Annotated in this window: 33 protein-coding genes and 1 riboswitch (2 of these 34 only partly in view); of the genes, 10 read left to right on the forward strand and 23 right to left on the reverse strand. The window is 51.0% G+C overall.

Annotated elements, in window-relative coordinates; translation table 11 throughout:
* From C4F51_RS13290 to C4F51_RS13315, 6 genes are all read right to left on the reverse strand, one after another.
* Positions 1-357, reverse strand: the 5' portion of a protein-coding gene (locus C4F51_RS13290; protein WP_193910550.1) for a pectinesterase family protein. 1,158 nt of this gene lie to the left of the window's left edge; the window shows 357 of its 1,515 coding nt (coding positions 1-357); the start codon lies at positions 355-357; its stop codon lies beyond the left edge, outside the window.
* Positions 358-546: 189 nt separating this feature from the next.
* Entirely contained in the window at positions 547-5,484 is a 4,938-nt protein-coding gene (locus C4F51_RS13295) for a pectinesterase family protein (RefSeq protein ID WP_193910552.1), read from the reverse strand.
* 539 nt (positions 5,485-6,023) lie between these two features.
* Positions 6,024-9,836 carry a LamG domain-containing protein gene (locus tag C4F51_RS13300; protein WP_202987834.1) on the reverse strand — a complete coding sequence of 1,271 codons (3,813 nt, stop codon included), beginning with the start codon at positions 9,834-9,836 and terminating at the stop codon, positions 6,024-6,026.
* 183 nt (positions 9,837-10,019) lie between these two features.
* Entirely contained in the window at positions 10,020-10,832 is an 813-nt protein-coding gene (locus tag C4F51_RS13305) for a rhamnogalacturonan acetylesterase (protein ID WP_193910554.1), read from the reverse strand.
* A 153-nt stretch (positions 10,833-10,985) separates the two neighbouring features.
* On the reverse strand, positions 10,986-12,593 hold the full coding sequence (locus C4F51_RS13310; protein ID WP_202987687.1) for a carboxylesterase/lipase family protein: 1,608 nt from the start codon (positions 12,591-12,593) through the stop codon (positions 10,986-10,988).
* A gap of 134 nt (positions 12,594-12,727) precedes the next feature.
* On the reverse strand, positions 12,728-15,454 hold the full coding sequence (locus tag C4F51_RS13315) for a TonB-dependent receptor (RefSeq protein WP_193910558.1): 2,727 nt from the start codon (positions 15,452-15,454) through the stop codon (positions 12,728-12,730).
* 505 nt (positions 15,455-15,959) lie between these two features.
* On the opposite strand from C4F51_RS13315, the gene C4F51_RS13320 reads away from it, so the two are divergent.
* The 4 genes from C4F51_RS13320 to C4F51_RS13335 all read left to right on the forward strand — a co-directional run bounded on the left by C4F51_RS13320 (position 15,960) and on the right by C4F51_RS13335 (position 24,698).
* A complete protein-coding gene (locus tag C4F51_RS13320) occupies positions 15,960-16,976 on the forward strand; it encodes a LacI family DNA-binding transcriptional regulator (protein ID WP_193910560.1) in 1,017 nt (338 codons plus the stop codon).
* A gap of 84 nt (positions 16,977-17,060) precedes the next feature.
* Positions 17,061-18,728, forward strand: a complete 1,668-nt coding sequence (locus C4F51_RS13325) for a family 43 glycosylhydrolase (protein WP_202987688.1) — start codon at positions 17,061-17,063, stop codon at positions 18,726-18,728.
* A gap of 276 nt (positions 18,729-19,004) precedes the next feature.
* A complete protein-coding gene (locus tag C4F51_RS13330; RefSeq protein WP_193910561.1) occupies positions 19,005-21,512 on the forward strand; it encodes a glycoside hydrolase family 95 protein in 2,508 nt (835 codons plus the stop codon).
* 213 nt (positions 21,513-21,725) lie between these two features.
* Positions 21,726-24,698: a bifunctional diguanylate cyclase/phosphodiesterase gene (locus tag C4F51_RS13335; RefSeq protein ID WP_193910563.1), complete on the forward strand. Its 2,973-nt coding sequence runs from the start codon at positions 21,726-21,728 to the stop codon at positions 24,696-24,698.
* An 18-nt stretch (positions 24,699-24,716) separates the two neighbouring features.
* Here the strand turns inward: C4F51_RS13335 and C4F51_RS13340 are convergent, their stop codons facing one another.
* The 3 genes from C4F51_RS13340 to C4F51_RS13350 all read right to left on the reverse strand — a co-directional run bounded on the left by C4F51_RS13340 (position 24,717) and on the right by C4F51_RS13350 (position 28,266).
* Positions 24,717-26,756, reverse strand: coding sequence for a TonB-dependent copper receptor (locus tag C4F51_RS13340; RefSeq protein ID WP_193910565.1), 2,040 nt, complete (start codon positions 26,754-26,756; stop codon positions 24,717-24,719).
* A gap of 159 nt (positions 26,757-26,915) precedes the next feature.
* Positions 26,916-27,821 (reverse strand): NAD(P)/FAD-dependent oxidoreductase, encoded by a 906-nt coding sequence (locus C4F51_RS13345; protein WP_193910567.1) that lies wholly within the window; start codon positions 27,819-27,821, stop codon positions 26,916-26,918.
* Positions 27,811-28,266, reverse strand: a complete 456-nt coding sequence (locus C4F51_RS13350; protein ID WP_193910568.1) for an Rrf2 family transcriptional regulator — start codon at positions 28,264-28,266, stop codon at positions 27,811-27,813. Before C4F51_RS13350 ends, C4F51_RS13345 begins: the two co-directional genes overlap by 11 nt.
* 394 nt (positions 28,267-28,660) lie before the next feature.
* Here C4F51_RS13350 and C4F51_RS13355 point away from each other — a divergent pair, with 394 nt between their 5' ends.
* The 5 genes from C4F51_RS13355 to pelA all read left to right on the forward strand — a co-directional run bounded on the left by C4F51_RS13355 (position 28,661) and on the right by pelA (position 36,322).
* Positions 28,661-31,384 carry a TonB-dependent receptor gene (locus C4F51_RS13355; RefSeq protein ID WP_193910570.1) on the forward strand — a complete coding sequence of 908 codons (2,724 nt, stop codon included), beginning with the start codon at positions 28,661-28,663 and terminating at the stop codon, positions 31,382-31,384.
* A 129-nt stretch (positions 31,385-31,513) separates the two neighbouring features.
* A complete protein-coding gene (locus C4F51_RS13360; protein WP_235992335.1) occupies positions 31,514-32,728 on the forward strand; it encodes a glycoside hydrolase family 88/105 protein in 1,215 nt (404 codons plus the stop codon).
* A gap of 67 nt (positions 32,729-32,795) precedes the next feature.
* On the forward strand, positions 32,796-34,208 hold the full coding sequence (locus C4F51_RS13365) for a glycoside hydrolase family 28 protein (protein WP_193910572.1): 1,413 nt from the start codon (positions 32,796-32,798) through the stop codon (positions 34,206-34,208).
* 58 nt (positions 34,209-34,266) lie between these two features.
* On the forward strand, positions 34,267-35,049 hold the full coding sequence (locus tag C4F51_RS13370) for a rhamnogalacturonan acetylesterase (protein ID WP_193910574.1): 783 nt from the start codon (positions 34,267-34,269) through the stop codon (positions 35,047-35,049).
* Positions 35,050-35,092: 43 nt separating this feature from the next.
* On the forward strand, positions 35,093-36,322 hold the full coding sequence (pelA, locus tag C4F51_RS13375) for a pectate lyase (protein ID WP_193910576.1): 1,230 nt from the start codon (positions 35,093-35,095) through the stop codon (positions 36,320-36,322).
* 553 nt (positions 36,323-36,875) lie between these two features.
* Here the strand turns inward: pelA and C4F51_RS13380 are convergent.
* From C4F51_RS13380 to C4F51_RS13420, 9 genes are all read right to left on the reverse strand, one after another.
* Positions 36,876-38,381 (reverse strand): aldehyde dehydrogenase (NADP(+)), encoded by a 1,506-nt coding sequence (locus tag C4F51_RS13380; RefSeq protein WP_235992336.1) that lies wholly within the window; start codon positions 38,379-38,381, stop codon positions 36,876-36,878.
* Positions 38,382-38,438: 57 nt separating this feature from the next.
* On the reverse strand, positions 38,439-39,683 hold the full coding sequence (locus C4F51_RS13385; protein ID WP_202987689.1) for an MFS transporter: 1,245 nt from the start codon (positions 39,681-39,683) through the stop codon (positions 38,439-38,441).
* A gap of 270 nt (positions 39,684-39,953) precedes the next feature.
* Positions 39,954-40,862, reverse strand: a complete 909-nt coding sequence (locus C4F51_RS13390; RefSeq protein ID WP_193910582.1) for a dihydrodipicolinate synthase family protein — start codon at positions 40,860-40,862, stop codon at positions 39,954-39,956.
* Between the two features lie 88 nt (positions 40,863-40,950).
* On the reverse strand, positions 40,951-42,690 hold the full coding sequence (gene araD / locus C4F51_RS13395; RefSeq protein ID WP_193910584.1) for an L-arabinonate dehydratase: 1,740 nt from the start codon (positions 42,688-42,690) through the stop codon (positions 40,951-40,953).
* 303 nt (positions 42,691-42,993) lie between these two features.
* Positions 42,994-44,043 (reverse strand): LacI family DNA-binding transcriptional regulator, encoded by a 1,050-nt coding sequence (locus tag C4F51_RS13400; protein ID WP_193910586.1) that lies wholly within the window; start codon positions 44,041-44,043, stop codon positions 42,994-42,996.
* A 335-nt stretch (positions 44,044-44,378) separates the two neighbouring features.
* Positions 44,379-46,868 (reverse strand): TonB-dependent siderophore receptor, encoded by a 2,490-nt coding sequence (locus C4F51_RS13405; protein ID WP_193910588.1) that lies wholly within the window; start codon positions 46,866-46,868, stop codon positions 44,379-44,381.
* A gap of 516 nt (positions 46,869-47,384) precedes the next feature.
* Entirely contained in the window at positions 47,385-48,338 is a 954-nt protein-coding gene (locus tag C4F51_RS13410; RefSeq protein WP_193910590.1) for a DUF4880 domain-containing protein, read from the reverse strand.
* Between the two features lie 2 nt (positions 48,339-48,340).
* Entirely contained in the window at positions 48,341-48,856 is a 516-nt protein-coding gene (locus C4F51_RS13415) for a sigma-70 family RNA polymerase sigma factor (protein ID WP_193910592.1), read from the reverse strand.
* Positions 48,857-49,086: 230 nt separating this feature from the next.
* Positions 49,087-50,571, reverse strand: coding sequence for a cellulase family glycosylhydrolase (locus C4F51_RS13420; protein ID WP_193910594.1), 1,485 nt, complete (start codon positions 50,569-50,571; stop codon positions 49,087-49,089).
* Positions 50,572-50,811: 240 nt separating this feature from the next.
* Positions 50,812-50,908: riboswitch (TPP riboswitch) on the forward strand.
* Between the two features lie 46 nt (positions 50,909-50,954).
* On the opposite strand from C4F51_RS13420, the gene C4F51_RS13425 reads away from it, so the two are divergent.
* On the forward strand, positions 50,955-51,740 hold the full coding sequence (locus C4F51_RS13425) for a 3-oxoacyl-ACP reductase (protein WP_193910596.1): 786 nt from the start codon (positions 50,955-50,957) through the stop codon (positions 51,738-51,740).
* An 18-nt stretch (positions 51,741-51,758) separates the two neighbouring features.
* Here the strand turns inward: C4F51_RS13425 and C4F51_RS13430 are convergent, their stop codons facing one another.
* From C4F51_RS13430 to C4F51_RS13450, 5 genes are all read right to left on the reverse strand, one after another.
* Complete coding sequence (locus C4F51_RS13430; RefSeq protein ID WP_193910598.1) at positions 51,759-52,193, reverse strand: GNAT family N-acetyltransferase; 435 nt, start codon at positions 52,191-52,193, stop codon at positions 51,759-51,761.
* A gap of 41 nt (positions 52,194-52,234) precedes the next feature.
* Entirely contained in the window at positions 52,235-52,723 is a 489-nt protein-coding gene (locus tag C4F51_RS13435; RefSeq protein WP_193910600.1) for an FxLYD domain-containing protein, read from the reverse strand.
* Between the two features lie 348 nt (positions 52,724-53,071).
* On the reverse strand, positions 53,072-56,323 hold the full coding sequence (locus C4F51_RS13440; RefSeq protein WP_193910602.1) for an efflux RND transporter permease subunit: 3,252 nt from the start codon (positions 56,321-56,323) through the stop codon (positions 53,072-53,074).
* Complete coding sequence (locus tag C4F51_RS13445; RefSeq protein ID WP_193910604.1) at positions 56,320-57,546, reverse strand: efflux RND transporter periplasmic adaptor subunit; 1,227 nt, start codon at positions 57,544-57,546, stop codon at positions 56,320-56,322. Before C4F51_RS13445 ends, C4F51_RS13440 begins: the two co-directional genes overlap by 4 nt.
* Positions 57,539-57,671: the 3' end of an efflux transporter outer membrane subunit gene (locus tag C4F51_RS13450; protein WP_193910606.1), read on the reverse strand. The gene runs 1,427 nt beyond the window's last position; the window shows 133 of its 1,560 coding nt (coding positions 1,428-1,560); its start codon lies beyond the right edge, outside the window — the gene reads right to left on this strand; the stop codon is at positions 57,539-57,541. Before C4F51_RS13450 ends, C4F51_RS13445 begins: the two co-directional genes overlap by 8 nt.

Genomic DNA, 57,671 nt, shown 5'->3' on the forward strand with positions numbered 1-57,671 from the left:
AACCACGCGGTTGCCATCAATACGAACCTGACGGGTTTTTACGGTGCGCAGCTGTTTCGGGTCGACACCCAGAAAGTCCACTTCACCCTCAACCTGAATAATGTCTGCAACCGAATCATCGGCAGCATCCATAATATAAATTTCACCGCGACCTAAAACAGGTGCGTTATCGAAGTGGATACTGATCAAGGTATCCACAGGATTATCGGTAGAGGCTGGCAGCGGCCAGACGTCAGCTTGCAATGAAGAGGCGGCGGCTGTTGATGTGTCCGCCGTAACAGAAGTATTTTTTTCTGCTTTTTCGCATCCGGTTGTTAACAAACTTCCAAGAACAACTGCTAAAAAATATTTATACATAACACTCTCACTGTTGAAACAAAAAACCACAGAAGCTCTGCGGGTTACAGGGCTCTGTGGTAAAGCTGTCATCGCCTGACATAATAATTCCTGAAAACCATCCTGTTAAATATTTTCTGAACAATCCGATTGTTGATACAAGTGTTTTACAGGGGCCAGCCAGCACCTATGTGCTGGCTGGCCGCACTATCAGGGCTGCGGATTCCAACCCTCACCGTTATTCCATGCCGACAGAATCTGTGCACGATTGGAAAATTCTGCCTGGTACTCAGCTTCCGTCAGGGTGTAACCCAACACCCAACCCTCGATATTCAGCGGAGCACCGGCCATATCCATAATATTGTATTGGCGCCAGCCGCCGGCTGCCGAAGGTGTCAGCGGATTGGAGGGGGGTGATGCATTCCAGCCACTGGTGCGAATATGCGCATCAACCCGGGTGTTGATAAAAGCAATATTGTCAAAGTAACCCTCATTGCCACCACTGCGTGCCAACCAGGCGGTGTTGTCGGCAGCGCTGTGCCCAAGCGGACCAGGGCCACGCGTTAAATGGCTGTTAAGAAAAACAAACCCTTTGTCGGTAGCATTGACGGTACGCGCTTGCAAAATATAACCACCGCCACCATTGCCACGCGAATCCCCCAGGGTGCGAATTTCAGAGTTTTCAAACAATGAAACATGATTGCCGCCCCAGATAAAATCAACATTACCCGCAATGAGCGAATCGTAAAACCAGTTATAACCTTTCACCAGCAAGGTGTCCTGCTCGCTGATCAAATTGATATGTTTGGCGATTAACCGCTGGTTGCTGTTGAAGTACATGGTTTCTGCCTGACCGCCCTCGCCGATCAGCGTGGTATTTTTGATGGTGAGATTTTCCAGGGTCAACATGTCGGCCCCTTCAATCAAAAATACACTGCGACCACCCTGTGCGCTATTGGCCACCCCGCTGCCACCGGCGCCGGGATTAATCTTGTCATTGTTCAGGTATTGAATGACGGTGTTTTCCCGGTTCTCACCACGAATCGTCACGTTATGTTTATTGCGTAAAAATAACAGCTCTTCATAAATGCCGTTTTTCAACTCAATCGTAACCGGGTCATTGGCAGCAACATGTTGCATGGCATGATTGAGTGCACCCTGCACCGTGCGGAAGTCAGCTGCACCGGCGTGGCTGACGGTAAGTGTGTCGGCATCAGGAGCGGCATCACGCAAAGAAAACTCCCAGCCAGTGGCGCGGCCAATACCTTCAAAGGTTTTGTTATCCAGGGTTGCATCGGTCACGGCATTAGCCGTCATGGCAAGGTAATAGCTTTTGCCATACTGCAGCACACCGTTGTGCGGCTGAATAGTCAGCGTGTTACCATCTACCCGCACCTGACGGGTTTTTACGGTGCGCACCCGTTGCGGGTCAACACCGAGAAAATCCACTTCCGATTCAACATTGATGACATCAACTACCGAGTCATCCGCCGCATCCAGAATACGGATGGCACCCACACCCAATCCTGGTTCGCTATCAAACGTCAGGGTGAGGAAAGTGTCTACCGGATTATCCTGTGACGAAGGCGCTGGCCAGGCAATATTATCCAGATTGTAAGTAGCAACCGGCTGCACAAACTCGGGATCAATCGTTGCCGCAATGGTTTGTGTTACCGACGCATCCGATGCGCTGATAAAAGTAATTTGTGTCTGACCGGCAGCCAGTGGATACAGGCTTACCGTGTTGCCTTGCTGAACCGCGTGCACCACAGAGGGGTCTGATGATTCCACGGTAAAATTATCAGCACCGCCATCCGGACCATAGGCAGTAACATTCACCACCAGCGGTTCATCATTGGCTTCCGCGTGCCAGTCAGCCTTATCGTAAGAGATGGCAATTTGCGATGGGCGATCAGGCACATCACTCGCACTCCCTACTTTCACATAGTCCAAATCAAACGACAGATTGTGAGTAAACAAACCGATTTGACCTTTACCAGCAAGGTCACTGTTGTTACCGCTAATGACCGGTACGCCATCAAGATACACGGTGATTGCATTGCCCTCTATGGAGAAACGCACCGTGTACCACACGTTGGGATGCAACGACGTATTAAAGCGGGACAGGAAATTTTCCTGGCGAACACCGCCTACTATTTTGTCCACAGCGATGCGGCTACTGGACGGCGTATTTTGAATATTCAAACCGGCCCCATACCAATTGTTGTCATCCTGATAGCGAGCCAGTAGATACAACTGCTTGTTGCCCGAGATAGCGGTAACGCGCAAACGCGCCTCCACATAATAATCAGCACCCGTAACGCCACCCAGCGCCGCCGGGTCAGCCAACATTACAATACCACCGTTGCTGTTGCGGGTGAAACGCGCCAGCGATCCGCCATTTTCCTGCACAATGGTTACAGTGCCATCCGCTCCGCCCGGGGTGCCCTTGCGCATTAACCAATTGGCTTCAAGCCCTGCCGAAAAGTCATCACAGTAATAGTGACTGCCGGTGTCGTTGCTGCAATCAAATGAAGGAACAGAAGATGCAGAACTGCTGGCAACCGAACTGACGCTGCTGGACGACGATGAAGACGAGGAGCTGCTACTGGACGATGAACTGCCCGGTGGCGGGTTTTGAATCGGCTCCCATTGGTTATCATCCGGATTGGTAGAAAAGCCGGCGCCGGGAATGTGTTTTACCAGGCTGTACCAATAAACTTCTGCATTGGTGTACCAGCCTTTTGCTTCGGGATAATTACCCTGGCGGTCTTCGAATATTTCCCAACCGTCATTGGCATCGAGATGATCAAGCCCGTTAGCAATTTCCCAGGCATCGGGAATGCCATCGCCATCGGTATCCAAGGGTGCAGGTGCGTTGTTCAGCACCGGATAACCACCCACTTCATCAGGCACGTTCACAATACCGTTGCGCACACTACCAGTGCCATTCTTCACATCCAGCAACACACGCGTATCTACCGCATCGCGCGCGAAGCTGGCACCTACACCGGCCAATACCCATTCATACGCATCTTCAGCCGATTGAGTATTCACTTCACCCGCAAGGGTCGGGAATGGATTGTATTGAATAATATGTTCTTTTAAGGATGCATCGTCGTAGCGAACCCCCTCAATATTATTGGCAGAAACATGCGGGTTACCTACGACCAGGTTGCCGTCAACATAGACACGCCCGACCGGTTTGGAGGTTTTTCCATCAACCAGAAATTTGGGGTCAATGGTTCCTGCAGCCAGTAATGCATCGTAATCATGCATGGTGTAAATGCGGTCTTCTTCATACAAAGGACGGCGGCCGCTGGCAAGGAAGATATAATTTTTTACGTTATCAGCAGTGGTCGCAGGGCCGGGTTTGTAGATGTTATTGATAAATTGCACATCGCGCCCTTCCGCACCATAAGGCGGAAACGTGGAATGGTTATAGAAAATATTGTTACGCAAGTCGGCAACGCCGTTTACGTCAATATAATCCTTGCGCTCACGCCATTTATCGAGAATGCCGTCAATACGTGGCGGACGACTTTTGTGATGCGCCATGACGTTGTGGTGAAAACTGGCGTTAACGCCGCCCCAGTTGGAACCGTAACCATGCTCGCCTTTACCATGTCCGGCATCATTCAGACTTTCGCTGATAAGACTCCATTGGAAGGACACATTATTGCTGGCATACAGCGACGTCGTTTCGTCAATTGCCCAACTGAAACTGCTGTGGTCAATCACAATGTTTTTCAGGTAGCGGCCATCCAGTGAATCTGCTTCGCCGTCAATGACGCCCAAACGTGAACGAATAAAACGAATCACCACATTTTCAACACCCTGGCTGATACGCAAACTGCCACCACGCAAAGTAATACCATCGCCTGGTGCGGTTTGTCCGAGAATCGAAACATCGCCTTCACGAATATCCAGATTGCCATTCAAGTGAATATAACCGCTTACTTTGAACAGGACAGTACGCGGGCCAGTCTGGTTAATGGCATGCCTCAAGGTGCCGGGTGCATCCGAGTCACTTAGTGTGGTTACGTAATAAACATCGCCACCACGACCACCGCTGGTTGCAGCCCCGAAGCCTTCGGCACCAGGGAATGCTTTTTCAATTTCACGCCAATCGGTATAGGGCCCGGCGTCTGACGGCACGCTGCTGCTTGCAGAAGATTCGCTGGATGCCGAGCTGAGCGACGACTCGCTGGAAATATCACTACTCGCAGAAGACTCCGAAGCGTTGCCATCATCACTGGATAGCGACGACGCAGATGCATCTGAAGAACTGGAGATGATAATGCCAGTGGAGGATTGACTGCTCAATGAGGAGCTGGAAATAACCCCACCGGTAGAGGATTGACTGCTCAGCGAGGCAGTAGACGAACTGGTAGAAACACTGCTGGAGGAAGCAACCACAGGCGGTATCACACTAACATCGCCGTTGATAATCCGGTTTAGCAGATCAACATAATTGCTTAACGCTGATTGGATAATGGCATCTTGCAATTTATCCAGTGTCTGGTCGTGAGCATCACCAATGGCAAATGCCACACTGAAAGGATCAAATGGGCTTGCTGCGGAAATATATCCGGCCGCTACCAAACGCTGCGTTAATTGCGCCAATTCGGAAGGCAACACGGGCAATATCAGAGCTGCATCTGTCGAGGCAAACCACTCGGCTGGCGGCAGCCGCGATGCGCTGGCAATCAATAAATCGGTCCATGGCGTGATATTGGTACGCCCCGGTTGCTGCGCCAAACTGAACAAGGTTTGTTCCGGTGTATTGCCCACCACATTCAAGGCACAGGGGAATGCAGCAGCATTTACCTCACCCGAGAATGAGCCATCCGACGTGGTTTTAACAGCGGCAATAAAACCACTGCCATCGGCACAGCGGGCAATGACATCAGCATTGGTAATGGCAGCACCCACCGCTGCTGTGCCGTGTAAAGCAGCAAGCGATGCAGAAGAAGAAACAGATGCGCCCTGACTGGAGGCTGCAGATGAGGTAATACTGGAAAGTACGCTGCTCTGGCTGGTGCTTTGTGCCGATGAAGAAGACCGGTGTTTATTATCCGACGACCCTCCACAACCCGCAAGAAACAAAGACACCAGTGCTACCGCACTGAGTGATGACTTATACATAGGGTTCTCTCTTTGTTATTCATTATTAAAGATTTGCCTTCGAGAAATCTCGAACACATGAAGCCCTGGTGGTCTCGTTTGATCTTACGGATATCCTGCCGATTATCTCTTCCCTGACAATTTTTATTATCACTTTCCGAACTGCCTACATCAGAAAATCATTTACACAAAATTACAGCAGTCATTGAGCGATTTCAAAGCTAAAATTTTGCTAAAGGGAAAATATTACGAACAGCACACATTACTGCATAAATTTATTAAAATTCATGCTTGAAGATTAATTTAATAACTGATTGGAAGTGTAAGAAAATAAAAACTACTTGAGTGCATTACAAGAAAATCAGGATTTTATGCCAGGAAAATAACAAGGAGCTGTTATCCGATACTCAATGACCGGATAGCAGTGATTTAATGCGGTTCCTGTAGCTGCGACGTGTCATTCCTGACTCGTCGGTTTTGGAACTGGCACCTGACACCAGGCTCGCACGGGGCGAGCCTGGTGTTGTCGGCACTTTTACGTCTTAACGAGGTATTAGGTCCTAACGAGGGATATCTTTTTCGGCGAGGGCTTTACCCAGCTCGATACGATTATTGAGTAGGGTAATTTCCGCCTCTTCCATTTCAAGCCGCAATACACCGGCATTCACATCAAAACCTTTGGGTAATGACAATGCTATACGAGAAGTAACGGGCTTTAGGTCTACTGGCGCTGGCATAGCAGGAACTATCACCTCGGCAATGACGTTTTGATGTTTATCTTCAAGCATCAAACGGGATTGCGGTGCGTCCTGATGACCCAGGCTATGGACGGTAACGAAGAGTGTATTTCCTTTATGTTCAACATCTCCACGACCAATACCGACATCAGGACGCTGCTCTACCGGCGAAGTTTCTTCTATTAATTCAAAATTCAGCACCAGGGTTTGTTTTGATGGAAACGCCAAAGCCACATCACGACTTTTTTCAAACAGGAACTCACGCTCCAAAGTAATAGCATCCGGCTGGTCATTGTTGGTGGTATCTACGCCACCGGTAACACGCCATTTTCCCGGAGTAATATTCCAACCGGTCATTTGTGCATTAATGGTTTCGGCAGATAAATTGTGCGCAATAACTTTGAACGCTTTACGATCAGGGCGTGGAATAAGAATGGCAATATTGACCGCATCATCCGGTTTCTCAAATGACCAGCTGACTGTGTGCCCCGGATAGAAAAAGTTGCGAGACAAAGCCACGCCACCCAAACGGGTGCGCTGCAACAGGTTATGCGATGCTTCTACACGATCGGTCCACCAGTGTCCTTCGGTCATCAAATACATGCGCTGGGTTTTGAATTGAATGCCCCATCCAAAAACCTCTTCGAGGAATTTTTTATCACCCGTGCTTTCCCAGGCCACCACGCCTTCAAAACCTGTCGCACCTTTTTTGGCAGATTTCACCAGCGGCTCGCCCCATGCTTCACGTTTGTCGAGAACATCCAGAACATTTTCATTCAAGCGTGACAAAGCGCCGGGGCCGCCGCGAGCAAGGCGATAATCCAGCGGTTTGAGATAACGTTCTTCACCTGTCCAGCGCCATGCAGCCCAGAACAAATTTGGCACATCGCCAGAACCGGCACCCTGAGTCATCTCGCCACCGCGGGTTTCGCCGGTGTGCCAGTTGATTTCATTCGGCAACACCCACTGACCGTCTTCTGCGGTATAGGCGTAGGCCATGTAACCATCAGACAAACCGGTAATCAGTTCATAACTGCGACGGTCGGCATTGAATTCGCCCAGCACCAGCAGCGGGTGAATCATCGGGAAGGAATAAGGCTTTTGCCATGACCAATTAGGTTCGCGGTAAATTTTATTACCGCCATACCAGTTACTGGCGAACAACAGATTGCCCTGCGGATTTGGCAAAATAATGCGGTCGTAAGCACGGGCCGTTTCCATTAAACGCTCAAGGGTTAACGGATCGCCCCAATTGATATAGAGCATGGCCGAGTTGGTGTTAATACCTTCTTCGTAGGTATGCAATTCATCCGTTTCAATAGTATTCAATCCATTGGTAAACATGCCATTGCGATAAGCAGCGTCTGCCAGGGCGGTGAGCGAGTGGTTGATTTTTTCTTCATCCACGCCCATCAGCGCCATGCCAGGCCATTGCTGTACCATGTCGGAGTCATCAGAAATACCGCCACCGAAATCACCGTACTCAACCTGGCGTTGGTCGATCCACCAGTTGATAAAATAGCGGGCCAATTTCAAATCTTCGGTTTGTCGAAACGCCCACAGCGGCACCCCTTGCGGTGCTTCCGGCTGGGTAAACGGCAAACCGCCCTGGCTGTTGTAACTCATGTAATTCCAGTAGGTTCGGCCAGGTTCGTGATCCGGGTCAACGCGCAACAAATCACTGATGTCTTTATGAGCGCGCTGATAGGAGCGCTGACGTTGCGAGGTAGTGTGTTCCTCTACCAGGAAACCCCAGTTGTCTCGCACTTGTGAAAAGCGATCCTGTGTATGTTCGGCGATGGCATCCTTACGTTCTTTAAACACCAAACGGATATCGGCACCGTCGAGCAACTGTGCGGAAAACTCCGGTGAGGCAGAAGCAATGGTGATGTAAAAACTGTCGTCGGTAAGAATGCGATCGCGCATATCCAGCCACAAGGTTCGTGCTTCGCCAGGTTTTACCGAGACGGAAATATCTATCATGTCACGAGCCGGCCAAATGGGATCTTTCACGCGGATATTCAACGGAATAACACCACCGTGCGTTGCTTTAACCGGCAAGGCTGGCAGGTCAATGGCAATACCATCGAGACCGTGATACATGTTTTCCCAACCGTAAGCCCAGCTGCGCGTAACCGCTTTGCCGGCAGGCGGGTAGCTGACACTGGAAGGAATCAGAATATGCACGAAAGGCTGCATGTTTTGATTGTCGGTGGCATCGCGGCGGCGCGCGTTGGCACCGCGCGGCAAGGCGATAACTGTGGCTTGTTCATCGGCCGCATAACGGCCTGCAATAAAGTCGCGCAGACTTGCCAGATTATCGAAGTCGGGCCGCACATTGGAACGAATGGTGTAAGTTTGTTTAACCACACCTTGCGGCTCGGCGGCATCGGAAACGTGGTAAGCCTGAATTTCCTGAATCGGCGTTTCCTGCGCGCTGTTGGCAAAACGTAACTCGCCGCCGGTCACTGCATCAAATTCGTAAACACTGCGCACCACACCCGGCGGCCGTTTGGTAATGCGGCGGTATTGGACATCTTCATTCGGCCGATATAATAATTCACCAAACGCTGCGCCACGTAACTCAATGCGATTGACCGCTTCGGATGGCAAAGTCAAATCAAGATTTTTGCCACCCTCAACGTAGGTATTCCAATCCGGCAACTGAAAATAATCATCCCGCCCCGGTAACCGCGAACGGTTGTAAACACCTGGCCAGGTGGTTTCGGCGATGCCATCGGTAGCTTTCCACATCCACTGTTTAAGATCCCGTGCATCGGTAAATTCCACTTTTCTGAACGTAGTTGTGGGCGATTTCAACAACGGAGGGGCCTGACGTTCATTCCAGCCATGACGAAATAGCCAGGCTTTACGGGTGTCAAACCCATCGGCGCTAACGCGAGTGTCGTTGCGGGAAAGATTGGCAATGGCATTGTTATCCAGCATGCGATCGTAAATGCGTATTTCGGCAAAATCACTGCCGCGTAAAAAATTGTAGCGGCTCTGTACCTGATGCGGCGAAAGCACTCGCCCGGCCAGACCGAATTGATCCAGCCCGCTATCAAAATCGGCACTGCCGGCTTTATAAAATTCAATACCTTTGCGCGCAGCTTCTTTACCGTTAACATAAAAGACTACACCTTGGGTTTCGTCCCATGAGAAAGCCAGGTGTAACCATTCGTCAGCCGCAGGTGCCTGCGGAAGGGCAAAAGAAACTCGCGTGCGAGCCAGATTGGCATCGGTTACGAAAGCATCAAAGCCCTCGCCATTCCAGTCGATACGCATCCATGCCATATCCCAACTGGTGTGGTCGGCGTAGCCGACGCGAAATAATACAAACGGCGCTTCACCGACCGCATAGCGGGAGCGCCAGAAAAAAGACAAGGTGCCTCGCTGCGCCTGAATGTTGGACGGTGCATCCCAACTCAATACACCATCGTCTGCCCACTCTATAGCCCAGCCTTGCTCGCCATTTTCGTTAACAATGCCCGTGGGAACGCGTTGAATTTTATCGCGGAAGTTGGGCGCTTTTTCACCGGCGGCAATGTCGGCATTGAGGCTTTCTTTGGCAGACACATAGAACAACAATTCCGGTTCGCGGCTGTCAGCAGCCTGTGTCATGGCACTGACGAGCATTAACAGCACAACGAAAACCGATTGGCATAAATCGCGATACACCATGAAAGTGGACTTTACTGGTAGAAAAAACATAACTGTCCTCATCTCGCGACCTGCTACAAAACTTGCACAGATCCTGTATGGGTTTGAGCCTTACGACCCGATTCAAATCAAAGTAGCATCCCTGCCAGGTAATTATTGTTAAGGCAAGGTTTTGGCAAGCTCCAGCAAGCCTTCATAAACAAGCTTTGAAACCACCTCGCCACCTACCGGTTGAAAATGGGTGTTGTCGTTATGGCCATTGGGGTAAGCAGGGAAATCGCCGGGTTTGAGATTCATAAAATACGTGGGCCCAACATAGGCTTCACCTTTGCTGGTGAAAAAATCCCGTGAGCGCTGCCCCAGATCCACCAGCAAGACATTTTTTTCTGCGGCAATGGCCTTTACCGCATCCGGATATTCCCCGTGAGAATTTCCCAGCACACCATTTTCCCAAGGGTAGTTGCGATTGACCGGTGTCATCAACACCGGAATGGCTTTTTTCGCACGGGTTTGATCGACGTAGAGACGCAAAAATTGCTTGTAGCCCTGAATATTGACGTAGCGCTCATGCTTGTCTTCAGCCGCATCATTGTGACCAAATTGAATCAATACCAGATCGCCCGGTTGCAGCTGATCGTAAATAGCTTGCCAGCGCCCTTCTTCAAAAAAAGTACGGGTACTGCGTCCGCCTTTGGCGTGGTTTTGCAGCGTTGCCCGCTCGGCATGCAACAAAGGGTACAACGGCTTGAGATTGTCACCGCTAATCCAGGGCTGAAACGATTGCCCCCACCCGGTTACCGGGTGCCGATGAGTTTGATAATCTTCATTCAGGGTTTGATCCGTCGCGGTAGAATCGGATGCAATGAACACATTGATTGCGTTGCGTTTTTCATGAGCGGAGTGAGGTGTACTGCAGGCCACTGTACTCAGCAGCAGGAGTAATCCGGTAATGCTTCGTAAGGATAACAACATAAAATCTCTCCCATTTTTGTTGTTTAATTTTTATGGTCTATCCGGCAAGCGGATTTTTTATGGTTCATACCATGCGCCTTCGGCTTTGGTAAAAACAGAGACCCTGTAGAAAGCGGTCTTTAAAAAATTATGTGCGGCCAAATGCGCTGTTACTTAAAAAGTACCGCGCTGAATAAAAGGAGCCTGCGCATAAAATTTGCGCTCCTCGCCACGCGGATCATTTTCGAGGCGGCAGTTCACATCAATAACCAGTGTTTCGCGATTTTTTAAGGAGTAAGGTTTCCAGCGGGGAATACCGCTATGGGAAGGATTGCCGGTTTTGGCAAACGCCAGCAGAGCGCGGCTCATATGATCAGCCACTTTTTGCGCTTCCGGCGAATTACCGGTGCGTGAGCCCGGTTGTAAGAGCGTGTCAAACACCAGTGGAATATCGAGACTATGGAAAGCACCAAACTTGCCATCATCCAATGGTGAACCCCAATCCAGTTGATAAACATAAGCGGGGGCGCCCTGCTCGGCCCGCGCTTCGGCCTCAATAATGGCACCACGCCACGAGCGCCCGGCCGTGGTAGCAGCAAATAAAATATCCGACGGAGAATAATGAGGGTAAAGCTGGCGGTAATGAGCAACCACAACATCCGGATGGATATCAACGTATTGTTGCTCGGCAATTTTTGCTGGCAGTTGCGCCCAATCCAGTGTGAAATTGGCCGGGTCACCACCGAGAAATGCCCGGGTTTCATCGCGGGTATTGCCAATGACCAGCGGAATATGGCGGGATTGTTGCGGCGCATCCGGATAAAACGGATGGCGAAATAAACTGCGATGGTCAAGCACCGGGCCGAAGTACAAGCTGCTGTTTTCAATACGGGAAGGATCACGCGCATTGGCCGCTTCCTGTAATGCCGCTATCGGCAACGTGCGCAGCTCATCCAATCTTTCTACCGGTAATTTCAATGCGTCGAGAAAAATTTGCGCGCGCTGTGTGGCGGCGCGATGCCCGGCGGCCGTCACCTGCTGACCACTCATGGTAAATGCGCGGTGAAAAAGCCCTTTCGCGGCCGGCATTGCCATCAGGGTAATAATTTTTGCACCGCCGCCCGACTGGCCAAACACCGTAACATTACCGGCATCGCCACCAAACTCCTGCGCGTGTTCCTGCACCCATTGCAACGCTTGTACCAAATCCAGTTGGCCTGTGTTGCCCGAGTAAGGAAATGCCGAACCGGAAAAACCGGCGAGGTATAAATAGCCGAATAAATTGAGCCGGTGATTAACCGTAATCACCACCACATCACCACGCAACGCTAAATTAATGCCATCGTACTGCGGGTCAGAGCCGGAACCATTGTTGTAGGCGCCACCATGGATATACACCAGAATGGGACGTTTACGCCCATCGCGCAAACCGGGCGTAGTGACATTCAGATACAGGCAATCTTCACTGGTATTTTCTGATGATTTTGGTTGCGGTGCAGAGGCACCGAACTCCAGCGCATCGCGCACAGTTGACCAACTGTTTTCTTTAACAGCCGGCTGAAAACGAAATTGTGCAGTATCAGCGCCATAGGGGATACCGCGAAAAATATAAAGGCTTTGATGTTTTTGTCCGCGAACGCGGCCACTGCGGGTGGTTGCCAGCGGATGTTCAGCATCATTGGCAAACGCCAGGCTGGCAAACGATGTTGCGGCGGCGCTACCAAGCATTGCAGTGCGCATCAGATTTCTTCGGGTGAGCTTGATAGATGAAGTGTCAGGCATTGCAGCGCTCCTGATAATCATGATTCGACCAGCGTCGAAAAACAGCGAACAGGCAAAAAAAACGGGGCATGGAATCCATGCCCCCAAAGGCCACACTCAGTGTGGTACGAGTACTACCAGGGGAAAGCTAAAACTTAGAACGAGTATTGAATACCTGCGTAATATTGACGACCGGAAGTGATAATGGTGTCAATGTAACCACTTTGCAGCCAGGTTTCCGGCTCATCGGTCAGGTTAAGGGCATCAAAGCTCAGCTTGATATTGTCGTTCAGGCGGTAAGAGAAGGCCGCATCAACTACACGTACAGCATCAGTCGCATCAACACCAGGCGTGCCAGCGTTAGCAGTGGTTTGACGTTGGAAACCATCGCGGTGAGTCATAGAAACACGACCACTGAAACCGGATTCGTTTTCATACCACAGGGTGGCGTTCCAACTGATTTTGGACTGTCCATTCAGACGAGTGGTGATGCTGTTACCGTTAGTATCCACCCCACCGTCGATCTTGGATTCAATCCAGGTGTAGTTGGCTTTGATACCGAAGTCATGCAACCAGCGTGGACCGAAATTAAATGGTTGCTGATATTGCAGTTCCCAACCATCCAGCGTACCGCCATTACCATTAATAGAAGTGCTGTATTGGAAAATATCGTTCACAGTTGCAGGGCCGGAAGCGAGCAGGCTATCGGAATAACCCATAGCGCGCAGGTCAGACCATGGCAAGCTGGTACGAATGCTTTCCGGGAAAGACTCGATATCTTTTTTGAACCAGGCCAGAGACACCATGGACTCTTCTGCGAAATACCACTCGGCAGACAAGTCAGTTGCCTTGGCACGGAACGGATCAAGATACGGGTTACCGGCACTCAAACCACGGTTAAACAGGTCAACACTACCACCTGGCGTCAAACTGCCCAAGCTTGGACGGCTCATTACTTCAGACCAGGAAGCACGTACCAATACATCCTCAACCGGTTCCAATACCAGATTCACACTTGGCAAGGTGTCATTGTAGTTACGAGTGATTTCCTGACGCACACCACTTACACGGCCATCAGAACGCTGGTCGGTTTTAACATGACGTACACCGACATCGCCACGGAACGGCAAGCCAGCCAGTTCGGTAGAGAAATCAAGTTGTACGAATACACCTTCACTCTCTTCGGTTACTGAACGGTCGCTACCCTGGTTAAGGGTCAGCGGGAAGCAGGTTGGATCGTCCATCAGATTGTAACGATCAATCACTGCATTCAGGTCAGGTCTGAAGAAGGCTGGCGCACTGCCACCTGCCTGATAAACAGAACCAAGGTTCTGACCTACGCTCAGGTCAGCCATGGTCAGACCACAGCCAGCCGGTACGTTGATAGCCAGGTTGGTGTGGTTGTTCTGATTGATAACCGCACGGTCACGGGTGTGCTGGACGTTTTCAAACTCGAATTTTTTCCAGGACAAACCGGTTTTCAGGGTCAGATCAACTGCACCAGCCTGGAAATCATGCGCAAGATCAATACTGGCAGTATCGTAGGTGTTGTCAGTCGCTGATGGACGATCGCGCAGTTCGGATACCAGATAGTTGGACGGATCAGTTACATCGAAACCATAGCTGACATTGCCGTATTTGAAGTTGTCACGATAGTCGTAAGACATATCCTGGTTGAAGGCTTCAAAAATGGCCGTTACTTCGCTCTTCATACGGTATTTGGATTCAGAAGTCCCTACGATCGCCTTCATGCGGAAGTCATCGTCGAACTCGTGATCAAAGGTCAAAGAGAACTGTTGGAATTTGGTTTCCCAATCCTGACGGAAATGCTCGTTACGAACATCAACACCGGACAAATTGGCGTAGGTCAAACCTTTGATATCAGCGTCGTAGAAGTAATCATTAACAGTAGTTTCTACACGGCCAGTTGCACCGGTACGCGCCAGAGAAATTGGCGTCAAGGTGTATTCGCTGGTCTGGTTACCAATATCTGCATACAGGGCATCGAGCGTCAGCAATGAACGATCAGATGGTTTCCACTGCAAAGCACCGGTCAAACCAGTACGTTCGATTTGAATATTACGATCCAATTGACGGGGGAAGCGCGGGTGGAAAGCGTTGTTGACTTCACTGGGCAGGTCAGCTGAGTTAGCCCAACGGTTGGTGCCTGTATTGGTGTTGCTTTCCCAACGTCCAGTATTGTGGCCTGTCTGGTCTACTTCACGCTCTGAATAAGCAACAGAGAACAAAGCACCAAAAGTACCCGGCTCGTTGGTAAAACTTATCAGTGCAGTACCACGCGGATCAACCGACTCGGACTGATCGTTATAGCCGCCCTGGAATGAGGTTACAAAGGTGAAAGCGTCGTAATCCAGCGGCTTGCCAGTCGCAAGGTCTACGGTAGCGCCCAGCGAGCCTTCTGCAACTTCGGCAGATTGCGACTTGCGTACATCAATTCGGCTGAACAATTCAGAGGCGAAAATGTTGAAGTCAAATGCACGACCACCGTTACCGACACCGGTAGAGATGGTTTCCATGCCATTCACTCGAACGCGGGTGAAATCAGCACTCAAACCACGCACACTGATTTGCTTGCCTTCACCGCCTACGCGGTCAATGTTTACGCCGGGCACACGCTGCATGGCTTCGGCGAGGTTGTTGTCCGGGAAGGACGCAATATCATCGGCCACAATGGAATCCACCGCTGCAGTCGCGGTGCGCTTCACATTCAGCGCGTTGGTAAGACTGTCCCGGAAACTACCCGTAACGATAACTTCTTCGATAGCACTGGCACCTGATTGGGCGAATGCAGGCAAAGCACCCACGCTTGCTGCAAATACACTGAGGGCGAGCAACTTTTTACTGAAATTTTTATTATTCATGCGATAACTCTCTTATTGGTTGTCTCTTTATGGTTGATACAGGGCTTCCTGCCGTCTTTCCGCTCCGTTGACGCGCGGTTATCCAGACCGTTTTCCTCCTTCATCCATGAAAACACTCGAATACGTAAAACAGGTAACACGTTGAATCAAAAGAAATTATTAGATTTAAAAACCAAATAGCCAGCTACCCGCAATCTGTTTAAAACAAATCACGGGCAGGACAGGTACTCTGCGGGAATAAGAATAATAGAGCCGGAGAAGGCGTAAAGGTGACCAACATCGCGTGTGCTTACAGGCGTGGCTTTAGTCATTGTCGTTCTCACTTCATCGCTTCGATGGTTATTTTTATTCAGGCTTAGCAAAATTGCTAATTCGTTGTAGCTAAGAAATTATCATATAGTAATTTTGAACTCAAGCAGATTGTTATATTCAAATTTCATATTGCAAATTCGATTTAGCAATGGCTTAATCTTAAAAATAACATTGAGTAGATCAAAAAATCGCCATGGCCAAGACTATTGAAGAAATCGCCTCGGAACTTTCGGTATCCACCACCACCGTCAGCCTCGCCCTGTCCGGCAAGGCACGGCAGTACCGCATCAGTATGGCCACCGAAGAGCGCATCAAGGCCTATGCCGAAGAACATGGCTACCAGATTAACCATACTGCTCGCAGTCTGCGTTTGCAGCGCACCGATACCATGGCATTGATTGTTCCGCGGCTGTCGAACCACTTTTTCGCATCGCTGGCTGAAAAGCTGGAAATTCGCTGCCGCGATGCGGGCATACAGCTGTTTGTCTCCTGTTGTTATGACAACCCGGATACCCAATTGCAACTGATTCAGAATTTTCGCCAGCGCAACATTGACGGCTTGTTTGTGGTGCCGTCCAACCCGCAAATACCGGAAAAAGCCAATCGCTTTTTCAAACACCGTATGGTGCTGCTGGATCGTGATTTTGGCTTGAGAGATTTTCCGGTAATCATTACCGACAACAAAAATGCCAGCATTTCACTGACCGAAAAAATATTGGCAAACAACGCGAAAGCAGCGGGGGAAACAGAGATTTTATTTCTCGCCGGCAACCCGGATATGCCGTCTATCAAAGCGCGTATCAGCGGCTTTGAAACAGCCTTGAAAGGCAAAAAAATTCCGGAAAAAAATATCCGTATCGTCACCGTACCACGCAATGGTTTTAACGAAGGCACCGAGGGGATGCAAGCGGCGCTTGCCGCCAAAAAAGCCATTCCGGATATTTTATTAACCTCGTCTATTCCGGTATTTGAAGGCGCTTTGCATGCCTTAAAACAGCAGATTGGCGAAGTACCCGCCACCATGATGCTGGCGACGTTCGATGATCACACCATGCTGGATTTTTTACCCAACCCGGTGTGTTCGGCAAAGCAGGATTCGGATCATATGATTCGTGCGGCTTACGATGAAATGGAAAAATTGATTAAAAATATTCACGCCCCGCAAACCCATATTGCCTCGCTAAAAATAATTGCCCGCAACATGGTGTAGCCACACTACTGCAAGGATCTGCGGCACCGATTTACCTGAAAAACCACTTCAATAACAATCTGTATCACTTGAGGAGAACAGAGTATGAATCGACCGATGCGTCTGATTGCAGGCGCCTTGCTGGTAGCAGCAACGGCAGCCTGCGCACCCGCACAGCAGACCAGCAAATCTGCAGCGCCACCAACCTGTACCGATCAACCCGGTCTGTCATTCATTCGCGAATGTCAGGAATGGGCAAAAGGTTTTGAAGGTCAGCGTAATGCCGATCTGGGGGATGGTACTTACCTCAACCCGATTGTCGCTGGCGACCGCCCGGACCCGAGTATTATCAAAGATGGCGATGACTACTACATGGTTTTCTCCACCTTTGAGTCCTACCCTGCCCTGACCATCTGGCACTCGACCGACATGATCAACTGGCAGCCGGTAGGCCCGTCATTGACCAAATATATTGGCAGCATCTGGGCACCGGAACTGACCAAACACAATGGTCGTTACTACGTGTATATCCCGGCAAAACTGCCAGGCCATAACTCCAACTACGTGGTGTGGGCAGACGATATTCGCGGCCCCTGGTCTGACCCGATTGACCTGAACCCCGACAAAAAATACCCCGACCGTATTGACCCGGGCCACCTGGTCGGTGAAGACGGCAAGCGTTATTTGTTCTTCTCCCACGGCGATTACGTGCAACTGTCCGATGACGGCCTGAGCCTGGTTGGCGAGATGAAACACGTCTACGACGGCTGGAAATACCCGGAAGAATGGGACGTAGAGAGTTACGCCCAGGAAGGTCCGAAAATGCTCAAGCATGGTGATTACTTCTACATGGTTACCGCAGTAGGCGGCACAGCTGGCCCACCAACCGGTCACATGGTGATTGCGGCGCGCTCCAAATCGGTACACGGCCCATGGGAAAACTCACCGCACAACCCGATTATTCGTACCAAACACGCCTCTGAAAAATGGTGGTCACGCGGCCACGCGACGCTGGTAGAAGGCCCCACCGCCGGTGACTGGTACATGGTGTATCACGGTTATGAAAACAGCTTCCACACCATTGGCCGTCAAACCATGCTGGAACCGATTGAGTGGACTGACAATGGCTGGTTTGTATCGCGCGGTTACGATGTCGGCAAACCGATTCCGAAACCGGCGGGCGGCAAATCCAGTGCGCCCCATGGCATTCCGTTATCCGATGACTTCAGCACCAACAAGTTTGGTTTGCAATGGAGCTTCTATCGCGGTGACGTGAATGAAATTGATCGCGTTAAATACGGCCGCGATGAAAAAGGTTATTACATGGAAGTCGCACCGAAAGGCGACTCGCCCTCCAACAGCTCACCGTTAACTTTTATTGCCGGTGATCAGGCTTATGAATTTGAAGTGGATATCGAGTTGTCACCGGGTGCTATGGCGGGCGCGCTGTTGTTCTACAACGATAAACTCTATGCTGGTACCGGTGTAAGGGAAGATCATTTCATGCTGCACCGCTATGGCATGGATCAACGTCGCAGTGCAAAACCGGAAGGCAACAGCATTCGTTTACGGGTTACCAATGATCGTCATATTCTGACCATTCGTTACAGCACCGACAACGGAAAAACCTGGAAGAAATACGACACGCAAATGGAAGTGTCCGGCTTCCACCACAATGTTGCTTACGGCTTTATGAGTTTGCGCCCGGCAATTTATGCCGCAGGCACCGGAAAAACCAAATTCCGCAACCTGACTTACAAAGCACTGCCGTAACCTCTGCTCCTGCAATAAATAAAGCCACCGCACACACCCTGTGCGGTGGCTTTGTTATTTCAGTACCCGCCGAATTTAATTCCTTTTTAACAAAATACAATTGGCTTATTTGCCTAATAAAATAAGAACAGCAGCGCCTTATCAATTTTCGAAAATTAATTTTAAATATAAACGGTTTTTTACCAACAAATAATTTATGATTACCCCTGCTATAACAATAAACCTGACCTTTTGCTTTTTTTCAGATAATGACAAAACAATAACCGAGGCAAATTGATGATGTCCTGGACTATTCAATCAACCACCAAAGCTGTCGCCATTTTTTCTGCCACCGTCTGCCTGTATCAGTGCACGCCCGTGGTAAAAAATCCCGAAACACCGAAAAACAACTACACACTCTGGTACAACACGCCGGCCAAAAACTGGAACGAAGCTCTGCCGCTGGGTAATGGCCGCCTCGGTGTGATGGTATTTGGCAACCCGGCGCAGGAAGAATTGCAGCTGAATGAAGACACCATCTGGGCTGGCGGCCCCAACAACAATATCAACCCCGCTGCAAAAGACGCGCTGGAAAAAGTCAGCCAGTTAATTTTTGAAGAGCGCTACGTAGAAGCACAAACACTGGCCAATGAAAAAGTGCGCTCAACCAATAACGGTATGCCTTACCAAACCGTTGGCTCGCTGACACTAAGCTTTGCCAATCACGATCAATTTACCGACTACTACCGTGATCTCGATATTGAAAAAGCGGTTAGCACTGTGCGCTATCAGCATGACGGCGTTACCTTCACCCGCGAAACTTTTTCTTCGTTTACTGACGATGTCGTTGTGGTGCGCCTGAGCGCCGATAAACCCGGCAGCATTACCACCACCATCGGTTTCAACAGTCCGATGCAGCATGAAGTATCTACCGAAGCCAATCGGTTACGCATTGACGGTCGCGGTAGTAACCACGAAGGCGTTGAGGGCAAAGTGCGTTTCACCACGCTGGTAGAGGCGGATCTTTCCGGCGGTACGCTAAATGCAAGCGGGCAACAGCTGGCAGTAACTAACGCTAACACTGTGACACTGCGCATTTCTACCGGCACCAACGTGGTGTCCTATAAAGACCTGAGCGCAAACGCGCCGCAAAAAGCGCTGCAAAAATTGCAAGCTGCTGAAAAAAATTATGTAACAGCACGCACTCGCCACAGTGAAACCTATCAATCCTGGTTTCATCGCGTGAGCATGGACCTGGGCACCAGTCCGGCGTTTGATTTACCAACCAACGAGCGTATTGAAAAATTCGCCAGCCATTATGACCCGCATATGGTCATGCTGTATTTTCAATACGGTCGCTATTTATTGATTTCCAGTTCACAACCGGGCACGCAACCGGCCAACCTGCAAGGCATTTGGAACCCGCACACCAATCCACCATGGGATAGCAAGTACACCATCAATATCAACACCCAAATGAATTACTGGCCAGCTGAACTGACCAACCTGTCAGAACTGCATCAGCCGCTGTTCGATATGCTGGAAGACTTATCCGTAACCGGTCAGCAAAGTGCATCGCAACTTTACGGTGTGAATGGCTGGATGACACATCACAATACTGACCAATGGCGCATTACCGGCCAGGTTGATGCGCCCTTTTACGGCCAATGGCAAACCGGTGGCGCCTGGTTAAGCCAGCACATCTGGTATCGCTATTTGTTTACCGGCGATAAAGCATTTTTGCAAAAATATTACCCGGTACTGCGTGAAGCGGCGCGTTTCCATGCAGAATCGCTACGCAAAGATCCAAAAACCGGCTGGCTGGTACAGGTACCGTCCAATTCTCCGGAAAACACCTATGTACATGGTGATGTTCCTGTGTCTATCAGTGCCGGCACCACCATGGATAACCAGATTATTTTTGATCTGTTCTCGGCGGTTATTGATGCCGCAAACGTATTGAACGACCAGGATTCGTTGATTCAGGATGTGATCGCCAAACGCGATCAACTGGCGCCGATGCAAATCGGCAGTTTCGGTCAGTTACAGGAATGGTTACATGATTGGGATGACCCGGAAGATCATCATCGCCATATTTCCCATTTATACGGGCTTTATCCATCCAACCAGATTTCTCCGTTCCGCACCCCGGAACTGTTGGAAGCCGCCAGGGTTTCTTTGAATCATCGCGGCGATAAATCCACCGGCTGGTCAATGGGTTGGAAAATCAACTGGTGGGCTCGCCTGCTGGACGGTAACCGTGCCTGGAAATTACTGGAAGAACAAATTCACCTCACCGAAGAAGTGATCGCCAAAACCGAAAAAGGCGGCACCTACGCCAATATGCTGGATGCGCATCCGCCGTTTCAAATTGACGGCAACTTTGGTGTAACCTCCGGTGTGGCAGAAATGCTGGTGCAAAGCCACGATGGTTTTATTTACTTGTTACCCGCTCTGCCGGATGCATTGCCGAATGGTGAAGTAAAAGGTTTGAATGTACGCGGTGGTTTTGTCGTAGATATCCGTTGGAGAGAGGGCAAAGTGACTGACTTTACCCTGCACGCCAAACACGGCGGCAATGCGCGTATTCGCTCTGCGGTACCCCTGGTGCAAACATCCGGCACCGGCCTGGAACCCGCCAGCGGTGAAAACCCCAACGTTATTTTTGCTACACCGAAGTTGAAGCCATTTATTGTGAATAAACGTGGTGGTTTGGGCGATAGCCAGCCGCTTGCCAAGAATGATTATTTATACGATTTGGCAACAGAGCCAGGCAAGAGCTGGTCTTTTAAAAACCGGCCCTAACAGGCTTCACCTTATCACTCTCCCGGGGCCAAACCAGACCGGCCCCGGGAATTCCAATCTCCCTTCCCTGCCGTTCTGCCTGAAAAACAACGATGCACCTGCCATCCTGCTAATAACAGTTTTCATACCGGGCAAAAAATGATCGCTATAGCCGACATCCGTTAGTCGCTCAATGCTATAGTGGCGCAGATCATTTTTTCACTCTGGTTGCCTATGTCTGACGTGTTCCCGCTGCTCTATCGCCGCCCACGCTTGCTGGCCCTCGGGGTATTTCTGGTGTGCCTGCTATTCTCGGCGCTGGTGGTATGGAACCTTGAACAAAATTATCGCCACAACCAGCGGGCCGATATTGAAAATACCACCCACAACCATGCATTTTTGTTACGCGACAGCCTGCGCCAGGCACTGACCCTCAATTACACCATGTCCACACTGGTGCGTTTAAGCCAGGGTGATCCTCACGCATTTGACGCCGTAGCCGGTGACTTGCTGCCTTATTTTGACAGTGTTTCTCATCTCAGCCTCTCGCCCAATGGCATTATCAGCCAGGTCTATCCGCTCGCCGGTAATGAGAGTTCCATCGGGTTCAACCAGTTGAGCGACAGCATCCAGAACAGGGAAGCCATCCGCACGCGTGATTCCGGCGAGATGACACTGACCGGTCCAGTGAATCTGGTGCAGGGCGGCAAGGGTGTAATAGCGCGTCTTCCTATCTTCCTTGATGAAGGCGGTGGGCAACGTTTTTGGGGCTTTGCCAACGTCACCATCCGTCTCGAACATCTGCTGAACACGGCCAATATCAGACAGCTGGATTCCCAGGGCCTGGCCTACGAACTCTGGCGCATCAACCCGATTGATGACACACGGGAAATTATTGCCCTCAGTGCCGCCAATGATGATGTGCAAAAATCTCTCCTGTTGCATGAGCCGGTCAATAAGTCATTTGATGTTCCCAACGGCATCTGGACGCTCAGCGTTGCCCCGGTGAATGGTTGGCTCAATGGCTGGCGACTGGCAAGCGAAATATTCATGGCGCTGTTGCTCAGCAGTTTGCTCGGCTACCAGACCTGGCTGGTCATGAAATTACAACGGCACAAAATTAATTTGCAGTCAGAGATCAACGAACAGACCGGGAAAATCGTCGATGCCCGTGCGCAGTTGCAAGCCACCCTGGATGCTATTCCGGACCTGTTATTTGAAATCAGTGACGATGGTTTCATTCATAATTTTCACACCCATCGTCAGGAGCTGTTACTGCTCGACCCGGACAATTTTCTCAACAAAAAAATTGAAAAAGTCGTTCCTGCCGAGGTTGCCAGCCTGATTTATGAAGCCATGAATGAAGCTGCCAACAAGGGGTTTTCCTACGGCAAATATTACACGCTGGCGCTAGCCGATGGCGTGCACGAGTTTGAACTCTCCACGGCTTGCAAAGCCATCGCCAATAATCCACAAAAACATTTTGTGATGATCAGCCGCGATATTTCCGAGCGGCGGCTGGTCGAAGAAGAGTTGCGTGTTGCCGCCACCGCGTTTGAAGCGCGCGAAGGGATGATGATCACCGACCCGCAGGGCGTTATCCTGCGGGTCAATAAAGCTTTCAGTGAAATTACCGGCTACAGCACCGACGAGGTAGTCGGCGAAAACCCACGCCTGTTCAACTCCGGTCATCACGAACCGGAGTTTTATGACCTCATGTGGCAAACCATTACTACCGAAGGCAATTGGAAAGGTGAGATCTGGAACCGCCGTCGCAACGGTGAAATCTATCCCCAGTGGCTCACCATCACCGCCGTAAAAAATGACAGCGGCAAAACGACTCACTATGTTTCCACACTCATGGACATCACCGAGCGCAAGGAAAATGAAGCGCGTATTAATAATCTCGCCTTTTTTGACCCACTCACCCAACTGCCCAATCGCCGCCTGTTGCAAGATCGCCTCGAACACGCCATTACCGCCAGTACCCGCAAAAAGAATCTGGGGGCGGTGCTGTTTATTGATCTGGATGATTTCAAAACACTGAACGACAATCGCGGCCATCACATTGGTGACCTGTTATTGATAGCCGTGGCCAACCGCTTGCGCGCCGCCGTGCGAGCGCAGGATACCGTGGCGCGCCTGGGCGGTGACGAATTTCTGGTGGTACTGGAAGATCTGGATTCCAATCACGATTACGCGGCAGCAGTTGCCCAACAAATTGCTGAAACGATTCTGGAAAGTCTGAATGAAGCATACACCCTGGAAGGGCAGGATTATTTCAGCACACCCAGCATAGGTATATCCCTGTTTGGCGATCGGCTTGCCCCTATCGACGAACTGTTGAAGCAGGCTGACCAGGCCATGTATCACGCCAAAGGCGAAGGTCGTAATACCTGCCGCTTTTTTGACCCGAAAATGCAACAACACACCGCCCAGCGTTTTGCGTTGCAGCATGAAATTCGCGAGGCGATGCAACAGCAACAATTTACCCTGTTCTATCAACCTCAGGTTGATCACACAGGTGCGGTTATTGGTGCCGAGGCGTTGATTCGCTGGTTCCACCCGGAGCGTGGCCTGGTGTCTCCCATGGAATTTATCCCTATCGCCGAAGAGTCAGGTTTGATCTTGCCGCTCGGCAACTGGATTGTGGAAGAAGCCTGTCATCAGCTGGTGCGCTGGAGCAAAAATCCGGCCACCAAAGCGTGGGTTGTTTCTATCAATGTCAGCGCACGACAATTCCAGCAGCAACAATTTGTCGCGAAATTATTAAGCACCCTGCAGCACACCGGCGCCGACCCTCGCTATTTAAGGCTGGAACTCACCGAAAGTATGCTGGTGCAAAACCAGCAAGACATCATCGCTAAAATGGATGAGCTGAAAAATATCGGCATTACTTTTTCACTGGATGATTTCGGTACGGGTTATTCGTCGCTGGCTTATTTAAAACGCCTGCCCATCAGCGAATTGAAAATTGATAAATCCTTCGTCAACGATGTGCTGATCAACAGTAACGACGCGGCTATTGCTCGCATGATCATCAGCCTCGCCCGCAGCATGGAATTGAATGTTATAGCCGAAGGCGTGGAAACCGGAGAACAACGCGACTGGCTCAAAGCTCATGGCTGCTTGCACTATCAGGGTTATTATTTTGGCAAGCCAGTCGCGGCGGATGAGCTGGATATTTCCGACTCATCTGCAACCTGATGCAACGCTGCTGCTATTTTAAAAATTCGCCTGCAGCTTCAACCAGAAAGTTCTGCCCGGCTCGTTAACGCGGAAGGTTTGTTCGTAGCCAGGGATGGCGCCGCCCATGCCATTGCTGCCGGTTCGGCTGATAAACTCGTTGTACTGACGGTCAAACAGGTTGTCCACTCCGAGTGAGGCGAGTAGGTCCGGAGTAACTTTCCAGGCGGCGTTGAGCGAGAGAATACCGAAGCCGCTTGATGGCCCGAGATCTTTACCCACAATATTGCCACGGTTCAAATCGTAACGATCCTGACTGTCGACCAAACGCAACAAACTGCCCACAGACCATTTTGCCGCGTTGTAAGTTACGCCGAGGCGACCTTCGAGCGGTGCGATTTGTGCCAGCGCCGTGTTATCGGTGTCGTTATCGCCACGCACCATGGCAAGCGAGGCATCAAATTTCCATTGTTTATTCGGCGTAAACGCCAGACTCCATTCACCACCGTAAGTGGTTGCATCAATATTGCGCGAGTAACCACCGCTTTTCATCATGCTGGTGTAATCCACCAGAATAAAATCCTTGATGTCGTTGTAAAAAATCGAAGAAGACATGTGCCACTGGCGGCTATCGAACAGTAAGCCGGCGTCCCACTGGCGGGTTTGCTCGGGCTTTAAAGCAAATGCACTGCTACTGCTCTCGCCTTCTTTGGAGAATAATTCCCAATAATCAGGGAAGCGCTGGCTGTGGCCAAAACCGATATACCAGGTGAGTGGCAAAGTGTTTTGAGTGTGTTCATAACGGGCGAAGCTACTGCCCAGGGTATCGCGGCGGTGCTCACCGGCGGTCGGGTTAGGTACTTTGCCCATCATGCCCTTGCTAACCGTGGTACGTTCATCCAGTGCGCGCCAGCGGTCTGCCCGGTAGCCGGTTACGATTTTTTGGTGCTCATTCAGCAACCAGGAAAGCTCGGTAAAAAGCCCGGTCTGTTTGATTTCACCATCGCGAATCCAATCACCGTAAATACCCGATGCTGGAGCCGAACGGCTTTCGTGATTATTTTGCTGCACATCCGCACCGACAACCCATTCAAGACTGGCGGCCGGTTTCAAGGTGGACGAAAAGCGCCCGCCTTTGGTATCACGGGCAACGTTGGCGTAGCCCATCATGCCGGGGCGACGCAGTTCCTGATCATCCATTACGTGATCAACAGAACTGTCGAAGGCGTTGAATTTAATTTCACTTAACCATTCATTGATATCTTTTTTCTCAATACGAATACGCACACTTTCGCGCAGAAAACGGGTGCCGTCCATGCCGCGATCCGCATAGGCGGCTTCACCATCACTGCGCGTTGCACCGAGTTCTACACGGGTATTCGCATCCGGTGTCCAGCCCAGCGCAACACTGCCGCTGTAACGGTGATATTGCGAATGCACCGCGTTGCCGTCGCCATCTTTGTAATCGTCGGCGCGGGAGTCGCTACCGGTAACTTGTAAATAACCCTGCTCGGCACCGGCTTGCAAATCGACCAGCGCATCGCGGCGTTTGGCGCTGGCAACCAGCACGCTGGCGGTGCCGCGAATACCGGGCTCGTCAAAAGGCTCGGGGTTGCGCTCAAACAACAAAGTCGCGGCAGAATTACCGGAACCATATTGCACCGATTGCGGCCCTTTAATAACGACCAGGGTGTCGAGCATTTCCGGGTAAATATACGCCGTAGGTGCATCCATACGGTTGTTGCAGGCACCGAGAATAGTTTCGCCATCGACCAGAATACCGAGGCGTGAGCCGGCCATACCACGGAAGAGCGCATCGCCATCAGCACCACCTTTACGGGTGACGGAAAAACCTGGAATGGTTTTTAAATAATCAGCGCCGTCATGCGCTGGTAGCGGCTGACGCGGTGCTTTCAGGTCGGTAACAACCGTATTGGGCGCATCCAGTGCACCGGCAGAAACCAGCACAGTGTCGAGAATTTTATTGTACTGCACGTGATCTGCGTGGGCTGGCAGAATAATAAGAGTGCTGATGGTAGCGGCCAGTAATGACCGGGAAAACGATGCTGGATATTTCATAATTGCCCCTTTTATCCCTGAGAAAGGCCAATTATAAAAATTACCTGGAAGGAAGAGGATGCGACACATTGTCGCAGTTGCCAGGCTGTTATACCAGGCTACTCCCTTGGAGTTACAGCACTCTACCCTCCATGGCGGAGTACCATTCAATACAGTTTTTTAATTAAAAATCAGGGTGCGATGTACCGATGCACCGGTAAAAGCGCCATCACCAATTGCCATGGATACATTACCAGCCATGCGTGCAACATCGCCGCAGGCAAATACACCCGGTACCGAGGTTTGTTTGAATTCATCGGTCTGTATAAAGACACCGATAGGGCTTTCTACCAGTTCGCATTGTAAATCCTGAACCAGTGAACCAATGATTTCTGTACGCGACAAACAAAACAATCCGTCCATTGCCAACTCGCGGCCATCTTGCAAACGTACATTGGCGTGTTTTTCGATGGCAGCGACCGGGGTTGTTTCAACGCTCACACCCCGCGCCAGCATGGCGTTGGTCTGGGCTTCGTCCGGAATGAAAAGATCATTGGTAAACAAGGTGACCCTTCCCCAATCCGGCAACAGCATCGCATGGTGAAACGAGAATTCACCACCGGCAATCACGCCGATATTTCCCTGATTCAATTCATAGCCGTGACAATAAGGGCAATGAAAAACATGCTTGCCCCAGCGCTCGGCCAAACCGGGAATAGCCGGCAAATTATCACGCACGCCGGTAGCGAGAACGATGCGCCCGGTTTGCACGGTTTCACCATTGTCAAGCGTGATAAGAAATTCATCACCCTGCTTTTTTCCGCCCGTGGCGGTGGCATTCAACCACTGCAATGTCGGGTAAGCCAGTAGCTGTGTTTTGGCCTCGGCGGCAATCGCTTCCGGGGCGCGACCGTCTTGCGCCAATACCCCATGAGAGGTAGCGGCAAAACGGTTGCGGCGCTGACCGGCATCCACAATTAACACCTTGCGGCGGGCGCGCACCAGTTGCAAAGCCGCTGCCATACCGGCGTAACTGCCGCCAACGATAACAACGTCGTAACGCGGGGATAGAACTTCAGTGTTCATGACCATGTTCTCCGGAACAATGCGCCTGATAGCCGTGACTGAAGTCAGCGGCCAGATCGGCAAGCGTGATGGCGTCAAGGCGTTGCAACAACAGCGCCTCAACCTCCTGAAAGGTATTTTCCAAGCGGTGATTCACCGCCCGTTCAACCAGGCAGCGCGGCTCATCCATGCGATTGCCCATGGCAAACACCGGTGGTGCTCCCACTGCTTCGTAAATTTGTCGCAAGGTGATTTGTTGCAGGTCGCACACCAGCACCCAACCGCCGCCGTGGCCTTTGGTGGAATCGACATAACCGGCGTCGCGCAGCCCTGCCAGAGTGCGACGAACCACCACCGGATTGGTGGATAAAAAACCGGCCAGCGCCTCGGAGGTGAGCGGGCGGTTGTAATGGGCCATGTGCAGCAGCACATGGAGAATTGAAGATAATTTGCTGTCTTTTTTCATGTAACAAATACTATTACATGAAATTTCTGCTGTCCAGCCCCCAGCTAAAAAATGATCAATCCCGACGGTTAGGATCTCTTTTAACGCCATTCGACGCAGAAGCCGGCGATAAAACCCCAATTGCGCGTTATGGCAACTTTTACGCTAAATAGCGCCTTTTTCTCTTGCTTTTAACCACTGATTGCGCAATCATTTTATCGTGTCGAATATTTCAACAACCGTTGAGTACTCAATCACTGGCAGATATCAACCATAAAAGCCTCTGCCATAAGGCTGCGTAATCACGGACGAACAGGAGCAAACATCCCGTTTGAGGTCAATGCCCGAATAAACTCCGCTGCCTGCCAAGTGACCCTAAGAGCAATAAATATAATTACGTTGTGAGGACATTTGTATGAAGAATAGCGCCACTAAAAAACCGTTATGCCTGGCCATTTCAGCAGCCACTTTGCTGTTCGGACTCTCTACCCCGCTCACCGCTACCGCCCAGGCGGATACCGTTGAAGAAGTGATTGTTACCGGCAGTTTTCGTGAAAGTCTTGCCAAGGCGATTGACGCCAAACGCAACGCCGCCAATGCCCGCGAAAGCATCATGGCCGAAGATATGGGCAAGATGCCCGACCTGAACCTCGCCGAATCCCTGCAACGTATTCCCGGTGTAGCCATTGCCCGTGAAGCCGGTGAAGGGCGTCAGGTAACCATTCGTGGCCTCGGCCCGGCGTTTACCCGCTCTACCCTGAACGGCATGGAAGTTCCATCCAGTACCGACGGCCTCGACTCTGCCGATGGTATGAACACCAGCCGTGCGTTTGACTTCAACGTGTTCTCTTCCGAATTATTTAACCGGATTGATATTCACAAATCCTTGCAGGCCTCGGTTGAGGAAGGCGGTCTGGCCGGTACAGTAGATTTGTACACCGCCAAACCCTTTGATAACCCGGGCCTCCACGTTGCCTTTGCCGGTCAGGCCGGTTACAACGATTTGACCAAAGAAGCCGATCCGCGCGGCTCGTTTATGATCAGCACCACCAATGAAGCTGAAACTTTCGGTGCCCTGCTGTCAGTTGCTTACACCGAAAGAACCGTGCGTGAAGAAGGTGCCGGCACCGTGCGCTGGCAAACCCCGGCCAACAACGGCAGAACCTGGAAAGCAGGCTCCAATCCGACCATCGACGGCACACTGGCTGCGGGCACCACCATCAACAATTTGTCGGTACCGCGCCTGCCGAGAACCGATTATTTCGGCAACACCCAGGAGCGCCTCGGGGTCACCACCGCCTTCCAGTTCCGCCCGTCTGACACCGTGGAATTGTCGCTGGATCTGGTACACGCCAACTTTACCAACGAGCGTGAAAGCCATAACTTTGACTCGGCGTTCCGCAACCAATTTAACCAGATCACACCCAACCACCTGGTACTGGATCAAAGCGGCACCGGCGTCGTTGCTGGCGAATTCAGCGGCGTACTGGGCCGTACCGAAAGCCGTCTTACGCCATCAGAAACCGATTTTAATCAGATGGTTTTCACCGGTAAGTGGAACATCAATGACCGCCTGACCATGACCGGTTTGCTCGGCCAGGCCAAATCCGATTTCGATTCAACCCAATACCGTTTCAATATTCAAACCAAAGCCCGCCACGATTTCGGCTACGACTATCGCCAGAACAGCAACATTCCGGTGATGACTTACGGCTACGACATCATGGACGAAAATCTCTATGAGTTTGATTCGCTGGTCTATCGCAAAAATATGATCGAGCGCGATAACATCACCGGCAAGCTGGATTTTGAACTGAAAAGCGATGCGCGTGATTCCAATATCAAATTCGGTCTGGTGCACAACATCCGTGAAGTGGATGCGCTGGAAATTCGCCGCACTGACGTAAACACCCTGCTAAAACAAACCCCGACCGGTTTGACCCAGGCTTTGCCCGTGGATGATTTTGGCCGCGGTCTGGGTGCACCCTCAGGCTTCCTGAAAACCTTCCTGGTGCTCGACTTTGATAAAACGATCGACGCTTACAACTTCCCGGCATTGACCGGCGCCGACATTAACCCGGCGGGCAGCACCTTTTATGTAGAAGAAAAAACCCTCGGCGCTTATGTTGAGTGGAACGTAAATGACTTCTCGTTGTTCGGCAAAACCTTGCGCACCAACGCCGGCCTGCGTGTAGTCGAAACCGAATCCACCATTCAGGCATACACCGGTGGTGCAGGCAATACGCTGGTGCCTATGGAAGCCAACAATGATTACGTCGATGTGCTGCCATCGATCAACTTCGCCTGGGAAGTAACGGACGATGTGCTGGTTCGTCTGGGCCTTTCGCGCAACATCACCCGCCCGGATCTTGAACGTCTTTCTCCCAGTGCGTCTTTCGGTTTGGAGAGTGGTGAAATTTCAGTAGGCAACCCGAACCTCGACCCGATGCGCGCCAACTCGCTGGACGTAGGTGTGGAATGGTACTTCAATGAAGATGCTTTGCTGGCCGGTACCTTCTTCTATAAAGATGTAGAAAGTTTTATCGCGACCGAAAGCACCGAGCGTTTGCTTGACCCGGTTTATCACCAGATTGTTCGTGACCTGTCGAGCAACCACGCACCGCTGGATCAAAACTGGGGCCACAACGAACCGATCAACAATGACGGCGCCAAAGTAAAAGGTTTTGAACTGGTTTATCAACAACCGTTCACTTTCCTGCCCGGCGCTTTCAGCAACATGGGTACGGTGATCAACTACACCTGGGTGGATTCGGAATCCAATTACGGCACTGGCGAAAACCCGATTACCAGCAAGCTGATTGGTTTATCTGAAAATTCCTACAACATGACCTTATACTACGAAACGGAACTCTACGGCGCTCGTGTATCCGTCAACAAGCGTGACGACTACCTGACCCGTGTACCAGGGCGTGAAGGCAACAGTATTGAAGGAAAAACCGGACCCACCAACATTGACTTCTCGGCGTTTTACAACATCAATGATAATCTCACCGTTTCGCTGGAAGCTATTAACGTGACCGACGAAAAAGAAAGATTATTTGGTGACGACGCCAACCGTGTTGTAGCACTGTCTCACACTGGTCGGCAATTCTTTGTCGGCATTCGTGGAAACTTCTAAATACTGACGTTTTCTTACCCTGTCGTTCCACGTTTACGTCACCAGTCGCAGTACCACTGGTGGCGTCTTTTTATAAAAACAGGATTTGCCACCGCAACCTATTTTAAAAGTCTTCGAGGAGATGGATTGATGTTCAGTCTGAAGCGCTCACTACTATCGGTTATGGCTGGTATGTTACTTGTCAGCTTTTCTACCATTACTCACGCAGAAAACCCGCCTGCTATTCCCACCAACAAACCCTGGTCCGAACGCATGGCGCTTTCTGTCATGCAGCGTAGCCCCGAAGCCTGGCAAATGCGCGGTTACCGCAATCTGTCCAGCCCGGAATGGGGTTACACCTATGCCTTGAGCCTGGCCGGCTTTCAAAAACTGTACGAAAAAACCGGCAACGAAGATTACCTGGATTACGTTAAGGTTTACGTTGATCAATTGATTGATAAAGACGGCAAACTCAAGCATTACGAAATGAGCGAATTCAATATTGATTCGGTCAACGGCGGCAAGCTGCTGTTTGCCCTGCATGAAAAAACCGGCGATGAGCGCTACCTGAAAGTGATGCAGCAATTACGTCATCAACTGCAATGGCAGCCACGCACCACCGAAGGCGGTTTCTGGCACAAGCGCATTTACCCGTACCAAATGTGGCTCGACGGCCTGTATATGGGCGCCACTTACTACGCGCAATATGCCGCCAGTTTTAATGAAGGTGCAGAATCTTTCGATGACATTGCCAATCAATTCATTTTGATTGAAAAGAAAACCCGTGACGCCAAAACCGGCCTGCTCTATCACGCCTGGGACGAAAGCAAGTTACAGGCATGGGCAGACAATGAAACCGGTTTATCGCCGCATTTCTGGTCACGAGCGCTGGGTTGGTACGCCATGGCACTGGTCGATACGCTGGATTATTTCCCCGAAGATCACAAAGACCGCCAAACCCTGATTGATATTCTCAACCGTCTGGCAGAAGCGGTTGCCCGTTATCAGGACAAGACCGGTTTGTGGTACCAGGTAACCGATATGGGCGACCGTTTTGGCAACTATCTTGAAGCCTCCGGCAGCGGCATGTTTGTTTACGCGTTTGCCAAGGGTGCCAATAAAGGCTATTTGCCCGTAAAATACAAAAAGCTCGCTGAAAAGGGTTTTGATGGTATGGTTAAGCACTTTGTCGTGCTGTCACCCAATAAAGAAGTCACGCTCACCCACATTTGTGGCAGCGCAGGCCTCGGGGGTTCACCCTATCGCTCCGGCAGTTTTGATTACTATATCTCGGAAGCCTTGCGCGATAACGACCCTCACGGCGTTGGACCTTTTATTCTGGCGAGCCTTGAGTTAAACCGCTAACCATCAACCTGGCGGTAAATAAAAAGCAACGGATAACAATTCCTACATAAAGATAAGAGAGATTATTATGAGCAGTTATCAACCTCGACCTATCATTACTCTGGTTTCCGGTATCTCCCTGTTATTCTCGGCCAGCTGCTTTGCAGCGGCCGCTGACAATAGCAAACCGGATCATTCACCGGCCACTGTGCAGGCTGAATGGAAAAAGGCCGATGAGATTGTTAAAAGTATCAAAGCCCCGGTTATCAAAGGGGCTGACTACAACATCACCAAATTCGGCGCGGTGGGCGATGGCAAAAAAGATGCCCGCCCGGCCATTATGGAAGCCATCAAAAAAGCCAACAGCGAAGGCGGCGGCCGTGTGGTCATTCCTGAAGGCACCTGGTTAAGCAACGGCCCGATTCATTTGCAAAGCCACGTAAACCTGCACATTTCCGAAGGTGCCACGCTGTTGTTCGGCACCCAGGCAAAAGATTACTTGCCGGTGGTATTTACGCGTTGGGAAGGTGTTGAAATGTACGGCTACTCGCCGCTCATTTACGCCCACAAAGTGACCGATATCGCCATTACCGGCAGCGGCACCATTGATGGTAATACCAAACATGAATTCCACACCTGGGCGAGAAACGATATTGAAGATATCGCTGCCATTCGCAAACTGGGCTTCGATGGCGTTCCGTTAAAAGACAGACAATTTGGTGAAGGCCGCAAACTGCGCCCGAGCATGTTGCAAATTATTGATGCCGAGCGCGTGCTGCTTGAAGATTACACCATCAAGAACTCCCCGTTCTGGATCAACCATCTGGTGTACACCAACGACGCTGTTATGCGCAACGTGAAACTCGAAAGCTTCTTCGCTAACAACGATGGTATTGATATCGATTCCAGCCGCAATGTCTTGATTGAAAATAACCACTTCAATACCGCTGATGATGCCATCGTGGTGAAGTCCGGTCGGGATCTGGATGGCCGCACCGTAGCACGCCCCAGTGAAAACATCGTTATTCGTAACAACGTAATGGGCGGTGAAGATGGTATTGCGCTGGGCAGCGAAATGTCCGGTGATATTCGCCACGTGTATTTCACCGACAACACTTACACCAAAGGTTCAGCAGCAATTCGCTTCAAGTCCAACCTGGATCGCGGTGGTGTGGTTGAACATATTCGTGTGCGTAACATGAATATTGAAGCGGTAGACAAGCTGTTCTGGTTTGAATTGACTTACGCTGCCGGCTCCATGGGTGGTAACTTCCCGCCAACCTACCGCGATATCGTTTTTGAAAACATCACCGTAGGCCACACCAAATCGGTTTTCCATGCACGGGTATCTGACCAGTCCCCCCTGAAACACATTACGCTGCGTAATGTAGAGATCAAAAAAGCCGATGCGCTGTTTGATATCGAAAACGTTCAGGATCTGGTGTTTGATAACGTGCGTATTAACGGCAAAACCGTAACCAGCCCTACCAGCTCCAAATAAAATATCCCTACCACAACGACAGGCCCAGGCCTGTCGTTTCTATTTACAGGAAGTCACCATGCGCATCAAACAACCCTTACAGGTGGGTTTGTGGCTGCTGGGTGCTGTGTTTCTCATAGCTTGCCAACCCGTAGCACAACAACCTGCCACTACCCCTACTCTGTTTTTGATTGGCGATTCCATCACCGCTGATAAAACGCCAGAAGCATTTCCGGAAACCGGTTGGGGCCAGGTGTTACCGGAATACTTGAAAGGCGAGTTGCATATTCAAAACCACGCAAAAAATGGCCGCAGCACCAAAAGCTTTCGCGATGAAGGGCTGTGGAAAGTCGTAGCAGACCAATTGAAGCCCGGTGATTTTCTGGTGATAGGTTTTGGCCATAACGACCAGAAAATAGAAGACCCTACCCGCTATGCAGAACCCTGGAGTGATTACAAACGCAACCTGGAAAACTACATTGCAGAAGCTCAGGCCAAAGGCGCTTCAGTAATTCTCACTACATCGGTGTATCGCCGTCAGTTTGATGACAACGGCCAACCGCTGGCCAGCCTTGGTGATTACCCTTTGGCCGCCAGACAAGTCGCCGCAGAACAGCTGTTGCCGTTAATTGATTTCAACGCCTATTCACGCTCATTGCTAAACAAATACGGCAAGGATGGCTCGGCCGGGCTTTATATGAACCTAGCACCGGGTGAGTTCCCCAATTACCCGGAAGGCAAGCTAGACAACACCCACTTCAAACCTGAGGGCGCGCAATTACTGGCACGTTATTTTATTGCGCAGTTGCAACTGCAATCTCTGCCAGCCGGCCAGTATTTTCAGTTGCAGGATAAAAAATAACCTTACTCATCAACCAACCGATATTGATTACAGGTAATGAAAAATGAACAATAAAAATTCAACATTTCTCTTACGATCACCCGGTTTAACGGCTGCCATTTTTGGCAGCCTGTTATTGGCAGGCTGCTCTGCCGAAGCACCGGAAAGCAATAACAGCGAAGCTGCATCACCCACCCACATAGAAAAACAGCCGCAAACTCAGGCAAGTTATCAGCCCATCGCCATTGACGACTTTTACGATGCCATCAAACACTGGAATGATCGCACCGGCGAAACCGGCGTGCCCCATTATGAATTGCATCAAATTAAAGAGATTGCCGATAACATTATTTTGTACCAGCGCGATAGCGGTGGCTGGCCGACTAACAAGCATCCGCTGCGCGTAGTGCCGGAAGAAGAGCGGGAAGCCGCCCTGAAAGATAAATCATTAGCCGATGCCAGTTTTGATAACCGCAATACTTATCCACAAATTGAATATTTGTCGGCGGTGTATAAACAAACCGGTGATGAGCGTTATCGTGATGCGGCCTTGAAGGGGTTGCGTTATACACTGGATAAGCAATATGACAATGGCGGCTGGGCACATTCGCCAGACCGTACCGATGACCACTACTACACGCGTATTACGTTTGTTGATGAAGTGATGTCTGGCGTTTTAACTTTTCTGCGCAAGGTTGCAGCCGGTAACCCGCCCTTTGATTACGTTGATGCGGCATTAAAGCAGCAAGCTGCCGACGCCGTGGCCAAAGGCGATGCGCTGGTGCTGCAATTGCAAGTGCGTGTAGATGGCAAACTGACAGGCTGGGCGGGACAATATCACGAAGAAACACTGGAGCCGATTGTTGGCCGGACTTATGAGTTGCCCGGTATTCTTGCCTGGGAAACGGTGCCGGTGGTGGAATATTTAATGGCTATTGAGAATCCGTCTCCGGAGGTTATCGCTGCGGTGGAGGGTGCGGTAAGTTGGTTGGAGAGCGCAAAACTGAGCGGTTTCCGTGTAGATCGCGTGGATGCGGATAGCAAGCGTTTTGATTTCCATGCAGTGGATTATGATTTGGTTATCGTTGAGGATGCAGATGCCAAGCCGATCTGGGCAAGGTTTTACGATCTGGAAACCAACGAGCCTTTTCTAGCTAACCGGGATGGTAATCGCGTTTACAAGCTGGAGGATGTTTTATACGAGCGACGCACCGGTTATACCTGGTATGGTTACTGGCCAGAAGAATTATTGAGCACTGACTACCCGCGCTGGAAGGAACAGCATAGTCGGTAATTACTTCGCTAATATGCAATAGTCCATCATTATTCCGTCCGTTTGTCGTCCGGGCTTTTGTTCCAAAAACGCATGCATCCATCCCTGGAACTCCGACGGGTCATCCCTGACCCGACGGTTTTGGAACAAAAGCCCGGACAACAAACTTGCATCGTACCAGTCAGGAACGAAGAAAATCACAACTCAACTCAACTCAACTCAACTCAACTCAACTCAACTCCAACATGTTCCTTCTGTTTATAAAATTTTGCACCAGTAATTTTTAGAAACCATCTAAAAATAAGCCAGTGAGATTCAGACAAGGTAAAAAGTAGGTGCCTCAGGCATGCAGCATCAAGCCTTTGGATGATTTTCGATATAGCCTCCCCCCAAAATAGGCAGTTAACAAACTATAGAGGAAGCAACTTATTGAGAGCATCAGACTATTTAACAGCGAAGAAATCGCTGTCTAAATAACTTGAGTTACAAAACGAGGATATAAAAAGATCCGGGCGCCTTGCAGGGACAACCCGGATCAACAGGGGAAAGAAACTTCAGTAAAAATGTTCGCCTATCAGTTACCTTTTAACTCCTCAGCCAAAAATTCTTCCGGAAAATCCTGATAACACACTGGCCGCAGGAAACGTTTGATCGCTGCAGCGCCAACCGACGTGGTGCGGCTGTCGGAGGTTGCCGGGAAAGGCCCGCCATGCACCATAGCCCGCCCTACTTCTACACCGGTCGGATAGCCGTTAAATAGAATGCGGCCGACTTTCAATTCCAGAATCGGGATAATTTTCTTCACCAACGCCGCATCTGCTGTTTGTGTTACATGCAAGGTAGCAGTTAGTTGCCCTTCTATACGCTCGATAAATTCCAGCATTTGTTCGGCATGATCACATACCACAATAAGCGCACTGGAGCCGAAATTTTCTTCCGCCAATACCGGGTCAGCGATGAAATCGGCATAGGAGGTTTCAAATAATGCGGCCTGGCACTGGTTGGTAGTGCCGGCTTTTCCTTCGGCAATTTTGTTAACGCGGCTGTGGCCGCCCAAACGCTGCACGCCTTTTTCATAGGCCGCATGTATGCCGGGGGTTAACATGGTTTGTGCTGCGCTGCCGGTTATTAAACCTGTGGCAACTTCTTTGAAGCGATTGAGCGCATCGCCCTTCACTGCCACTAACAGGCCAGGGTTGGTGCAAAATTGTCCAGCGCCCATCAACAGCGAGCCAACAAACCCTTGTGCGATTGTTTCTGCAGAGTGTTGCAGCGTATGCGGCAGTAAGAATACCGGGTTGATGCTGCTCATCTCGGCGTAGACTGGTATCGGTTCAGCGCGGGCGAAAGCGGTGCGTTGAATGGCAAGACCGGCGTTGCGCGAGCCGGTAAAACCGACTGCTTTGACGACCGGATTGGATACCAGCGATAGCGCTTTGGCGTGGTCATTCAAATATAACAATGAGAAAACGCCTTCCGGCATACCGGCAATTTTTACCGCAGATTGAATAGCGCGACCGACCAGCTCTGATGTACCGGGGTGGGCAGTGTGCGCTTTTACAATAACCGGTGCACCGGCAGCCAGTGCTGAAGCGGTATCGCCGCCAGCCACAGAAAATGCCAGCGGGAAATTACTTGCACCGAATACCACCACTGGACCCAACGGGATATTGCGCATGCGTAAATCCGGCTTGGGTGGCTGTCGCTCCGGCAGTGCTGTTTCAATACAAACGCCCTGCCACTCCTGTTCGCGCAAAATAGTGGCGAAGAGTTTTAACTGGTTGACGGTGCGACCGCGCTCGCCTTCGAGACGAGCACGAGGAAGACCGCTTTCGTCCATCGCTCGCTGAATAAGAATGTCACCCAACGCTACTATCTGCTCGGCAATCGTTTCCAGAAAGGCTGCACGTGTTTCGCTATTGGTAGCGCGGTAAACAGGAAATGCAATTTTCGCCAGTGCACAGGCTTTTTCAATATCGTCGTGCGAACCTCCAGCGTAAGCCGGTTCGAGCAACTCACCGGTGGCCGGATTAATGCCGTGAACCGCATTTTCGCTGCCCTGTACAAACTGTGAACCCAAAATCTGGTTTCCGGATAACATCTCAATCTCCCATCCGTAAAAAAGACAAGCCGGTATTTATTCGTGGCGTAATTCAATACGCTTAACCGGCCCTAATAAAAAGGTGTATGACAAAGCGCCAGTAATCGCGGCGATGCCTACCAGCCCCAGCGCCCAACTGAACGAGCCGGTGTAGGCGAGAATAAAGCCGATGGTGATCGGCATGATGATGCCCGCGAGGTTGCCCGCGAAATTACATACACCGCCGGTTACACCAATCAATTCTTTAGGGGCAACTTCAGAAATAATCGCCCATGACATGGAGGAAACGCCTTGGGCAAAAAACGCGAAAGATAAAATACTGATGGCTACCAGATTGGACTCAGTAAAATTGGCGAGAAAGATCGTAGACGCAAATACAAAGCCGGTAACGATCGGCAGCTTGCGCGCCACTGACATGGAATAACCACGCTTTAACAAGGTATCTGACCAGTAGCCGCCCAGCAACACCCCTACGCTGGCAGCAATGTAAGGCATTACCGCGAAAAAGCCCGCTTTCAACATGGTCATACCACGCTCTTCAACCAGGTAGGTTGGGAACCAGGTAAGAAAGAAAAACAAGGTAGAGGAAATGGCAAACTTGCCAATACAGATAGCCCAGATTTGACGGTGCTCAAATAATTGCCACACCAGCGACCATTTGAAGTCAGCTTGCTGCACGCCACCGGTCAGCGCGCCACCTTCTTCGATGTAACGCAATTCTTCTTTACTGACACGCTTGCATTCTTTTGGATCGCGATACACTTTGAACCAGATAAACGCGAATATAATACCCAGACCGCCGGTGAGGTAAAAAACTTCCCGCCAACCGTAAGTAACCGCCACCCAGAACAGCAACGGCGTAAACATGGCGGTACCAATATACTGCCCTACCACATAAAAACTGGTAGCAGAACCACGCTCGCTTTTCGGAAACCACATGGTGACTACGCGGTTGTTGGAAGGAAAGGCCGGGGCTTCGGCAGCACCTACCAGCAAACGCAAACCAAACAGGGCCGCAAAACCGGATACCGCGCCTTGTACAAAAGTGGCTGCAGACCAAAGAAATAATGACCAGCCGTAAGCAACTCGAGAGCCCAATCTGTCTACAATAAAACCGCCTGGCAAATTGGCAAAGGCGTAAGTCCAGGCAAATGCTGAAAAGAGTAACCCCATCTGGATTCTGTCCAGCCCCAGGTCTTCAGAAAGAATTGGCGCCACCACGGCTAAATTGGTGCGGTCAACGTAATTGATAACAGTGGCGAAAAAAATCAGAAACAACATCAGGTAACGCGTTTTACCCGGCCGGACGCCGGCTGGAGCTATGGTTTTTAGCCCCGCCTTCTCGTGAAACATAAAAATACCTCTATCTGTTATCCGTTATTATTGGCGGTTTACATGGTCAGTACTGGCAGGCAGCAGGTTTTCAGTCGCTCTCCTACCCCGGCATAACATCGAGCGTGTAGTCAGAAAAATGATGTAAAAAAATATTATTGTTTTCGATTTTTATTCCTGGCTCGCTGCTTTTACAAAGCAGCGAGCCAGACGAAACAGTTATTCCAAAGACAGCTGGCGCCACTCATTCAGCAACAGCGCCAACTTTTCCCGCTGCGCGGCATTGAGTGCAACCACGCCAGGCGCACGTACCGGCCCAACCGGGAAGCCCATTTGCACCAGTGCTTCTTTCACCACGGTCACGTTAGCGCCGTTGGCTTCATAGGTGCGCATAATTTCGAAATCGGCAATGGCATCAACCAGCGCGCGCGCCTTGTTTTGATCGCCCTCTTCCAATGCGCGGTAAAAACGCAGCGATAATTCCGGGTTTACGTTGACCAGTCCGGAGGTAAAACCGCGTGCACCACACGCGTAGAAAGGCAGCGCCCAGCTTTCTGCCAAACCGCAAATCCATTGAAATGCCTGCCCTTTGGTAGCGCGAATGGATTCGGCAAGACGAATGGGATCAGGCACGGCATATTTCACACCGATCACATTGGGTATTTCTGCCATGCGCGCAAAATGTTCCGGCAATAACAAAGGGCTGCGAGCGTAGGCAATGATCGGCAAATCGGTGGAGTCGGCAATTTGACGAACGTAATCAACCACCAGACGCGCCGAACAGAATGGGTCAACCGGCTGGTGAATCATCAACGCATCTACCCCGGCTTTTTTGGCGGCGGCGGCGAGTTTTATCGCCTCGCGCGCACTTCGGCCAATACCGGCAGTGACACAGGAACGACCGGCGTTGGCTTCTACTGCCAGCTCATACACGCGGGTAACTTCGTCCAGATCCTGCGCATAAAATTCGCCGGTATTGCCGCCGGTAACAATGTTATGAATACCGGCAGCAGCAATGCGATCAACAATGGTGCGCAGCAGTTTTTCATCAATCTCGCCGCGTTGATCGTAAGGGGTAACATGCACACCGGAAATACCGGCAAATGCAGCGTTGATATCTTTGCTCATAACAGGAGGCTCTCATCGTCAATCGGTTATTTTTTTAAATCCCGCGATAAAACCGACCGCGGGATTTTCAATTCAATGTATCAGCTGATCAGTGAATTTCCGGTTCGCCACTATCCAGTTGTTTCACAGGGATAGTTTCCAGAAAATCAAAATCGCAACCTTTGTTCGCCTGGCTGACATGCTGCTGGTACAACATGCCATAACCGCGCTCGAATTTTGGCGGCGGTGCCACCCACTGCGAACGGCGGGTTTCCAGTTCGGCATCGCTGATCAGCACATTCAGTTTTCTTGCCGGTACGTCCAGCTCAATCAAGTCACCGGTTTGTACCAGCGCGAAAGGCCCGCCGATATAGGATTCCGGCGCGACGTGTAATACGCAGGCGCCGTAGCTGGTGCCGCTCATACGCGCATCGGAAATACGCAGCATGTCGCGCACACCTTTGGCCAATAATTTTTGCGGAATAGGTAATTGCCCCCACTCCGGCATACCCGGCGCACCTTGTGGGCCAGCCTGTTTGAGTACGATGACCGAATTTTCATCGACATCCAGATCCGGATCATCAATGCGCGCGGCCATATCGGTGTAATTTTCAAACACCAGCGCACGACCCGTGTGTTTGAGCAAGTGTGGTTCGGCCGCCGGCGGTTTTATCACGGCACCATCCGGAGCAATGTTGCCGCGCAATACCGCGATGCCATCGCTTTCCGACAAGGCATTATCGCGAGCGCGAATCACGTCATCGTTAAATACCCGCGCACCGGCAATATTTTCGCCAAGGGTTTTTCCGGTAATGGTTTTTTGGTTTACATCGAGCAAATCTGTCAGCTGGTTGATCAACGCAGGCAAACCACCGGCGTAATAAAAATCTTCCATCAGGTATTTACCGGCCGGGCGCAAGTTCGCCAGCACCGGTGTAGTACGCGCCAATTCGTCAAAACGGTCAATGGTGAGATCAATACCGGCGCGGCGCGCCAGCGCAACAATGTGCACAATGGAATTGGTAGAGCCGGACAACGCCAGCGCAACGCGGATGGCATTGTCAAAAGATGCCGGGGTAATAATGTCGGAAGGCTTCAAGTCTTCCCACACCATATCCACAATGCGGCGACCCGTCAGCGATGCCATTTGAGCATGGCGCGAATCCGGCGCAGGGATGGAAGAAGCACCGGTCAAACAAAAGCCAAGCGTTTCGGCAACGCTGGTCATGGTAGATGCCGTACCCATGGTCATGCAGTGACCGGGCGAGCGGGCAATACCGTTTTCTACACCTTTCCAATCGTCCTCAGTGATATTACCGGCGCGCAATTCGGCCCAGTATTTCCAGGTATCCGAACCACTGCCGAGCGTTGCGCCGTTCCAGTTGCCGCGCAACATCGGGCCGCCCGGCATAAAAATAACCGGCAAATTCATGGTAATAGCGCCCATCAACATCGCAGGCGTGGTTTTGTCGCAACCGCCCATCAACACCGCACCGTCTGCCGGGTAAGCGCGCAGCAATTCTTCGGTTTCCATCGCCAGCATATTGCGGAACAACATCGCGGTCGGCTTCTGGAAAGGTTCGGACAAGGTAGACGCCGGCAATTCAACCGGAAAACCACCGGCTTGCCAGATGCCGCGTTTCACTTCTTCAACGCGGTCTTTGAAATGGGTATGACAGGGGTTGATATCGCTCCAGGTGTTGATAATGGCGATAACCGGCTTGCCCGCGTAATCGTCCTGGGTGAAACCCATTTGCGCGGTGCGTGAACGGTGACCAAACGAACGGAGGTCTTTCACCCCGTACCAACGGTGACTGCGAAGCTCTTCGGGACTTTTCTTTTTAGCCATGGTTTATATATCCGGCTGCAGGTTGATACGACAAACTCCGGGGCTGCCTTTCCACGAGGGCGGCGTAAAACATCCGCTATCGGCTCAGGGTTTGTCAGTTGATTATTGTGTTTTTCGAAACCAATGATTGCGCAATCATTTTGGGATTGCAAGCCTTTGTGCGTAATTTAAATTTTCAGGGAGAAAAGATCAGACCGAAGGCAGGGGAATTGTTACAGAGCGAAACAACGGGAAATCGGGTAACAGGAGGAAAAATGCGATAACTGCAAGGTTATCCGAAGATAAAGGAAAATGCCTGATTTTTCAGGCACTTTCCCGCTCAATAACAGCAAAGCCGGTATCAATAACACCGCCTGGCACCGCGTTGCTATCACCGGAATTCATCCGCGCCAGCAATGCCATGGCAGCGCGACGGCCAATTTCAGCGCCATTGACGCGAATGGTGGTGATAGGCGGTAACGTGTATTCCGAGAAGTCCAGATCACCGAATCCGATCACCGCCATGTCTTGCGGAATACGGATATTGCGTTGTTGCGCTTCCACCATAACCCCGTGTGCGAGAGTATCCGAACTGCAATACACGGCATCTATCGGGCCACTGGCCTGGTCGAGAATACCGGCAATACCTTCACGACCCAACTGGAACCGGGCGGGTGTTGGCACCTTGGCAACAATGGGTTCATCCACTCCGGCATTGGCCAGGGTTTGTAAAAAACCATCCAGACGCTTCACTGCACGCTGGTCATTAGCCGACACGGCCGCAAAACGGCGATGACCTTTAGCCAGCAAATACTCCGCTGCCGCCTCCCCTACCCGCGTGTGGGAAAAGCCGACCAGAGTATCAATAGGGTCAGGGCTGAGATCCCAGGTTTCCACCACGGGCACATCGGTAACTTCAAGGCGCTTGCGAATATCCGGGGCATGGTAAGTACCGGTGAGAATAATGCCATCCGGACGGCGGCCAAGAACCGCTTCCAGCAGTTGTTTTTCCTGCTCGTCTTCGTAGGCGGAAATACCCAGCAGGGTCTGATAACCGGCTTGCGCCAGGGTATCGGTAATGGCTTGCACCGTTTCAGCAAAGATGGAGTTGGCGATGGTGGGAACAATCAATGCCACCATACGGCTGCTACGGCTGGCCAGACCACCCGCGAGCATATTGGGCACGTAACCAATTTCATCAATGGCGCGCCGTACACGCTGCTGTGCATCTTCCGATACCAGATCCGGTTGATTGAGTACACGGGATACCGTGATAGGTGAAACACCGGCAACTTTGGCGACGTCAATTAATGTTGGCGCACGGCCGGAGGTGCTTTTTCTGGCGCGAGGATTTTTGGTAATTTTTTTAGTCATGGGCAGATAATTTCCCAGGTAAGCACTCTACCCGAAGAACAGGGCAACGAAATGATTGACGCTATCATAGGGCAAAAACAAAGGCTTGCAAGTGCTTTGTGGATTATCTGACGAGTAATAAAGACTTGAAGATGGCAGGCTTCATTCTGCCGTATGCCATCAGGATAATTGTTTCAAAAACGCATATATACGCTCCATGTAGCTCTGACGAGTCATCCCTCGCCGGGCGCCCCTGACTGACAGTTTTGAAACAATTATCCCGATGACAAACTCACATTGTGCAGGTCGTGGGTTTGGTAACAACGAGCAAACACGTCCCTGTGTTTCTTTTATGCTTAAAAGTGGCCGCGTACGGTCAGCGCGACATTGCGTGGATCGCCATAGAAATTATGGTAAGCACTATTGCCCACTCGTGAATAATAAGTCTTATCAAAAATATTGTTGACGTTCAATGTCGCTGTCCATTGCGGATGCATCCGGTATTCGATAAAAGTATTCCACACCGCATAACCGCTTTGCGTGAAATCATACGGGGTTTCGGTCGTAGCAGGTTGGCCACTGGTGTCATATATACGCACGGTGCCTGACGAATAATTTTCGCCCTGCGCCGTTACGCCACCACCCACGCGCCAATCCGACAATGCAGCGGGCAAGCGCCAACTGGTATAAATTTTTAACAAATGTCTGGGGGTCACTTTGCTAAAACGTCCGCTGCCGCCTCGTCTGGTTTCATTGTCATTCCATGTATAACCAACACTAACCCACCAGTCAGACGTAATCTCACCGCTCACTTCTGCGTCGACCCCTTGGCTGACCGCTTCGCCATCATCCAGCCAGCAGCAGTTACTACCCAGATCGCCAGGCGTGACCGGATAGTCGCCGTCACGAATTCCTTCACCCTTGCGCTCAATACGATACAGGGAAAAATACGTATTCAATTTTCCGTCAGCGAAAGCGCCCTTCACGCCTGCTTCATAATTACGGCCGGTGACAGGATCCAACGCGCTGCCCGGTAAAGGCCCGGCCAGACGGCTGGCTTGAGACTCCCAGGTTTCGCCAACACTGACGTACAAACTCCAATGATTGTTCAAGGTATAAACCAAACCGCCATAAGGCGTAAGAATATTCTTGTCCTCGTGGTAATTATTGGTTGTGCTTCTTACCGATCCGTCCAGATTCAGCGGTTGATAATAATAGTGGTACTCATAGTTGCTATAACGTGCGCCCAGAATAAACTTCAACGCATCCGTTAAAGAAAACCGGCCCGCCGCATAAAATCCATTCTGCTCAGTGCCGTATTTCGGTTGCTGAAAAAAGGGTAAAAATGCATCGTCCGTCGGTTTAGCGAAATCGTAAGGTGTAAACGTGTAAATGTTATTAATGGAATAACGCTCAAGTGTTTGTTCACCAAGCGCGGTGCTTCTTACATCCAGCCAACTGCTACCCAGCAACAATTCGTGCTGTTTTCCCCACCATTCCACATTGCCTTTCACGGTAATATCGGCGGCTGTTTGATCACTGGAATAATGATAGCGGGTTGCTGTAGACGCACCTCCAGCCAAGGTAATCGGATCAACCGCCGACGAAAAATTCAAACCCATACGGTAATTTTTTTGACGCGTGTCCAGCACGTCCAGAGTGACTTCCCAATCCGCATTAAGTTTCTGCTTCAACTGTAAAAACAGGGTATCAATGCGGGTATCGTAAGCTGCCCATGACGGGGCAATATAAGTGCTGCGTGGCAGTTTCAAATCGCGGCCATCACTGAAACGCGGCAAACCGAACGCGGTGTAGGGCTGACTGCGATCATCGTAAGTGCCGCCCAGCGTCAATAGTGTGGATTCAGACAAATCGAATTCGACGATGCCATAAAACATAGTTTTTTCGTTATGCGCTACCTTTTCAAAGGTATCGCCATCCTCATAGGACAAAACCGCGCGGCCTCGCACAGCGCCGTCCGCCAGCACGCCACCCGAAACATCCAGTTCGGTACGATAACGATCCCATTCTGCGGCTGAGAACAACACATTGCTTTGAAACTCACGAGTGGGACGTTTGCGCACCAGATTCAAGCTCCCGCCGGGCTGGCCGGTACCTGCAAATAAACCGTCTGCACCTCGTAGCACTTCTACCTGCTCAAATTGCGCCATGTCAGGCAAGATCGCCATGCCGTAACCGCGATACAAGGAAGCACCACCTTCCATCTGGATATTGGTAATTTCATAACCGCGCGAATAAAAAGCGGTGTGAATAGTGGAATTTTTTTGCAAGGTAATGCCGGTGGTTTGCTCAAGGGCTTGCTCTACCGTAGTGAGATTTTGATCGCGAAGACGCTGGCCGGTAAGCACCGAAATTGACTGCGGCGTTTCACGCAATGTTTGACCTTTTCCCCAACTGACCTGATCGGTTCCCCAGGAAGTACTATCTGCATTCACACCCGCCGCATTCACTTCTACTGCGGGCAAAACACCCGCTGCAGTCGTTTCCAGTGTCCAGGTGTTGTCTGCTTTTTTCACCAGCGTCAGCCCGCTGCCCTGTAATAATTGCGAAAAAGCTTGCTGCGGCGTGTAATTTCCTTTCAACGCCGGGTGCACTTTGCCTTGCGTAAGAGAGGGGTTAAACGAGAGCGCAATACCCGCTTCGCTAGCAATTCGAGTGAGGCTGCTACCGAGTGATTGCGAGGGTAAGTCGTAAGCGATGGTGGCAGTTTGCTGCGCGAAAGCTGTGACTGGCAGCGCGGCAACGAGGGGAACCAGTGAGCTCATCAAACCGATGCTGATAACACGGCTGAGCAGTTTTTGACGCATGGAAGGAGCGTGGCGCATGAGGAAATCCTGTGACTGAATAAGTTTTCACTCCCTTGCCAGTCGAGATTTGAAAAGGTGTCATTGGGGGGGTTAAAAAATTTAAGCAGGCTAATTCAGACACGCCGTAAACCCGGCCTTTACGCGCTCCCGGCGCTTCAAGGCACTTCCCACATCCCTGTGGGGCGTCCATGGGGGCTCGACTGCCGCATCCATGCGGCAGACGGTCTGTATTAGCCAGCTCAAATTTTTCCTGAAGTTGGGTGCCTGTCAAAAAGCTTCCTTTCGAGTCACAAGATGTTCAGCCAGATCATCCGGAATAACTATTCACTGCTCGTTAGTGAATCTATAAAAATTGGTTTAAATCCATATTGATAAATACAGTACAAAAAAAATATATCGAAACAATCCGAAGTATCGGAGATGTCTTGCTATACCGATAAGAACCGTCTGCCGCATGGATGCGGCAGTCGAGCCCCCAGGGAGGGGTTCACGGCGTGTTCTTATTGGTATAGCAAGACATCACACTCCCACAATCTAAACATCAGCAGCAATCATCACCCGATATCCCAGCCAATGCTCACTAATACGCAACTGATAAGTATCCGCCAACATCTGGAACGTTTTATTCAAATCATCCAGTGGAAACGAACCGGAAATCAGTAAATCTGCCAGCTCCGGCTGCACATCGATACGCCCGCGTCGATAGCCCTGCAAACCAGCCACCACATCAGCAAGGCGCATGCTATCTGCCACCAACATGCCAAAGCGCCAGGAGGAATGTGCCGGATTAACCGGAGATTGTTCGAGAATATCCGTCGCAGAAAAACGCAGCGATTGCCCACTCTGTAAATCTACAGGCGTGGCGCGCGCGGCCAGTTGAACATATGCCTGCCCTTCCAGCACATCAACACAAGTCACCTTATTGGCCAAACGAATGGCAATCAGCGCGTTTTCATATACCTTGCAAAAACCTTCGGCGGTGGACAACAGCAACGGTTGCGAGGCGCGCATTACCTGAACCGTAAGCTCGCCTTCCAGCAAATGTACTGCGCGGGTAGTGTCTGAAATATTGAGCGTGGCAGCGCTGGATGCATTCAACCAAAGGGTACTGCCGTCTGCCAATTGCTGCGTTTTCCGCTCACCTTTGCCGGTGTAGAGATCACTGCGCAAAAAATTCTGCTCTGACAATTGCCACACAACCGCGCCACTTACCGGCACTGCCAAAACCAGTATTGCCATCCGGGTAAGTAGGGCCCGGCGCTCTTCATCAACCGGTCTATCCAGTGCTGGCATTGCCAGGCCGGCGGGCACACTGTCCAGCCTGGCGAGTAAATTTTCTACCCGCTGCCAGGCTGCTCTGTGCGCCGGGCTGCGCGCCTGCCAATGATGAAAGGCCTGCTGCTCGCGGGCACTTAACGGGCGCTCCTGAACGCGCACAAACCATTCAGCGGTTTCTTCCAGCAGCTGTTGTTGGGACGTGGCAGCCATGTTCATACCGGCAAATCACCCATGGCAGAAAGGCACAATATCATCGCCTGTTTCATGTCCCGTTTAACGGTTGCCAAAGACACCTGCATGCGCTCGGCAATAACCGGATAGGTTAAACCTTCAATTTGCGAGAGCAAAAAAACGCGCCTTACCCGTTCGGGCAAAGCGTCCAGCAAGGCGTCGATTTCCTGCAGCGTTTCCAGCAAAACATGGGATTCTTCCGGCGAAGGCACCACTTCGGCAGGAAGGCTGGCAAGGGTTTCCAGCCAGGCTTTTTCCAGCGCCTGGCGTTGATACCAGTTCACCAGAATGCCGCGGGCGACGGTGGTAAGCCAGGCGCGGGGTTCCCGTAACTGCGAAAGATCGCGCGTCAGAGCGCGCATAAAGGTGTCTTGCGCAAGGTCTGCTGCCTGAGCTGCACATCCGAGTTTTTTGCGCAAAAAATGCAATAACCAGCCATGGTGTTCAGTATAAAGTGCCGCAACCTGATTGCGGTTCAGCGGATTAAGCTCCGCCATATCTGACTCCAACCGGTACAAGCCGGAACTCACGAATAAGAATAGTTATCAATTCTATCGCGTCCACTCACCCCCGGCAATACGTGCACAACCAGCGACCTGAAAAATATCCGCCGCCGGATTACAGGCAAAAAAAAGCCGGAGGGGTTTCCCCTTCCGGCTGCTGGCTGACCGAATAACCGTAATATTTTGTTTTGGATTGTTGTTTTATGGAACCGGTAAAGCGTTCCTTATTTTTTGGAAACTGTTGCCTTCACGACATTGGATGCTGGCGACTCGCCGCTTTCGTTGCGAGCAAACACCCGATAGAAATAGGCTTTTCCGGCTTTCAGCTTGTCGTCATCTTTAAATAACGGCTGCTGCGCCGGATCGAACTCCAGCTTACCATCAGAAACCTTGTCTGCAATAGTTTTCCACGGGCCTTTTTCAGATTCAGCACGCTCAATGCGATAGGTACGTGCCAACGGTGCGCCCATCCAGTTAATCGCAACCGTCGGGTTGGCGATATCCCGCAGTTTCGGCGCTTCCGGCGTCGGCAACGGCGGGGCTTCTTTCAAACCGGCCATTTGCGCCTGCGCCTTGCGAACCAGATCAACCACCGCCTGCTCTTCGTTAGCCTCAGCTTCCGGGAAACCGGGCAAACGATAACTGTAGTGGCCGGTGTATTCCTTGTGCCAGTAGAAACCGCCATCGTGACGGTGACCACGCCAGCCCCAGATAAATGCACCGGCGGCACGCGCACCTTTGTGCTCGGCGTTTACGGCGGCTTGCATAATATCATTCAGGCCTTTGGCATCTTTCAAACCGAACTCGCCAATGAAATACACTTTTTTGGCATCAATCGCACGCAAGTCTTTATGAACCTGTTCAGGATCGTTGTTGTTATTGGTGGTGTAAAAGTGGTTGGAAATAATATCCACGTTGGGGTCATCCAGTGATGACTCAACGATTTTCAAATAAGTACCATCCACAAATAAATGGTTCTTATCCAGCGACTTCACAAAGGCTGCGGTTTTTTGCACAAATTCGTCGGTGCTGTCTTTCAGCTCGTTACCACTCTCCCACGCCATAATGGCTTTTTCATCGCGGTATTCGCGACCGGTGATGGTATTTTTACGGGTAATGACCTGCTCGATAATATGCAAATAGGCCGCGTAGGTTTTGCTGTTCAAATCATGCAAGGCGGTTTCCGGCTCATCGTAAAAGGCTGCCAGCTGCTCACGACCGCCCCACCATTTCCAATGGTCAATAAACGGCAGAATCAAACGCAAACCGTGCTCGTCGGCCAGCGCGATCATACGGTCATAATGCACCATTGCAGCTTCGTTCAAACGTGGCATACCGCCAGCGGTTTCCGGCTTGAGAACATGGGTTTCGCGCTCGCAGGCAGCGTCCCACGGGGTTTCAATAGAGAGCACGTACACGCGCATGGCCTTGTGGCCGCTGTATACCAGAGACTTGATCCAGTTTTCCTGCTCGTCGGCGGTGGGCCATTTGAAGTACTGCCCCCAACCGCGCGGATCAGCTTCACACACGCCACGGGAGTCATCTTCAATACGATGCAGTTCCGGCGCATGGATACCGGCAAACCGGAACTCCTGATCGCCATCCATCAGGCGATGGCCATCGCGGGTAATAAAGTTATCAAACGCCAGCGCAGGCAAGGCCGAAAGCGCGCCAAACGTCAGCGCAGCAGCCAGACAAAGTCTCTTCATAGGGCTTCTCTTATTGGTTGTATTCATTCTCAGTACGACATGTAACCGGTTTCAGATGGCAAGATTATCATTCATAACAACCAGATGCCACGCCTGGTTGCCACAAGAAATGTAAACCGATGATCTGCGCAATATAAAGACCATCGCCCAGCACTCAAGCAAAGACCCAAGCGCGCAATAATCATAATGACGTATCAGCCTGAACTTATGCGAATCATTCGCATTTCATGATATGGTGACTTTCCTGACACGGGGTGTTCTGATGAACAGGGCTGAGATGATACCCGTTGAACCTGATTCAGTTCACACTGACGAAGGGATGTCCATGCTGTTGGTTGCGGTGCATCTTTTCGTCCCGATTTTTCTTTGGCGGAACTTATTGCATGAGCACACTCTCCGGAAACTCACTCCCTCTTGATGAACAATTGGTGCTGGTCACCGGCGCTGGCCGTGGGCTGGGTGCACACATTGCGCGCGCATTTCTTGGTCATGGTGCCAGCGTAATTGTGAATTATCTGAATAGCGGCACCGCCGCAGAGCAACTTGCCCATGAAGCACCTGGCCGTGCGCTGGCGATTCAGGCAGATGTCAGTGATGCCAGCGCCGTTGCGAAAATGATTGAACAAGCGGAACAGCATTTTAAAAAGCGTGTTACCACGGTGGTCAATAATGCCCTGCCCGCCTTTCAGTTTAATGGCGATGCCCGCCCTCACGCGGATGCATTGAGCTGGGGAGATTTGCATCAGCAATTTGAAGGTGTTGTTCGCGGTGCGCTTAATACGGTGCAAGCGGCCTTGCCCGGTATGCGTGAAAAAGGGTTTGGTCGGGTTATTAACATTGGCACCAACCTGTTTCAAAACCCCGTTGTGCCCTACCACGATTACACCGCGGCCAAAGCTGCCCTGCTATCACTAACTCGCACGCTTTCGCAGGATCTGGGGCCAAGTGGTATTACCGTGAACATGGTGTCCGGCGGATTGTTGCGCACCACCGATGCATCAGCAGCAACACCGGAAGCGGTATTTGATTTTATTGCAGCCAGCACGCCGTTGCGCCGGGTAACCACGCCGGAAGAGTTTGCTGATGCAGTGTTGTTTTTTGCATCGCCCTGGTCGCGTGCGATTACCGGGCAAAATCTGGTGGTTGATGGCGGGCTGGTGAAAAACTGACGGACTTTAAGGTCGTGCTTAAAAGCACGACCATTTCATCTCAAAGGTTTTCTCTGTTTCCGAGTCAATAACAAAGTTCAGTGCAGAATAGAGTTTAAAAGCAGGATTGTTTTTATAAACGCTTAATACGATTGAAACCTTCGATAACCGGGCTTCATTCTGTAATCTCGCAATCAAATCTCGCCCGATGCCGCGCCCCTGATATTCAGGCAGCAGCTGTATCTGGATCAAATCCCAAGGCGCGGAATCTCTCTGTACTTTAAATAGCCCGATATCCTTATTGTCAGCCTGAATGATTTTCGCAGACTCAAAATGAAAGTGAACTCTATCCAGGTGGTTATCTTGCGACACGTCAATGCCTTCTCGCAGGATATGCTCATTCATCGTGGCATTGCGCAAGCGAAGTAAAAATTCTACATCACTCTCCTGTGCATCCCGCAGAGTTACGTCCATGATTTTTGCTGATATTTAACTGATTACAGATAAGCCACATATTATTGTCGATGATAATGAGCATCGACAACAGAAATTTTGTAGTATTTATAGTCATTCAACTGAAGAGTTATGGGGTGGCCGCAAGACATTTTAAAATTGATAGTTTCACCAGAGCGTAACAGCTTGGTAACATATTCGCTGCATTCCTCAATAAACTCACCCGCCTCATTAAAAAGCTCGGCTTTGATGCCAACAGCAGACCAACTGGCATCACCTTTGTTTTCAATCGTACCTAACAAGGTAAACTCCTGCGAATTAATTCTCTCACGGGAAACGGATAACTCTAATAAAGCAGTTTCATCAAACTCCCGAAATCTTGTTTTTCTTTCCGCCTCCCACACGGCATCGCGCGCCTTTGCTTCTTCTTCAAAGTGCTTTTCCATATAGAAGAAAGATCCTGAACTAATTGCTACGAGTGCCAGCATAAAACCGACACCGTATAAAAATCCATTAGCTACTTTGATGCCGGATGCTTTAATAAAACTCATAAAATTTCCTTATATTCTTCAAAAAATAAAATTACACAGCATCCCAATGCTGCTCTTTATCCAATGTAGAAGGGTGTATGGACGAATGTAAAAGATTGATCAGAAGAAGAAAACTTCGGCAGGAAACTAACCATTTTCTTTTAACTCGCCCGCTACCCTTACCGGATTACCGTTCAAGCCAGCGATATTAATCATCCAGAAAACAAATGCAAGTGATTTTCATTACCCAAGCTAATGTCAAGTAGCACCAACGGTTATGCAGTCGCATTTTTAACGAGTTTTAAATGCATCAACCAAACCATCCCTGGCCTGGCTGTATAAATTTAATACGTCGGGCGCTGCGCGGGCTTAATCGAGCGATACTCTTTTGCCGGCATTCGCCGGTGTGAGCAGCAAATACAATGCAGGGACAACAAACAAGGCAAGGATGGACACAGAGATGAGTCCGAAGATAATTACCAGCGTTAGCGGGCGATAGAAGGCGCTGCTGATGGCCAGTGGAATCAAACCGACGATGGTGGTTAATGCCGTGGTGAGCAGTGGTCGTAAGCGCCGGGCGGAACCGGCAGCGGCGGCTTCGGGGATGGACATGCCTTCTTTTAAAAAGCGGTTCATGGTGTCGACCATAATAATGCCGTTGTTAATGGCAATACCGATCAGTGATACCAGACCGATCATGGCGAAGAAGGAAAAGGTAATGCCAAATATCCAGAAGCCCAACGCGGTGCCGATGATGGCAAGCGGCATGGTGGCGAAAATAATAAACGCCTGACGGAAACTGTTAAACAAAATTACCAGCACGCCCACCACCAATACAACCGCAATAATCAACGCAATTAATGCTGAGGCAAAAGTCTCATTGGTATCGGCAGATTCGCCGCCGATAACCGCGCGATAACCGGCTGGCCAGTTTTGTTGCAGCTCATCCAGTTTGGGGGCAACATCGGCCATCACTTCGCCCACGGTACGCCCTTCATTTTTTGCCATTACCGAGATGGCCCGCTCGCCATTCACATGCGACACCGCGATTGCCGCTTCGGATTGCACCGGCTTCAGCAACTGATTCAGGGCCACCGATCGGCCTTCACTGGTAAACACCCGCACCCGAGCCAATTCTTCGGTGTTACGAGGGCCACCGGCTTCACCGGGATAGCTGGGCCATTCAGTGCCGAGGCGAATATCAATATTGTCGGTGCCATCAGCGGTGACAAAAATACCCACTTCATCGGAACTGAAAGCGATGCGTAATTGCGACGCGAGATCGTCATGGCCAATACCAAAAAAGTTGGCCGCTTCGCGATCCGGTTGCAGTGCCAGTTGCGGTTTCAGCATGCCGATGTTGTCGCGCACATCGACCACGCCGTCTACCCCACTGAGCAACATTTGCACCTCGCGGGAAATATTTTGCAACTCGTCCATATCGGCACCGATCAATTGAATCTCAATCGGATCACCAGCAGTAGGGCCGCTACCTTCTGGCACCACCAGCAGTTGTGCGGCGGCAACATGCTCCTCCAGCCAGGCCGAAAGTTCCTGGCGCAGTTCATCGGCCAGTTGGTAAGACTCGGCATCGCGGTCTTCACGGGGTAAAAAAATTGCCGAAAAACCGATAAAATTTTCTGCCTCGCTCGGTTGCAAATTAGCCGCCATAGAACCACCGGCAAAGGGACTTTTTAAACCGACCAGTTTCACGACGCTTTGAAAATAGGGTTTACTTTTCAGAATATCGCCCACTGCATCAGCTACCTGTTGTGAGGTTGCCAACTGTGCGGTGGGCGGTAATTCAATATTAATACCCAAACGTTCGCCGTCCGTGGGCGGAAACAATTCCACCCGTGCCTGGGTAAACGCCAACATGGCCAACACAAACAACCCGAGCGCCGCAAATATCCACAACCAGGATTGTTTGCGGGTTTTCACCACGTAACGCGCATTCCAGTTTTCCAATCCGCTTACGGCGCGGGCGGTAATGCGGTCAGAAAAGCCCTGTTGGGAATTTTCCGGTTTACGTTGTTTGCCCAACAACACGCGAGACAATGGCAAAGAACACAACATGGCAACAATAAAAGAGAGCACCAGACAAATAACGGTGGTGGTGGGCAGCACGCGAATAAATTCACCCACAGTGCCGCTGATGGACATCAGCGGTGCCAGTGCCAGAATAGTGGTAATTTGCGCAGCAAACGCCGGCATGGAATAACGTTTTACCGTAGCCAGCACACCTTGCCCAAAGGTTTTTCCCTGGTTGTAAATTTCGTCGTGCAGGCCTTCCATCAAAATAATGAACACATCAATAATCATCACCAGCGCGATGACCATGCCGATAATTACCAGCTCGTTCAGGGAATAACCCATAAACATAATGACCAGTAAAACACCGGCAAAAGTAATGGGTACCGACAGCCCGGCAATCACCGCTTCACGCCAGGCAATGGTCAGAAACAGAATGACAAAAACGATCGCCATGGTTTGCAGCGCACTGATAAAAACATCCGTGAGTGATTCACCAATTTGCCGGGCTTCATCCTGGGTAACGGTGTACTCCAGGCCGGTTGGCCAGGCACCGCCGTTTTGCATTTGATCCAGCGTATTGCGAATGGACGCTACCAGCTTGACGGTGTCGGCACCTGGCATTTTGCGCACCGAAATTTCCAGCGACGGTTCGTAATTTTCACCGCTTTCGCTGAAAAAAGCGCGGGAGGTTTCCGTTTCCTGCATACGCCGCACACTGGCGACTTCATCCAGGCGAACCGGCCGGCCTGCACCGCTACCTTCAAGGCGGGCTACCGGCAGTGCGCGCAAGTCATCAACATCGCGAAAGCGGCCTTCCAGGCGCACTACGGCACCAATGCTGTCACTGCGAATTTCACCAAAGGGTTGCTCAACGTTGGCTTGCTGCACGGCATTGCGTATTGCCGAAGGCGATAAACCCAGCGCCAGTAACCGATCCGGGCGCAATAAAATTTGCACAATTTCTTCGCGCTCGCCGCCAATATCCACTTCGTTCACGCCGGGTAGGCGTTCCAACGCATCGCGTACCAGACGTGCCTGTTCGTTCATCACGGCTGAGCCGCCATCGCCGTGTAGCGTAAAGGTTAAAATCGGAATGTCATCTACCGAGGCCTGTTTGATAGTGGGGCGTTCAACATCGGCCGGTAAATCTGCTTCGGCATCGGCCACCGATGCACGCAAGCGCGTCATCGCATCCACCGGGTCAGCAGACGCATCAAATTCCACAGAGATAATGGAAAAAGAATCAAAGGATGCGCTGTCAACACGACGAACGCCCTGCAAGGTGGTCACCTCATCTTCAATAATATCGGTGACCTGCTCTTCCATGGTTTGCGGGTCGGCACCCGCCCAGGTAGTGGTGATGGTGGCTTGCGGAATATTGAGATCCGGTAACGATTCCTTGACCAATTGCAGATAGGCCATCACGCCGCCGAGCACCAGCGTCATTACCAGCAAGATGCCGAAAATCGGTTGCAGAAAAAAGAAGCGCGCTAACGAATGTGCGTTGCGAACCTCTTCAGTTTCCTGATGCGTGTCTTGCGTTGGCTCTACCGGAATCAGCGCCTTGTGGTTCTCTACCCCGCTCATGGTGTAGCACCACTGTGTTGCAGAATGCGCACGGTTTGGCCATCGTGCAGTGCCGCACGACCATCGGTAACAACCTGCTCGCCCGCTTCTACCCCGTCAATTACAGCGCGGTAATCACCGGCCTGTTGGCCCAACTCGACGCGGCGCTCGCTCACTTTATGAGTGCCTTCGTCTACCACAAAAACAAACGATTGATCATTGCGAAAACGCAAGGCTTCCAGCGGCACCGCCAGCGCTGCTTGCACACCCGGTTCGGCAATCCAGACGGCAACAAATTCACCATCCTGCAAGCCGGGGTTGTTGCCCTGGGTGTGCACAATCACTTCAAAGGTGCGGGTTTCCGGGTCAAGCGACGGGCTGATGGAGTGCACCCGGCCCTGGGCTCTTTCATCACCTGCCAGCGGATCAATATCCTGTCCGCCCAGCGGTGGATCACCGCCGATCATCACCCGTGCGCCCGGCTCTATGTGGCGAAAGTTATACGAGGGCAAGTCAGCGCGAATTTCAAAATTATCCGGATCAATGACCAGGGCAGGCACGGTGCGCAGAGCGTCCTGCTCGGTATTGGCTTGCACCATGCTCGGCATAAAGTAGCGGCCTTTTTCGATATTTAACCGCGCCAGTACACCGTCGATGGGTGATACCAGACGGGATTCATTCACCCCCAGTTGCGCCTGCGCCACTTGCGCACGGGCATTATCACCCGCCGCTTTGGCTTGCTGAATTTGCACAGTAGCTTCATCCAGTTCCTGTTGCGATGCAGAGCGTTGTTCAATCAGAATTTCGTAACGCCGTTTGGTCACTTCGGCAAGCGCGAGGTTGGCTTCTGCTTCGGCAAGCGAGGCTTTGGCCGCTTGTAAATCTGCCTGCACACGCTCGGGCGCCTGGTGCGCAATCAACTGGCCGGTTTTTACCGGGCTGCCCACCCGTAAATGTTCATCAACGTGAGTTACCAGGCCTTGCTGGGTAAAAGTTAAAAATTCCCGCTGCCGTGAGCGCGCCGTGCCCTGGCTGTAAATCCAGGATTGCAACTCCCGCTGTTCAATAGTCATCACATTCACGCTGACCGCCGGTTCATTGCGCTGCTGATTTTCTGCTACGACCTGTTCACTGTCGGTAGCGCCCTGTTTGCCACAGGCAACCAGCCCCAGCAGCGCAACCAGGCTTAAAGACGCCAGCCAGTAATTGGACAAAAGGTGTAATGAAGTGCTGAATTTATTCATGAGAGATAGACGATGTCAGGGCGGCATCGGCAGATGGCGCGGAGGAAGTTTCAGACGGCGGTGTATTTTCAAAACCGCCGCCCAGGGCAAGGTGCAAAGCAACACGATTTTCCAGGCGCGCATGT

The organism is Cellvibrio polysaccharolyticus (genome assembly GCF_015182315.1).
GTDB lineage: Bacteria > Pseudomonadota > Gammaproteobacteria > Pseudomonadales > Cellvibrionaceae > Cellvibrio > Cellvibrio polysaccharolyticus.

What these genes read in the sequence shown, in the direction of transcription:
- C4F51_RS13295 (WP_193910552.1), bottom strand. Translation starts at nt 5,484, where the DNA reads ATGTATAAGTCATCACTCAGTGCGGTAGCACTGGTGTCTTTGTTTCTT.
- C4F51_RS13300 (WP_202987834.1), bottom strand. Translation starts at nt 9,836, where the DNA reads ATGCTCGTCAGTGCCATGACACAGGCTGCTGACAGCCGCGAACCGGAA.
- C4F51_RS13305 (WP_193910554.1), bottom strand. Translation starts at nt 10,832, where the DNA reads ATGTTGTTATCCTTACGAAGCATTACCGGATTACTCCTGCTGCTGAGT.
- C4F51_RS13310 (WP_202987687.1), bottom strand. Translation starts at nt 12,593, where the DNA reads ATGCCTGACACTTCATCTATCAAGCTCACCCGAAGAAATCTGATGCGC.
- C4F51_RS13315 (WP_193910558.1), bottom strand. Translation starts at nt 15,454, where the DNA reads ATGAATAATAAAAATTTCAGTAAAAAGTTGCTCGCCCTCAGTGTATTT.
- C4F51_RS13320 (WP_193910560.1), top strand. Translation starts at nt 15,960, where the DNA reads ATGGCCAAGACTATTGAAGAAATCGCCTCGGAACTTTCGGTATCCACC.
- C4F51_RS13325 (WP_202987688.1), top strand. Translation starts at nt 17,061, where the DNA reads ATGAATCGACCGATGCGTCTGATTGCAGGCGCCTTGCTGGTAGCAGCA.
- C4F51_RS13330 (WP_193910561.1), top strand. Translation starts at nt 19,005, where the DNA reads ATGATGTCCTGGACTATTCAATCAACCACCAAAGCTGTCGCCATTTTT.
- C4F51_RS13335 (WP_193910563.1), top strand. Translation starts at nt 21,726, where the DNA reads ATGTCTGACGTGTTCCCGCTGCTCTATCGCCGCCCACGCTTGCTGGCC.
- C4F51_RS13340 (WP_193910565.1), bottom strand. Translation starts at nt 26,756, where the DNA reads ATGAAATATCCAGCATCGTTTTCCCGGTCATTACTGGCCGCTACCATC.
- C4F51_RS13345 (WP_193910567.1), bottom strand. Translation starts at nt 27,821, where the DNA reads ATGAACACTGAAGTTCTATCCCCGCGTTACGACGTTGTTATCGTTGGC.
- C4F51_RS13350 (WP_193910568.1), bottom strand. Translation starts at nt 28,266, where the DNA reads ATGAAAAAAGACAGCAAATTATCTTCAATTCTCCATGTGCTGCTGCAC.
- C4F51_RS13355 (WP_193910570.1), top strand. Translation starts at nt 28,661, where the DNA reads ATGAAGAATAGCGCCACTAAAAAACCGTTATGCCTGGCCATTTCAGCA.
- C4F51_RS13360 (WP_235992335.1), top strand. Translation starts at nt 31,514, where the DNA reads ATGTTCAGTCTGAAGCGCTCACTACTATCGGTTATGGCTGGTATGTTA.
- C4F51_RS13365 (WP_193910572.1), top strand. Translation starts at nt 32,796, where the DNA reads ATGAGCAGTTATCAACCTCGACCTATCATTACTCTGGTTTCCGGTATC.
- C4F51_RS13370 (WP_193910574.1), top strand. Translation starts at nt 34,267, where the DNA reads ATGCGCATCAAACAACCCTTACAGGTGGGTTTGTGGCTGCTGGGTGCT.
- pelA (WP_193910576.1), top strand. Translation starts at nt 35,093, where the DNA reads ATGAACAATAAAAATTCAACATTTCTCTTACGATCACCCGGTTTAACG.
- C4F51_RS13385 (WP_202987689.1), bottom strand. Translation starts at nt 39,683, where the DNA reads ATGTTGTTTCTGATTTTTTTCGCCACTGTTATCAATTACGTTGACCGC.
- C4F51_RS13390 (WP_193910582.1), bottom strand. Translation starts at nt 40,862, where the DNA reads ATGAGCAAAGATATCAACGCTGCATTTGCCGGTATTTCCGGTGTGCAT.
- araD (WP_193910584.1), bottom strand. Translation starts at nt 42,690, where the DNA reads ATGGCTAAAAAGAAAAGTCCCGAAGAGCTTCGCAGTCACCGTTGGTAC.
- C4F51_RS13400 (WP_193910586.1), bottom strand. Translation starts at nt 44,043, where the DNA reads ATGACTAAAAAAATTACCAAAAATCCTCGCGCCAGAAAAAGCACCTCC.
- C4F51_RS13405 (WP_193910588.1), bottom strand. Translation starts at nt 46,868, where the DNA reads ATGCGCCACGCTCCTTCCATGCGTCAAAAACTGCTCAGCCGTGTTATC.
- C4F51_RS13410 (WP_193910590.1), bottom strand. Translation starts at nt 48,338, where the DNA reads ATGGCTGCCACGTCCCAACAACAGCTGCTGGAAGAAACCGCTGAATGG.
- C4F51_RS13415 (WP_193910592.1), bottom strand. Translation starts at nt 48,856, where the DNA reads ATGGCGGAGCTTAATCCGCTGAACCGCAATCAGGTTGCGGCACTTTAT.
- C4F51_RS13420 (WP_193910594.1), bottom strand. Translation starts at nt 50,571, where the DNA reads ATGAAGAGACTTTGTCTGGCTGCTGCGCTGACGTTTGGCGCGCTTTCG.
- C4F51_RS13425 (WP_193910596.1), top strand. Translation starts at nt 50,955, where the DNA reads ATGAGCACACTCTCCGGAAACTCACTCCCTCTTGATGAACAATTGGTG.
- C4F51_RS13430 (WP_193910598.1), bottom strand. Translation starts at nt 52,193, where the DNA reads ATGGACGTAACTCTGCGGGATGCACAGGAGAGTGATGTAGAATTTTTA.
- C4F51_RS13435 (WP_193910600.1), bottom strand. Translation starts at nt 52,723, where the DNA reads ATGAGTTTTATTAAAGCATCCGGCATCAAAGTAGCTAATGGATTTTTA.
- C4F51_RS13440 (WP_193910602.1), bottom strand. Translation starts at nt 56,323, where the DNA reads ATGAGCGGGGTAGAGAACCACAAGGCGCTGATTCCGGTAGAGCCAACG.
- C4F51_RS13445 (WP_193910604.1), bottom strand. Translation starts at nt 57,546, where the DNA reads ATGAATAAATTCAGCACTTCATTACACCTTTTGTCCAATTACTGGCTG.